Origin of the sequence: Arthrobacter sp. NPDC057009 (genome assembly GCF_042673905.1) — a bacterium.
Taxonomy (GTDB): Bacteria; Actinomycetota; Actinomycetes; order Actinomycetales; family Micrococcaceae; genus Arthrobacter.
Map to the genome: position 1 here is coordinate 120,837 of NZ_JBHUSB010000002.1, position 57,671 is coordinate 178,507.

50 protein-coding genes (1 of these 50 only partly in view) are annotated in these 57,671 nt (G+C 66.1%); 15 read left to right on the forward strand and 35 right to left on the reverse strand.

The window, feature by feature from the left end; all coding sequences use genetic code 11:
• Positions 1-114 precede the first annotated feature (114 nt).
• The 5 genes from ACFTR6_RS03745 to ACFTR6_RS03765 all read right to left on the reverse strand — a co-directional run bounded on the left by ACFTR6_RS03745 (position 115) and on the right by ACFTR6_RS03765 (position 5,309).
• Positions 115-516 (reverse strand): cytochrome c oxidase subunit 4, encoded by a 402-nt coding sequence (locus tag ACFTR6_RS03745; RefSeq protein WP_076802853.1) that lies wholly within the window; start codon positions 514-516, stop codon positions 115-117.
• On the reverse strand, positions 513-2,234 hold the full coding sequence (gene ctaD, locus ACFTR6_RS03750) for a cytochrome c oxidase subunit I (protein WP_076802852.1): 1,722 nt from the start codon (positions 2,232-2,234) through the stop codon (positions 513-515). Before ctaD ends, ACFTR6_RS03745 begins: the two co-directional genes overlap by 4 nt.
• 10 nt (positions 2,235-2,244) lie before the next feature.
• The gene (gene coxB / locus ACFTR6_RS03755; protein WP_076802851.1) at positions 2,245-3,117 is read right to left on the reverse strand and encodes a cytochrome c oxidase subunit II; all 873 of its coding nucleotides are present in this window, start codon (positions 3,115-3,117) and stop codon (positions 2,245-2,247) included.
• Positions 3,118-3,299: 182 nt separating this feature from the next.
• Positions 3,300-3,689, reverse strand: coding sequence for an iron-sulfur cluster assembly accessory protein (locus tag ACFTR6_RS03760; RefSeq protein ID WP_076802850.1), 390 nt, complete (start codon positions 3,687-3,689; stop codon positions 3,300-3,302).
• Positions 3,690-3,845: 156 nt separating this feature from the next.
• Positions 3,846-5,309 (reverse strand): dipeptidase, encoded by a 1,464-nt coding sequence (locus ACFTR6_RS03765; protein ID WP_083706383.1) that lies wholly within the window; start codon positions 5,307-5,309, stop codon positions 3,846-3,848.
• 129 nt (positions 5,310-5,438) lie between these two features.
• Here ACFTR6_RS03765 and ACFTR6_RS03770 point away from each other — a divergent pair, with 129 nt between their 5' ends.
• The gene (locus ACFTR6_RS03770) at positions 5,439-6,029 is read left to right on the forward strand and encodes a DUF3043 domain-containing protein (RefSeq protein WP_076803873.1); all 591 of its coding nucleotides are present in this window, start codon (positions 5,439-5,441) and stop codon (positions 6,027-6,029) included.
• 116 nt (positions 6,030-6,145) lie between these two features.
• Here ACFTR6_RS03770 and ACFTR6_RS03775 read toward each other — a convergent pair whose 3' ends face one another.
• Complete coding sequence (locus ACFTR6_RS03775) at positions 6,146-7,222, reverse strand: quinone-dependent dihydroorotate dehydrogenase (RefSeq protein ID WP_377956929.1); 1,077 nt, start codon at positions 7,220-7,222, stop codon at positions 6,146-6,148.
• An 89-nt stretch (positions 7,223-7,311) separates the two neighbouring features.
• Here ACFTR6_RS03775 and ACFTR6_RS03780 point away from each other — a divergent pair, with 89 nt between their 5' ends.
• Positions 7,312-8,301 carry an alpha/beta hydrolase gene (locus tag ACFTR6_RS03780; protein WP_377957025.1) on the forward strand — a complete coding sequence of 330 codons (990 nt, stop codon included), beginning with the start codon at positions 7,312-7,314 and terminating at the stop codon, positions 8,299-8,301.
• 3 nt (positions 8,302-8,304) lie between these two features.
• On the opposite strand, the gene ACFTR6_RS03785 is transcribed toward ACFTR6_RS03780, so the two are convergent.
• The 3 genes from ACFTR6_RS03785 to leuA form a co-directional block, all read right to left on the reverse strand.
• Complete coding sequence (locus ACFTR6_RS03785; protein ID WP_087874619.1) at positions 8,305-9,126, reverse strand: isoprenyl transferase; 822 nt, start codon at positions 9,124-9,126, stop codon at positions 8,305-8,307.
• A 2-nt stretch (positions 9,127-9,128) separates the two neighbouring features.
• Positions 9,129-9,878 (reverse strand): DNA repair protein RecO, encoded by a 750-nt coding sequence (gene recO, locus ACFTR6_RS03790; RefSeq protein WP_377956930.1) that lies wholly within the window; start codon positions 9,876-9,878, stop codon positions 9,129-9,131.
• Positions 9,879-9,951: 73 nt separating this feature from the next.
• On the reverse strand, positions 9,952-11,691 hold the full coding sequence (gene leuA, locus ACFTR6_RS03795) for a 2-isopropylmalate synthase (RefSeq protein WP_076802845.1): 1,740 nt from the start codon (positions 11,689-11,691) through the stop codon (positions 9,952-9,954).
• 251 nt (positions 11,692-11,942) lie between these two features.
• Here leuA and ACFTR6_RS03800 point away from each other — a divergent pair, with 251 nt between their 5' ends.
• Positions 11,943-13,895 (forward strand): M13 family metallopeptidase, encoded by a 1,953-nt coding sequence (locus ACFTR6_RS03800; RefSeq protein WP_377956931.1) that lies wholly within the window; start codon positions 11,943-11,945, stop codon positions 13,893-13,895.
• A 64-nt stretch (positions 13,896-13,959) separates the two neighbouring features.
• On the opposite strand, the gene ACFTR6_RS03805 is transcribed toward ACFTR6_RS03800, so the two are convergent.
• From ACFTR6_RS03805 to ACFTR6_RS03825, 5 genes are all read right to left on the reverse strand, one after another.
• The gene (locus ACFTR6_RS03805; protein WP_377956932.1) at positions 13,960-15,540 is read right to left on the reverse strand and encodes an LCP family protein; all 1,581 of its coding nucleotides are present in this window, start codon (positions 15,538-15,540) and stop codon (positions 13,960-13,962) included.
• A gap of 126 nt (positions 15,541-15,666) precedes the next feature.
• Entirely contained in the window at positions 15,667-16,626 is a 960-nt protein-coding gene (era, locus tag ACFTR6_RS03810) for a GTPase Era (protein WP_076802841.1), read from the reverse strand.
• On the reverse strand, positions 16,610-17,953 hold the full coding sequence (locus ACFTR6_RS03815; RefSeq protein WP_087874621.1) for a hemolysin family protein: 1,344 nt from the start codon (positions 17,951-17,953) through the stop codon (positions 16,610-16,612). Before ACFTR6_RS03815 ends, era begins: the two co-directional genes overlap by 17 nt.
• Entirely contained in the window at positions 17,950-18,423 is a 474-nt protein-coding gene (gene ybeY, locus ACFTR6_RS03820; protein WP_076802837.1) for an rRNA maturation RNase YbeY, read from the reverse strand. Before ybeY ends, ACFTR6_RS03815 begins: the two co-directional genes overlap by 4 nt.
• Positions 18,407-19,507: a PhoH family protein gene (locus tag ACFTR6_RS03825; protein ID WP_076802834.1), complete on the reverse strand. Its 1,101-nt coding sequence runs from the start codon at positions 19,505-19,507 to the stop codon at positions 18,407-18,409. The genes ybeY and ACFTR6_RS03825 overlap by 17 nt, the downstream gene beginning before the upstream one ends.
• Before the next feature lie 345 nt (positions 19,508-19,852).
• On the opposite strand from ACFTR6_RS03825, the gene ACFTR6_RS03830 reads away from it, so the two are divergent.
• Both ACFTR6_RS03830 and ACFTR6_RS03835 read left to right on the forward strand, forming a co-directional pair.
• Positions 19,853-20,770: a GerMN domain-containing protein gene (locus tag ACFTR6_RS03830; protein WP_076802832.1), complete on the forward strand. Its 918-nt coding sequence runs from the start codon at positions 19,853-19,855 to the stop codon at positions 20,768-20,770.
• 113 nt (positions 20,771-20,883) lie between these two features.
• Positions 20,884-21,042, forward strand: a complete 159-nt coding sequence (locus ACFTR6_RS03835; protein ID WP_157365219.1) for a hypothetical protein — start codon at positions 20,884-20,886, stop codon at positions 21,040-21,042.
• Positions 21,043-21,100: 58 nt separating this feature from the next.
• On the opposite strand, the gene ACFTR6_RS03840 is transcribed toward ACFTR6_RS03835, so the two are convergent.
• Genes ACFTR6_RS03840 through hrcA form a run of 3 tightly spaced genes read right to left on the reverse strand, consistent with a single transcriptional unit; the run spans position 21,101 to position 24,088 of the window.
• Positions 21,101-21,886: a 16S rRNA (uracil(1498)-N(3))-methyltransferase gene (locus tag ACFTR6_RS03840; RefSeq protein WP_377956933.1), complete on the reverse strand. Its 786-nt coding sequence runs from the start codon at positions 21,884-21,886 to the stop codon at positions 21,101-21,103.
• Positions 21,887-21,888: 2 nt separating this feature from the next.
• Complete coding sequence (gene dnaJ, locus ACFTR6_RS03845; RefSeq protein ID WP_076802821.1) at positions 21,889-23,016, reverse strand: molecular chaperone DnaJ; 1,128 nt, start codon at positions 23,014-23,016, stop codon at positions 21,889-21,891.
• Between the two features lie 58 nt (positions 23,017-23,074).
• Positions 23,075-24,088 (reverse strand): heat-inducible transcriptional repressor HrcA, encoded by a 1,014-nt coding sequence (hrcA, locus tag ACFTR6_RS03850; RefSeq protein ID WP_087874624.1) that lies wholly within the window; start codon positions 24,086-24,088, stop codon positions 23,075-23,077.
• Between the two features lie 222 nt (positions 24,089-24,310).
• On the opposite strand from hrcA, the gene ACFTR6_RS03855 reads away from it, so the two are divergent.
• Together ACFTR6_RS03855 and ACFTR6_RS03860 are read left to right on the forward strand one after the other, a co-directional pair.
• On the forward strand, positions 24,311-25,165 hold the full coding sequence (locus tag ACFTR6_RS03855) for a DUF3097 domain-containing protein (RefSeq protein ID WP_087874625.1): 855 nt from the start codon (positions 24,311-24,313) through the stop codon (positions 25,163-25,165).
• A 150-nt stretch (positions 25,166-25,315) separates the two neighbouring features.
• On the forward strand, positions 25,316-25,735 hold the full coding sequence (locus ACFTR6_RS03860; RefSeq protein ID WP_076802815.1) for a DUF4870 domain-containing protein: 420 nt from the start codon (positions 25,316-25,318) through the stop codon (positions 25,733-25,735).
• A gap of 89 nt (positions 25,736-25,824) precedes the next feature.
• On the opposite strand, the gene hemW is transcribed toward ACFTR6_RS03860, so the two are convergent.
• The gene (gene hemW / locus ACFTR6_RS03865) at positions 25,825-27,054 is read right to left on the reverse strand and encodes a radical SAM family heme chaperone HemW (RefSeq protein WP_377956934.1); all 1,230 of its coding nucleotides are present in this window, start codon (positions 27,052-27,054) and stop codon (positions 25,825-25,827) included.
• A gap of 36 nt (positions 27,055-27,090) precedes the next feature.
• A complete protein-coding gene (gene lepA / locus ACFTR6_RS03870; RefSeq protein WP_172804318.1) occupies positions 27,091-28,947 on the reverse strand; it encodes a translation elongation factor 4 in 1,857 nt (618 codons plus the stop codon).
• Between the two features lie 160 nt (positions 28,948-29,107).
• On the opposite strand from lepA, the gene ACFTR6_RS03875 reads away from it, so the two are divergent.
• Together ACFTR6_RS03875 and rpsT are read left to right on the forward strand one after the other, a co-directional pair.
• A complete protein-coding gene (locus ACFTR6_RS03875) occupies positions 29,108-29,650 on the forward strand; it encodes a type II toxin-antitoxin system PemK/MazF family toxin (RefSeq protein WP_377956935.1) in 543 nt (180 codons plus the stop codon).
• Between the two features lie 185 nt (positions 29,651-29,835).
• Entirely contained in the window at positions 29,836-30,096 is a 261-nt protein-coding gene (gene rpsT / locus ACFTR6_RS03880; RefSeq protein ID WP_018761400.1) for a 30S ribosomal protein S20, read from the forward strand.
• A gap of 106 nt (positions 30,097-30,202) precedes the next feature.
• Here the strand turns inward: rpsT and holA are convergent, their stop codons facing one another.
• A complete protein-coding gene (gene holA / locus ACFTR6_RS03885) occupies positions 30,203-31,216 on the reverse strand; it encodes a DNA polymerase III subunit delta (protein ID WP_076802795.1) in 1,014 nt (337 codons plus the stop codon).
• A gap of 425 nt (positions 31,217-31,641) precedes the next feature.
• On the opposite strand from holA, the gene ACFTR6_RS03890 reads away from it, so the two are divergent.
• Positions 31,642-33,549 (forward strand): phytase, encoded by a 1,908-nt coding sequence (locus ACFTR6_RS03890; RefSeq protein ID WP_377956936.1) that lies wholly within the window; start codon positions 31,642-31,644, stop codon positions 33,547-33,549.
• A 235-nt stretch (positions 33,550-33,784) separates the two neighbouring features.
• On the opposite strand, the gene ACFTR6_RS03895 is transcribed toward ACFTR6_RS03890, so the two are convergent.
• From ACFTR6_RS03895 to ACFTR6_RS03930, 8 genes are all read right to left on the reverse strand, one after another.
• Positions 33,785-35,809 carry a ComEC/Rec2 family competence protein gene (locus tag ACFTR6_RS03895; protein ID WP_377956937.1) on the reverse strand — a complete coding sequence of 675 codons (2,025 nt, stop codon included), beginning with the start codon at positions 35,807-35,809 and terminating at the stop codon, positions 33,785-33,787.
• A gap of 1 nt (position 35,810) precedes the next feature.
• Positions 35,811-36,902 carry a ComEA family DNA-binding protein gene (locus ACFTR6_RS03900; RefSeq protein WP_377956938.1) on the reverse strand — a complete coding sequence of 364 codons (1,092 nt, stop codon included), beginning with the start codon at positions 36,900-36,902 and terminating at the stop codon, positions 35,811-35,813.
• A 66-nt stretch (positions 36,903-36,968) separates the two neighbouring features.
• On the reverse strand, positions 36,969-37,154 hold the full coding sequence (locus ACFTR6_RS03905) for a hypothetical protein (protein WP_076802789.1): 186 nt from the start codon (positions 37,152-37,154) through the stop codon (positions 36,969-36,971).
• Positions 37,155-37,221: 67 nt separating this feature from the next.
• A complete protein-coding gene (locus ACFTR6_RS03910; protein ID WP_076802788.1) occupies positions 37,222-38,250 on the reverse strand; it encodes a DegV family protein in 1,029 nt (342 codons plus the stop codon).
• 90 nt (positions 38,251-38,340) lie between these two features.
• Positions 38,341-40,866 carry a leucine--tRNA ligase gene (gene leuS, locus ACFTR6_RS03915; protein ID WP_076803869.1) on the reverse strand — a complete coding sequence of 842 codons (2,526 nt, stop codon included), beginning with the start codon at positions 40,864-40,866 and terminating at the stop codon, positions 38,341-38,343.
• 397 nt (positions 40,867-41,263) lie between these two features.
• Complete coding sequence (gene glpK, locus ACFTR6_RS03920; RefSeq protein ID WP_076802787.1) at positions 41,264-42,778, reverse strand: glycerol kinase GlpK; 1,515 nt, start codon at positions 42,776-42,778, stop codon at positions 41,264-41,266.
• Positions 42,779-42,853: 75 nt separating this feature from the next.
• Positions 42,854-43,600: an MIP/aquaporin family protein gene (locus ACFTR6_RS03925; RefSeq protein WP_076802786.1), complete on the reverse strand. Its 747-nt coding sequence runs from the start codon at positions 43,598-43,600 to the stop codon at positions 42,854-42,856.
• 58 nt (positions 43,601-43,658) lie between these two features.
• Positions 43,659-45,446, reverse strand: a complete 1,788-nt coding sequence (locus ACFTR6_RS03930; RefSeq protein ID WP_377956939.1) for a glycerol-3-phosphate dehydrogenase/oxidase — start codon at positions 45,444-45,446, stop codon at positions 43,659-43,661.
• A gap of 139 nt (positions 45,447-45,585) precedes the next feature.
• On the opposite strand from ACFTR6_RS03930, the gene ACFTR6_RS03935 reads away from it, so the two are divergent.
• Complete coding sequence (locus tag ACFTR6_RS03935) at positions 45,586-46,548, forward strand: sugar-binding transcriptional regulator (protein WP_377956940.1); 963 nt, start codon at positions 45,586-45,588, stop codon at positions 46,546-46,548.
• Between the two features lie 64 nt (positions 46,549-46,612).
• On the opposite strand, the gene ACFTR6_RS03940 is transcribed toward ACFTR6_RS03935, so the two are convergent.
• Entirely contained in the window at positions 46,613-46,759 is a 147-nt protein-coding gene (locus ACFTR6_RS03940; protein ID WP_157365218.1) for a hypothetical protein, read from the reverse strand.
• A 142-nt stretch (positions 46,760-46,901) separates the two neighbouring features.
• Between ACFTR6_RS03940 and ACFTR6_RS03945 the strand changes: the two genes are divergently transcribed.
• Positions 46,902-48,353: a GntR family transcriptional regulator gene (locus tag ACFTR6_RS03945; RefSeq protein WP_377956941.1), complete on the forward strand. Its 1,452-nt coding sequence runs from the start codon at positions 46,902-46,904 to the stop codon at positions 48,351-48,353.
• 15 nt (positions 48,354-48,368) lie between these two features.
• Here ACFTR6_RS03945 and ACFTR6_RS03950 read toward each other — a convergent pair whose 3' ends face one another.
• Positions 48,369-48,761 carry a hypothetical protein gene (locus tag ACFTR6_RS03950; protein ID WP_377956942.1) on the reverse strand — a complete coding sequence of 131 codons (393 nt, stop codon included), beginning with the start codon at positions 48,759-48,761 and terminating at the stop codon, positions 48,369-48,371.
• A 322-nt stretch (positions 48,762-49,083) separates the two neighbouring features.
• Between ACFTR6_RS03950 and ACFTR6_RS03955 the strand changes: the two genes are divergently transcribed.
• From ACFTR6_RS03955 to ACFTR6_RS03965, 3 genes are read left to right on the forward strand one after another with little or no spacing between them, the layout of a single operon-like run.
• The gene (locus ACFTR6_RS03955; RefSeq protein WP_087874637.1) at positions 49,084-49,953 is read left to right on the forward strand and encodes an aldo/keto reductase; all 870 of its coding nucleotides are present in this window, start codon (positions 49,084-49,086) and stop codon (positions 49,951-49,953) included.
• A 14-nt stretch (positions 49,954-49,967) separates the two neighbouring features.
• Positions 49,968-50,897 (forward strand): alpha/beta fold hydrolase, encoded by a 930-nt coding sequence (locus tag ACFTR6_RS03960; protein WP_377956943.1) that lies wholly within the window; start codon positions 49,968-49,970, stop codon positions 50,895-50,897.
• Positions 50,894-51,970: a glycosyltransferase family 1 protein gene (locus tag ACFTR6_RS03965; protein WP_076802780.1), complete on the forward strand. Its 1,077-nt coding sequence runs from the start codon at positions 50,894-50,896 to the stop codon at positions 51,968-51,970. Before ACFTR6_RS03960 ends, ACFTR6_RS03965 begins: the two co-directional genes overlap by 4 nt.
• Before the next feature lie 31 nt (positions 51,971-52,001).
• Here the strand turns inward: ACFTR6_RS03965 and ACFTR6_RS03970 are convergent, their stop codons facing one another.
• From ACFTR6_RS03970 to gmk, 5 genes are all read right to left on the reverse strand, one after another.
• The gene (locus ACFTR6_RS03970) at positions 52,002-54,170 is read right to left on the reverse strand and encodes a primosomal protein N' (RefSeq protein WP_377956944.1); all 2,169 of its coding nucleotides are present in this window, start codon (positions 54,168-54,170) and stop codon (positions 52,002-52,004) included.
• Between the two features lie 88 nt (positions 54,171-54,258).
• The gene (gene metK / locus ACFTR6_RS03975; protein WP_377956945.1) at positions 54,259-55,494 is read right to left on the reverse strand and encodes a methionine adenosyltransferase; all 1,236 of its coding nucleotides are present in this window, start codon (positions 55,492-55,494) and stop codon (positions 54,259-54,261) included.
• 76 nt (positions 55,495-55,570) lie between these two features.
• A complete protein-coding gene (locus ACFTR6_RS03980; RefSeq protein ID WP_377956946.1) occupies positions 55,571-56,857 on the reverse strand; it encodes a bifunctional phosphopantothenoylcysteine decarboxylase/phosphopantothenate synthase in 1,287 nt (428 codons plus the stop codon).
• 40 nt (positions 56,858-56,897) lie between these two features.
• A complete protein-coding gene (gene rpoZ / locus ACFTR6_RS03985; protein ID WP_076802776.1) occupies positions 56,898-57,158 on the reverse strand; it encodes a DNA-directed RNA polymerase subunit omega in 261 nt (86 codons plus the stop codon).
• Positions 57,159-57,173: 15 nt separating this feature from the next.
• Positions 57,174-57,671 carry the 3' portion of a guanylate kinase gene (gmk, locus tag ACFTR6_RS03990; protein ID WP_087874645.1) on the reverse strand. It continues 99 nt past the right edge of the window, so only the last 498 of its 597 coding nucleotides appear in the window; its start codon lies off the right edge, out of view; it ends in the stop codon at positions 57,174-57,176.

A 57,671-nucleotide genomic window follows, 5' to 3' on the forward strand; every position in this document is an offset into this window, starting at 1 on the left:
CAATTGCTACCCCTTATTTAAAATTCCCCAAAAAAAAACACCCCCGGGGGGCCCCCCCCTATTGGGGGGCCCCCGCCGTCGTTCTGTTAAACCAGGCTGTGTGGAACTAGGCCACTAGTGTGCGTGGTCTCCGCGGCTGTACTCGTAGACCCAGCCTACGAGGGCCACCAGCGCCATGCCGCCGGCGATGAAGACGATCCAGAAGCCCACGGCCAGGCCGAGGAATCCTGCCGCGCAGGCGAGGCCGAGAACCAGCGGCCACCAGCTCCAGGGGCTGAAGTGGCCCTGCTCGCCGGCGCCTTCGTGGATTTCAGCGTCCGCACGGTCCTCGGGGCGCATGCCCACTCGCTTGCCGGTGAACCCGAGGTAGGCACCGATCATGCCTGCCAGGCCGCCTACAAGGAGGATGCCCAGGATGCCGACCCACTCAGACCAGTTGGTGAGGAAGCCGTAGATGATCGAAACCGGAACGAAGAAGAAAACTCCTGCCCCAAAAATCCATGACTCGATTCTCATTGCGCGGTGTCCTTCTGATCAGCGTTGCCGAGCACGCTTGCTGCAGGTGCCGGCGACTCAACGGTGTGTGACTGGGAGAGCTCCGGGTGGTGCAGGTCCAGTGCCGGACGCTCGGAGCGGATGCGCGGCAGGGACGTGAAGTTGTGCCGCGGCGGCGGGCAGGACGTGGCCCACTCCAGGGAGGCGCCGAAGCCCCAGGGGTCGTCCACCTGAACCTTCTCCGCGTTGCGTGCCGTGATGTAGACGTTCCAGAAGAACGGGATCAGGGACGCGCCGAGGACGAACGAGGCGACGGTTGAGAACTGGTTCATCCAGGTGAAGTTGTCCTCCACCAGGTAGTCCGCGTAGCGGCGGGGCATGCCCTCGACGCCGAGCCAGTGCTGGATCAGGAAGGTGCCGTGGAAGCCCAGGAACAGGAGCCAGAAGTGGATCTTGCCGAGGCGCTCGTTGAGCATCTTGCCCGTCCACTTCGGCCACCAGAAGTAGAAGCCTGCGAACATCGCGAACACCACGGTGCCGAACACCACGTAGTGGAAGTGGGCCACCACGAAGTAGGAGTCGGAGACGTGGAAGTCCAGCGGCGGGGAGGCCAGGATGATGCCCGTCAGGCCGCCGAAGAGGAACGTGATAAGGAAGCCGATGCTCCACAGCATCGGGGTTTCGAACGTCAGCGAACCGCGCCACATGGTGCCGATCCAGTTGAAGAACTTCACGCCCGTCGGGACAGCGATCAGCATGGTCATGAAGGCGAAGAACGGCAGCAGCACGGAACCGGTGACGTACATGTGGTGCGCCCACACGGTCACGGACAGTGCGGCAATCGCGATGGTCGCGTAGACCAGGCCCTTGTAGCCGAAGATCGGCTTCCGGCTGAAGACAGGGAAGATCTCGGACACGATGCCGAAGAACGGCAGCGCGATGATGTACACCTCGGGGTGGCCGAAGAACCAGAACAGGTGCTGCCACAGGACGGCGCCGCCGTTCTCCGGGTCGAAGATGTGGGCGCCGAAGCGGCGGTCCGCGCCGAGGGCGAAGAGGGCTGCTGCCAGCGGCGGGAACGCCATCAGGACCAGGATGGCCGTGACAAGCGTGTTCCAGGTGAAGATCGGCATGCGCCACATGGTCATGCCCGGGGCACGCATGCAGATGATCGTGGTGATGAAGTTGACCGCGCCCAGGATGGTGCCGAAGCCGGACAGTGCCAGGCCGAAGACCCAGAGGTCACCGCCGACGCCGGGGCTGAAGGTGGTGTTGGAGAGCGGTGCGTAGGCGAACCAGCCGAACGACGCAGCACCCTGCGGGGTGATGAAACCGGATACAGCGATGGTGGAGCCAAACAGGAAGAACCAGAAGGCCAGCGCGTTCAGTCGGGGGAACGCCACGTCGGGCGCGCCGATCTGCAGGGGCATGATCACGTTCGCGAAGCCGGCAAAGAGCGGGGTGGCGAACATGAGCAGCATGACAGTGCCGTGCATGGTGAACAGCTGGTTGTACTGTTCCTTGGTCTGCAGGATCTGCATACCGGGCTCGAAGAGTTCGGCACGAATGAGCAGGGCCATCACGCCGCCGAAGCAGAAGAACACAAAGGACGCGATCAGGTACATGTACCCGATGGTCTTGTGGTCGGTGGAGGTGATCCAGTTGACGACGATGCGTCCCTTGGATTTGGGGACTACGGGAGCCTCGAGGATCCCGGGGGTCTGGGTGTAAGTAGCCACTTCGCTTCCCTTACTTCGTTGGGTTCAGGTTCGGGTTGCGGTCATACTCAACGCCGAGCAGGCCCGTGTTGCCGGCCTGGCGGAGCTCGTTCATGTGAGCCTGGAATTCGGACTCGGAAACAACCTTGACGCGGAACAGCATTTCGGAGTGGTACTCACCGCAGAGCTCGGCGCACTTGCCGTCGTAGGTGCCCTCTTTGGTGGGGGTGAACCGGATGTAGTTGGTCTTGCCCGGGATCATGTCCCTCTTCTGCAGGAATGCAGGAACCCAGAAGGAGTGGATGACGTCGCGCGCGTTCAGTTCCAGGTCAACCGACTTGTTGACGGGCAGGTAGAGGGTGGGGAGCTTCTCCTTGTCCACTTCCTTGCCGGTCAGGTGTGCCTGGACGCCGGCTTCGTAGACGTCCTCAGTGATGACCTCGCCCTTTTTGTAGTTGAAGTCCCATGCCCACTGCTTGCCGCGGACGTCCACTACGACGTCGGCCGGCTGCGAGCGGTCATCGATCGCCTGCTGGTCACGGTCGGTGAAGTAGAAGAACACCAGGACCATGAAGAGCGGGATCGTCAGGTAGAAGACCTCAAGGGGCAGGTTGAAGCTGGTCTGCCGCGGGAAGCCCACGGTGCCCTTGCGGCGGCGGTAGGCAACGAGGCACCAGACGATCAGGCCCCAAGTGATGATGCCCACCACGAGGGCGGCAATCCATGAGTTGACCCAGAGGTCCATGATGCGGTCAGTGTGATTGGTGGTGCCACGCTCGGTGGGCAGCCACCCCTTCTCTACCTCTGGCGAACATCCAGTCAAAACCAACGCGCCGGCAGTTGCCAAGCCAGTGATCATCGTGATCGTTTTGCGTCGGCTGCCGGTTCGGTTCTGCGAACTCACAGACGGCCCTTCCTACTTGTTGCTGTTGCCAGGGCAAAAAGCTTCCCGGGCACACTAAAAGTTTTACTACTCGGTGTAGAGCTTACCGCTCCCCGCAGGTTTTCGCCCACATGTCCCCACCGTGTGGCGGCGCCGTTTTTCACCGGCGCCGCCAAGAGGTACAGAGAGGGCTGTTTGGCCCGTTAGTGGAACGAGTCACCGCAGGCGCACGAGCCGCCCGCATTCGGGTTGTCGATGGTGAAGCCCTGCTTGGAGATGGTGTCTTCAAAGTCGATGCTGGCACCGCTGAGGTACGGCACGCTCATCTTGTCGACGACAACCTCGACACCGTCGAAGTCGCGTACCGCGTCACCGTCAAGGAGGCGCTCGTCGAAGTACAGCTGGTAAATGAGGCCGGAGCAGCCGCCCGGCTGCACAGCCACGCGGAGGCGAAGATCGGTGCGGCCTTCCTGCTCCAGGAGGCTGCGGACCTTGCCTGCGGCAACGTCCGTCAGCTGAACCTCGTGGCTCGCCAGTTCCTCACTGGCCGTGCCGGCGGGCTCGATGCTGTTTTCATTGGTCGTAGTGCTCATTGGCCTACCTTACTAACGACGGTTGTGGCTGCCCCGCTTGCACGGTGCTTGCCCTTACGGAAACGGTACGGGCTATAGCTAATGCTACGTCGATCCTGCGCGGAGCTCTAACTTAGGCGTAACCCTCAGCCGGCCATCGTTGTTCCCGCCAGCCGGTCAGCCCAGGCCTTCGATATTCAGCCGGGCCAGCAGCAGCGCCTCGGCCACCACAGCGTTGCGGAAATCCGCCAGGTGCAGGGACTCGTTGGCGGAGTGGGCGCGGGAATCCGGGTCCTCCACGCCCGTCACCAGGATCTGGGCCCCGGGGTACAACTCTGTCAGGTCGCTGATGAACGGAATGGAACCGCCGATCCCCATTTCCACCGCCGGGACTCCCCATGCCTCGCCGAGGGCCCACATGGCGAAGCCGGCAGCTGCGGACCCGGTGTCGGTCTGGAAGGCGTTGCCGCTCTCCCCCGGCGTGAACGTGACTTTGGCGCCGAACGGCGCGTGGCTTTCCACATGCCGGCGCACAGCCTCCATGGCCTCCGCCGGATCCTGGCCGGGGGCGAGCCGGAGGCTGAATTTGGCGCGGGCACTGGGCAGCAGAGTGTTGGAGGCGACATTGACCGCCGGCGCATCGAAGCCGATGATCGACAGGGCCGGCTTGGTCCACAGCCGGGACGCGATGCTTCCCGTGCCAGCCAGCCTCACGCCGTCGAGTACTGACGAATCCGCCCGGTACTCCTCCTCCGTCAGGTCCACGGCGGTTTCATCCCGGCTCACCAGACCCGCGATTGCAACGCTGCCGTCGTCGTCGTGGAGTGTGGCGATCAGTCGGGAAAGCAGCGTGGGGGCATCGAGCACCGGCCCGCCGAACATGCCCGAGTGCACGGCGTGGTCCAGGACCTGCACCTCGAAGGTTCCGTCAACGAGTCCTCGCAGGCTCGTGGTGAGGGCAGGCACGCCCACCTTCCAGTTGCTGGAATCGGCCACCACAATGACGTCGGCCCGGAGCAGTTCGCGGTGCGTTTCCAGGAACGTCCTGAAGGTGGGCGAGCCTGCCTCTTCCTCACCTTCGATAAAGAGGGTGACGCCAAGCCCGAATTCGTCACCGAGCACGCGGGTGACGGCGCCGTAGGCGGCCACATGCGCCATGATCCCCGCCTTGTCGTCCGCGGCGCCGCGCCCGTAGAGGCGCCCGTTGCGTTCGACGGCGGTGAACGGCTCGGATTCCCACAGCGCCGGATCGCCGGGTGGCTGGACGTCGTGGTGGGCGTAGAGAAGGATGGTTGGCTTGCCGGGCGCAGCTTCCCGGCGGGCCACGACGGCGGGCCCGCCGGGGGTGCCGTCCTCCTTGTCGCACCGCAGGATCCGCACGTCGGCGATGCCGGCAGCGCGCACCAACCCGGCGACCGCCTCAGCGCTGGCGGCCAGCGGGGCGGGGTCAAAGCTGGGCCATGCAATGCCGGGTATGGCCACCAGGTCCTTCAGGTGCGCAACTGTGGTGCCAAAATCCGCGTCAACGGCAGCGCGCAGGGCTTCTGTGTCGATGCCGGCCACTGTCCCGTCATATTGCACTGTCCCTCCATATTGCTGGGCGCCGTACTGCTGCGGGGTCGCCGCGGGGAATGTAGTCATGGCCAAACACTACCTGTGTCACACGCCACAACAAATATCGCAGCCCCGGCCGCCGGGCGGCACCGCCATGCCCGGCCGGGCGCGCCCGGGCATGACCGGGGGCACACTCCGCCAAGGTATTCTGTTGTGGTGTTCGGACGTAAAAAGGAAGCGCCAGCGGCGCAGGATGTAGTTGACCAGCAGGCTGCCGAAGCAGCCGCACTAGCGGGCAAAGGCGCACCCACACCAAAGCGCAAAGCACAGGAAGCGGCCCGCAAGCGCCCCCTCGTGCCGGTGGACCGCAAGGCCTCCAAGGAAGCAGAGCGTGCCGCCGCCCAGGAGCAGCGCGTGAAAGTGCGCCAGGCACTGGACACCGGTGACGAACGCTTCCTGCCGATCCGCGACAAGGGCCCCCAGAAGCGGTTTGCCCGGGACTACGTGGATGCGCGCTTCAGCCTGGGTGAGTACCTTATGTTCGGCGCTTTGGTGTTCGTCATCGTCTCGTTCGTCGTGCCAGCCAGCAGCGACATGATGATTTACGTGCTGGGCGGTTTCTGGGTTATGTTCCTGGCCGTTTTCGTCGACGTGTTCATCCTGTCCCGCAAGCTCCGCAAGCGCCTTGCCGCAAAGTTCGGCGAAGTTGAGCGCGGCACCGTCTGGTACGGTTCCATGCGCTCACTGCAGTTCCGCAAGCTTCGCCTGCCCAAGCCCCAGGTCCGCCGCGGGCAGTACCCGTCCTGATTCCGCAACTTCCTCCTGCCGCGCGGTGTGGCAGGGGACGGTCCCGGACCTAACACAACAGCCCGGCGGTATAACCGCCGGGCTGTTGTGTTTAACGCGCGTGCTCGACGCCTGTGCTAGCGGGCCCCGCGGCGGCTCTTGGCGAGTTCCCTGTTGATCCGGGCGGCCCAGAACGGCCCCTCGTACAGGAAGGCCGTGTAGCCCTGGACCAGGGTGGCGCCGGCGTCCAGCCGATCCTGAACGTCGCCGGCCGTTTCCACGCCGCCCACCGAAATCAGTGTCAGCCGGTCCTGGGTGACCGCCTTCAGCCGCCGCAGCACCTCCAGCGAGCGGTTCTTCAGCGGGGCACCCGACAGGCCGCCGGCACCGCAGCCCTCCACCTTGTCCGCTGCGGCGGTGAGCCCTTCGCGGCCGATGGTGGTGTTGGTGGCGATGATGCCGTCGAGCCCCAGGTCCATAGCCAGCCGGGCGACGTCGTCGATGTCCTCGTCGGTGAGGTCGGGTGCAATCTTGACCAGCAGCGGAACGTGTCGGCCGGCGGACTTGTCCGCCTCCTCCCCCACTGCCTTCAGCAACGGCCGGAGCGTCTCCACGTTCTGCAGGAGCCGGAGCCCGGGTGTGTTCGGCGAGCTGACGTTGACCACGAGGTAGTCAGCCGCGGGGGCCAGGCTGCGGGCACTGATGAGGTAGTCCTCGACGGCGTCCTCAAGCTCGACGATCTTGGTCTTGCCGATGTTCACACCGATTACGGGCCGCACCCGGGTGTGCCGGCGCTGCAGCGCAGCCCGGGCGGACTTGAGCCGCGGAGCCACGGCGGCGGCGCCGTCGTTGTTGAACCCCATCCGGTTGATGACGGCCCGGTCCTCAATAAGCCGGAACAGCCGGGGCTTTTCGTTGCCGGGCTGGGCCTGGCCGGTGATGGTGCCCACTTCGATATGGCCGAATCCCAGCTCCGTCAGGGCCTCGATGCCGTGGCCCTCCTTGTCGAAACCGGCGGCCAGCCCGAACGGTGACGGGAAGGCCAGGCCGAGCGCGTTCGTCTGCAGCGACGCCGGCGGTGCCGTAAACCGTTCCAGCACCCGTCCCGCACCCACGGCATGGACCAGCCGGATCCCCTTGAAACCGATCTTGTGGGCGCGTTCGGCGTCCATCCATGAAAAGGCCAGCCTGAAAAAAGTGGGGTATACGCGCATGCCTCTAGTTTTCCGTCTCCGGCGGTGCAGACCAAACCGGGCTGACACAACACCACATGGCCGGGACTGAAAAGTCCTACGCTGATGCCATGGAGTGGCAGAGCGACATTCTGGGGCCGGGCTTTGAGTCCTGCCCTTTTGACGCTGTGGGCGGGGACGGCGTCCGGCGCCGGGCAACACTGGTCAGGTTCACTTCACCGGCCGCCACGGACACCCTGAAAGCACCGGACGTCAGTCCTGCCGGCCCGCGCCGGGCGGTCCTCTTCCTGCATGGCTGGAGCGATTACTTCTTCAATATTGAGCTGGCGCAGTTCTGGGAGGCGCAGGGATTCGAATTTTTTGCCCTGGACATGCACAACCATGGCCGCAGCCTGCAGCCGGGCACGCACGGCGGCTACGTCGCCGATCTGGGAAACTATGACGCCGAGATCGGCACCGCCGTCGGCATGATCGGCGAGTCCGGCGGTGCAGCACCCGTGCAGCTCACGCTCATGGGCCATTCCACGGGTGGCCTTGTGGCAGCCCTTTGGGCCAGCCGCAATCAGGGCGCAGTCACCCAACTCGTGCTGAACAGCCCATGGCTGGAAATGCACCGCAGCGCAATGCTGCGGCGTGCGGCGTGGACCATGGTGGAGCCGATCGCCCGCCTTCGGCCGGACGCTGTGCTCAGATTGCCCGAGCGCGGTTTCTATTGGCGGAGCATCAGCAGTTCCGCTGGAGGCGAGTGGACCCTTGACAATGCCTACCGTCCGCCCCTGGCCTTTCCCGTGCGGGCCGCCTGGCTCAGCGCCATCCTGGCCGGGCAGGCCAAGGTGGCGCGCGGCCTGGACATCGAGGTCCCCATTCTGGTGCTGTTGTCGGCCGCCAGCGAGAACGGCATGGTGTGGAAAGAGGAAATGCGCCGGACTGACGCTGTGCTGGACGTCAAGACCATTGCGGCCCGTGCCTTGTCGCTGGGCAGGAGCGTTACCGTGGAGCGCATCGACGGCGCCCTTCACGATGTGTTCCTCTCCGGCGCCGCTGTACGCGCCGATGCCTACGCGCGGCTGGCCCGGTGGCTCAAGGGGCAGGCGGGCTGAAGCTTAAAGTGCCTGGGCAGCGTCCACGGCGCCGCCGTACCGGCGGTCCCGCTTGGCATAAATCTCCACGGCATCCCAGAGGGTGCGCCGGTCGACGTCGGGCCACAGGGTGTCCAGGAAGACGAACTCGGCGTAGGCCGACTGCCACAGCATGAAGTTGGACAGGCGCTGTTCGCCGGAGCTGCGGAGGAAGAGGTCGACGTCGGGAAGGTCCGGCTCGTCGAGGTACTTCTGGATCGTCTTCTCGGTGATGGCGCCGGGCTTGAGCCTGCCGTCAGCCACATCCTGGGCAATGGCGGACACGGCGTCCGCAATTTCCGCCCGGCCACCGTAGTTCACGCACATGGTCAGGGTGCAGGTGCTGTTTCCGGCGGTGTATGCCTCCGCCTCCTCAAGCTCGCGGATGACCGAACCCCAGAGCCGGGGACGCCGCCCGGACCAGCGGATCCGCACACCCCACTCATCAAGCTGGTTCCGCTGGCGGCGCAGCACCTCCTTGTTGAAACCCATCAGGAAGCGCACCTCCTCAGGTGACCGGCGCCAGTTCTCGGTGGAGAACGCGTACACGGTGACGTATTCGATGCCGAGTTCAATGGCCCCGGCCACGACGTCCAGCAGTGCAGGCTCCCCCGCCTTGTGGCCCTCGATGCGCGGCAGGCCGCGCTGGTTGGCCCACCTGCCGTTGCCGTCCATCACGATCGCCACGTGTCTGGGCACGAATTCGGCCGGAATCGACGGCGGAACGGCCCCCGAGGTATGCGGGTACGGGGCAACCACCGGTGCGGTACGGCGCCGGGCAGGACTCGTCTTCTTTCCCAAGGACACTGTTAGGTACGCTCCACATGCTTGAGGGATTTCAGGACACGCTCCAGGTGCCACTGCAGATAGCTTGCCACGAGGCCGGCGGATTCCCGGCGGTGGACCGGAAGGGAAGCGTCCGCCGTCGGCCAGTCCCCGGTGAGCAGCGCGCCCAGCAGGGTGACCGTCTCCGGCGCCGGCGCCGGCGACCCGGGCGGGCGGCAGCCGCCGCAGACCATGCCGCCGAGCGGGGCGGAGAAGGCGGTGTGCGGCCCCCGCGCGCCGCAGCGCGCGCAGTCGGTGAAGCTGGGCGCCCAGCCGCCGGTGGACAGGGCCCGCAGCAGATACGAATCCAGGATCAGCTCCGGTGCGTGGTCCCCACGGCTCAGCGAGGCCAGGGCGCCGACCAGCAGGTTGTACTGCGCGGTCCCGGCTTCACCGTCGACGTCGGTGAGCTTTTCGGCGGTTTCGGTCATGGCCGCAGCCACTGTATAGCGGGCGTAGTCGGCGGCGATGTTGCCCCCGTAGGCGCCCTTGGCGACGGCCTGGGTCACGATGTCGAGGGTTTTGCCGGACACGAGCTGCAGGTCTACCACCATGAAAGGCTCCAGGCGGGCACCGAAGCGGCTGGTGGTCCGCCGGACTCCCTTGGCCACCGCCCTGACCTGGCCGTGGTGCTTGGTGAGCAGGGTGATGATCCGGTCCGCCTCGCCCAGCTTGTGGGTGCGCAACACCACGGCGTCGTCGCGGTAGCTGCGCGCTGCGAAAGATTGGACCACGCTTTATCTTCCCATTGACTCATCAAAACGGCTGCGCCGCCGGTGCGGACCGGCGGCGCAGCTGTCAGGAAGCTCAGGCCTGGGCGTCCCGGATGGCCCGGTTCACGGCGGAGATGACTGCCTTCAGCGCCGAGGTGCTGGTGTTCGAGTCGATGCCGACACCCCACAGGACGCGCTCTCCAACGGCACATTCGACGTAGGCGGCGGCGAGGGCGCTGCCGCCTTCGGACAGGGCGTGCTCGCTGTAGTCCAGAACACGCACGTCCACGCCGTCCTGGCCGAGGATGTCCAGCAGCGCGGCGATGGGTCCGTTGCCGGTGCCGGTGCGGCTGACGTGCGTGCCGTCCACGCCCAGGGAGGCGTGCAGGGTCATGGAACCGTCCTCGTCGGTTTCGGTCTTCACAGAACCGAGCGAGTACCGTCCCCACTGGCTTTCCGCCTGCGAGGACGGCAGGTACTCGTCCTGGAACAGCTGCCACAGCTGGGCACCGCTGACCTCGCCACCCACGGTGTCGGTCCGGCGCTGGATGACTCCGGAAAACTCGATCTGTGCACGCCGCGGCAGGTCCAGGCTGTGCTCGCTCTTGAGCAGGTAGGCCACGCCGCCCTTGCCGGACTGGGAATTGACGCGGATCACGGCTTCGTAGCTGCGGCCGAGGTCCTTGGGGTCCACTGGCAGGTACGGCACCTGCCAGGTGAAGTCGCTGACGTCCTTGCCGGCAGCCGCCGCATCCTTCTCCAGGGCTTCGAGGCCCTTCTTGATGGCGTCCTGGTGGGAGCCGGAGAACGCGGTGAAGACGAGGTCGCCGCCGTAGGGTGCCCGCTCGGCCACCGGCAGCTGGTTGCAGTACTCCACGGTGCGCCGGACCTCGTCAATGTCGGAGAAGTCGATCATCGGGTCGATGCCCTGCACGAACATGTTCAGGCCCAGGGTCACCAGGTCCACGTTGCCGGTCCGCTCACCGTTGCCGAACAGGCAGCCCTCAATGCGGTCGGCGCCGGCCTGGTAGCCCAGCTCGGCCGCGGCCACCCCGGTGCCGCGGTCGTTGTGCGGGTGCAGGGAGAGGATGATGCCTTCGCGCGGGTGCAGGTGGCGGCTCATCCACTCAATGGAGTCCGCGTAGACGTTCGGGGTGGCCATCTCCACGGTGGCCGGCAGGTTGATGATCACCTGGCGGTCGGCGGAGGCCTCAAAGACGTCGGCGACGGCGTTGCACACCCGCACCGCGTACTCCAGCTCCGTGCCCGTGAAGGATTCGGGAGAGTACTCGTAGGTGATGTGGGTGTCGCCCAGCGTCTCTTCGTACTTTTTGCAAAGGCGGGCACCCTGCAGGGCGATGTCGAGGATTCCGTCCTCGTCCTGGTTGAACACCACGCGGCGCTGCAGGACGGAGGTGGAGTTGTACAGGTGCACGATGGCCTGCTTGGCGCCCACCAGCGACTCGTAGGTCCGCTCGATGAGGTGTTCGCGGGCCTGGGTCAGGACCTGAATGGTGACGTCGTCCGGGATGTGGTTGCCCTCGATCAGCTGGCGGACGAAGTCGAAGTCGGTCTGGGACGCGGACGGGAAGCCGACCTCAATCTCCTTGTAGCCCATCCGGACCAGCAGATCGAACATCTTCATCTTGCGGGCCGGGCTCATGGGGTCGATCAGTGCCTGGTTGCCGTCCCGCAGGTCCACGGCGCACCAGCGCGGCGCGGTGGTGATGATTTTGTCCGGCCAGGTACGGTCCGGCAGATCAACCTTGATCTGGTCCTGGAAGGGGATGTAGCGGTGGATCGGCATGCCCGAGGGCTTCTGTGCGTTTCGCATTAATCTGGCCTTTTCTGTGATTCCTGAGTGAAAGGGTGGCCGGGCAACACAAACTCCGCGACGAGGGTGGGCCTTGCGCTAGATCGCGTCTGAGGCCTCGCCGCGGCAGCTAAGAAGAAGGAGCTCTGCACGCACCATTTCACAGTAACACGCGTGCGTAAGATGAAGGGGCAACACCTCCAGCAACGTCCACCATGCAGACGCTGCGCCGGTGACAGTGCCGGCAGCAGCCCGTCATCGAAGGAGCTCCTGTGCCAATTTCGGGGATCGCCCTGTCAAACATCGACCGCAGCGTGAGGCCACAGGATGACCTCTACCAGCACGTGAACGGCGCCTGGCTGAAGGAGACCACCATCCCTGACGACCGTGCGCTGGAAGGGACGTTCACCGCCCTGCGCGACGGCTCCGAGTTGGCAGTCCGGGAGATCATCGAGGAGGCCGCGGCAAAGGGCTCCGAGGCCAGCGGCATTGAGCGGAAAATCGGCGACCTCTACAGCAGCTTCATGGATGAGGCAGCCGTCGAGGCCAAGGGCCTGGACCCCATCCGCGGACGCCTGGCCGAGGTCTTCGGCACGAGCAGTGTTGCCGAACTGCTGGCACTGGCGGGCCGGCTCTTCCGCTCCGATGTGTCAGGACTTTTCTACATCTACCCGGCACCCGATGCCGGCAATCCCGAGCGGGTTCTCCTGTACACGGGCCAGGGCGGCCTGGGCCTGCCCGACGAGTCCTACTACCGCGAGGAGAAATTTGCCTCTGTAGTGCAGTCCTACCGGGAGTACGTGGGCACCATGTTCGGCCTGGCCGGCGTGGCCGATCCCGAAGCCGCCGCAGCCCGGGTGGTGGCTTTGGAAACCGCCCTTGCTTCGCACCACTGGGACAACGTCACGCTGCGGAACCCGCAGAAGACCTACAACCTGAAGTCGGCGGATGAGGCCCGGGAGCTGTTCCCCCTGCTGGACACCTGGTTTGAGGCCGCGGACATCGCACAAGACAAGCGGCAGGAGATCGTGGTCAGCACCCCTGACTTCTTCTCCGGTGCCGCCGCGCTGCTGGACTCCGAGTCGCTGCCCGTGTGGCAGGAATGGCTTGCCCTGCGGGTCATCAACTCGGCAGCCCCCTACCTCTCGTCCGCTTTCGTCGAGACGAACTTCGCCTTCTACGGCACCACCATCAGCGGCACCCCGCGGAACAAGGACCGCTGGAAGCGGGGCGTCGCCGTCGTCGAGGCCGCGCTGGGCGAGGCAGTTGGCCAGATCTACGTCGCCCGGCACTTTCCGGAGGGCCACAAGGCCCGCATGCAGACGCTCGTGGGGAACCTGATCGAGGCGTACCGGCAGAGCATCAGCGCCCTGGAATGGATGGGCGAGGACACCAAAGCTGAGGCCCTTCGCAAGCTGGGGGCCTTCCGCGCGAAGATCGGTTTCCCGGACGAATGGATCGACTATTCGGCTGTGGTGATCGACCCCGCCGACCTCCTGGGGAACGTCGAACGGGCCCACAACGCCGACGTCGACCGGCACCTGGACGAGGTGGGCAAGCCCGTAGACCACAACAAGTGGCTCATGACGCCGCAGACCGTCAACGCCTACTACCACCCGATGCTGAATGAGGTCGTGTTTCCGGCGGCCATCCTCCAGCCGCCGTTCTTCACCGCCGAAGCCGATGACGCCGTGAACTATGGCGGCATCGGGGCCGTCATCGGGCACGAAATCGGTCACGGCTTCGATGACCAGGGCTCCCAGTTCGACGGCAAGGGCGAGCTGCGCAACTGGTGGACAGAGGACGACCGGAAGGCCTTCGAGGCCCTGACCAGCCGCCTCGTGGACCAGTTCAACGCGCTCTCCCCCTACGCTGCGCCGGGCCACAACGTCAACGGCAGGCTCACGCTCGGCGAAAACATCGGCGACCTGGGCGGCCTCACCATTGCGCACAAGGCCTACCGCCTCAGCCTTGACGGCCAGGAACCGCCGGTGATCGACGGGCTGACCGGCGAGCAGCGTTTCTTCGCCTCCTGGGCGGCCGGCTGGCGCCAGGTGATCCGCAACGAGGAGGCGATCCGGCGGTTGGCCACGGACCCGCACTCGCCCAACGAGTTCCGTACCAACGCCATCGCCAAGAACCTTGACTCCTTCCACGCCGCGTTCGGTGTGACGGAGGAGGACGGCATGTGGATGCCACCGGCGGAGCGCGTCAGCATTTGGTAAACGCAAAAATGCCGGGCTGCCCCTCGTTCGGGGCGGCCCGGCATTTTTGTGTCCGGACTGCTGCTTACTGGGTAATCAGCTCGGGGTTTGCCTGCTGGCAGACGGTGTCGCTGGCGGTCTGGTTCACGATGTCCTTGGGCACCGTGGTCTTGCCGTACTTGGTTCCGGACGCGAAGTCGGTCCCCAGGTACAGCTGCACTCCCGAGACGCCCGCAGACGGCGCCACCTGGGCGGCCGGGATACCGAACAGGGCTGCTATGTCGGCGGCGACGTCCGCGAACTCCGGCCCGTAGTACACCATGGTCTTTTCGGTGGTGGCGGCCTCCAGCTGCCCCACTTGGGTGAAGCCGCCGGCAACAACGGCCTCGACGATTTCCTGCATCCTGGCCGCGTCTGCCGTCCCGTTTGCCACCGTGATCGGCTGCAGCGCCTTGTCATACGGGGCCGCGGGCTTGGTCGGTTTCGGTGAGGCCGAGGGCGAGGAGGTGGCCGAGGGTTTGGGTGTCGCCGACGGTGACGGGGATGCCTCCCCGTCCGGGTCCGTCAGGTCGACGTCCTTCCGCAGGGCAGCGAACAGCTGCGAGGAGGCCGGCTGTGCGGCCTGGAGCCGGTTGGGGTCGCTCGTGGCAGGGACGGTAGGCAATGCAACAAAGGCGACCTTGCCGACGTCGATCGTCTTGAGCCGGTTGGCGATGGTGATCATGGCCGGCACCGAAGAGAGCCCGTCATCGACGGTGAGGTTCTTGGTGATGACGTCGGCGATGTTCAGCAGCTTCGCCGGGTTGCTGAGGGTGCCGTCATCCTTGATTTTGCGGGTCAGCGAGGACAGGAATCCCTGCTGGGCCTTGATGCGGCCAAGGTCGCCGCCGTCGCCGAACGCGTGGCGCGTGCGGAGGAACGCAAGAGCCTGTTCACCCTGCACCTGGGAGGTGCCCTTCGGCAGCCGCAGCCGCGAGTCGGGGTCGTAGACGGCATCGCTGATGCAGACCTCAACGCCGCCCACGGCGTTCGAGAGCTCCTTGACGGCGTTGAAGTCGGCCATCATGAAGTGGTCCACCTCCATGCCGGTCAGCTTGTTGACGGTGTCCACGGCGCAGCCGATGCCGGCCTCTTTCATCGCCTCGTTGATCATGATGCCGCTGCGGGCCGGGTACTGCTTCCCGGTCTTCTGGTCGGTGCACTTGGGAATGTCCACGAGCAGGTCGCGGGGGAAGCTGATGACGTTGACCCGCTTGTTGTCCTCTGAGATGTCCATGAGCATCATGACGTCGGAGTTGCCGTACCCGGTGGAGTCCTCGGTGCTGCCGTAATTCGAGTTCTTGCCGTCACGGGTGTCCGAACCCAGGATCAGGATCTGCAGCCTGCCGGTGGCGTCGTCAGTGCTGTCGGTGCGGCTGCTTCCGGCGCCGAGTGCGGACGTGGAGATATTGGACTGCAGCCTGAAGTACCAGTAGCCCGCGAAGGCGAGGCCGCCGGCCAGGACCACGGCCACGACGGCGGTGGTCACCTTGAGCCATGTGGGCTTGTGGTGGAGATTCAGGTGCCGGGCCGCGCCCAGGCGGGCGTCCTCGGCATGCCGGGCAGCTGGCTCGGAACGGGCGGGTGTGCCCGGTCCTTGGGCGCGGTTGTCGCGGCGTCGCACCACAGGGTGTACCTTCCTCGAAAAAATGGGATCCGGCTCATTTTAGTGGCCGTTTCTGGGAAAACGCCGGAAATCCGGCGTTCCCGGCCCGGCGCGCAGGCCTATGCCCCGGAAGGCAGGCGGAGCGGGTCAGAACCCGAGCTTCACCAGCTGCTTGGGATCGCGCTGCCAGTCCTTGGCCACCTTGACGTGGAGGTCGAGGTAGATCCGGGTGCCCAGGAGTGCCTCGATGCCCTTCCGCGCGTTGGTGCCGACCTCCCGCAGGCGGCTTCCGCCCTTGCCGATGATGATGGCCTTCTGCGAGGGGCGCTCCACGTAGAGGTTGACGCGGACATCGAGAAGCGGGTTGTCCTCCGTCCGGCCCTCGCGCGGCACGATCTCTTCGACCACCACAGCCAGTGAGTGCGGGAGCTCGTCGCGCACGCCCTCCAGCGCCGCCTCCCGGATGAGTTCGGCGACCATGACGGCCTCCGGCTCATCGGTCAGCTCGCCGTCCGGGTAGAGCGGGGGCGACGGCGGCATGTGGCTGATCAGGACGTCCGCCACGGTTCCCACCTGGAACCCGTCGGCGGCCGAGACGGGAACGATGTCCTTCCAGCCGTCCTCGCCCAGCACTTCCCGGCCGAGCTCGGCGACGGCCAGCAGCTGCTCCGTCAGGGCCTGCTTGTCCACCAGGTCGGCCTTGGTGACCAGGGCGATCACCGGTTTGCGGCCGACGGCGGCGAGCTGGGCGGCGATGAACTTGTCGCCGGGGCCGATCTTCTCGTTGGCGGGGATGCAGAACCCGATCGCGTCAACTTCCGCCAGCGTGTCGGCGACGAGTTCGTTCAGGCGCTTGCCTAGCAGCGTGCGTGGCCGGTGCAGGCCGGGGGTGTCCACGAGGATCAGCTGGGCGTCCTCGCGGTGGACGATGCCGCGGATGGTGTGCCGCGTGGTCTGCGGCTTGGCGGAGGTGATGGCCACCTTCTTGCCCACCAGCGCGTTGGTGAGGGTGGACTTGCCGGCGTTGGGCCGGCCCACCAGCACCGAGAATCCGGCATGGTACCCGCCGAACGGTTCGCCGCCGTCGGCCTTATTCTGCTTGCTCACGTGGAACTCCCTGTTGCATTGGTTCGGCCTCGTCGAGAAGTTCTTCAAGGTCAGTGTTGTTTGGAACGGCGTCTTTGGGGGCAGCGGCCGCGATGATGTGGCTGACGCGGTTCCGGCGGCCCTCCAGCCGCTCCGCGCGCAGCGAAACGCCGTCGAGGTCCACCGCGCTGCCCACGATCGGGACCCTCCCCAGGGCCTTGGCCAGCAGCCCGCCCACGGTGTCCACCTCGTCGTCGTCCAGTTCGATGCCGAACAGCTCGCCGAGGTCGTCGATGCCCATCCGGGCGCTCACGCGGTACGTGCCGTCGCCCAGATCGACGACGGCGGCGCTCTCGGAGTCGTATTCATCCACGATCTCCCCCACGAGCTCCTCGATCAGGTCCTCCAGCGTCACCAGCCCGGCCGTTCCGCCGTATTCGTCGATGACGATGGCCACGTGGGTGGATTCCTTCTGCAGTTCCCGTAGGAGGTCGCTGACCGGCTTCGAATCGGGGACGTAGCGGACCTCGCGGGCCAGCGCGTCCACGACCGGAGGTTCGGCTTCAGGGTCCAGGCCGTGAATCGCGGCGGCCACGTCCTTGAGGTAGATGATGCCCAGGATCTGGTCGGTGTTCTCGCCGATGACCGGGATCCTGGAATAGCCCGACCGCAGGAACAGTGACATGGCGCTGTGCAGGCTCGAGCCGGCGTCGATGGTCAGGATGTCCGTGCGCGGCACCATGACGGCGCGGACGAGGGTGTCACCGAATTCGAAGACAGACTGGATGAGTTCGGCCTCGTTGTCCTCGATCATGTCCGACTCCGTGGCCCGGTCAACCAGCTCGCGGAACTCCTCCTCGCTGAAGTAGGAGTCGTCCCCGTTGGGCGAACCCGGGGCCGCGGCGCTGCCCAGCCGGACCAGCCACGCGGGGATCGGCCCGAGGACCCAGGCGAGGAATCGGACCAGGGACGCTGAGTACTGGGCCACGGCGGCCGGATGCGAGCGGCCCAGCTGGCGCGGGGAAACACCCACCAGCACGAAGCCGAGGACCGCCATGATGCCGGTGGCTGCCAGGCCGGCCAGCCAGACGTTGTCCAGCAGGCTGTAGAGCAGCACGGCAACAGCCACGGCGGAGGCCGTCTCGAACCAGATCCGCCAGAAGCGAAGGGCCCGCATGTGCGTCATTGGCTGTTCGAGGATCCTCCGCAGCGCCGGGCCCTGGCTACCCTGGACCGCCTGCTCGGCGTCGTGGCGCGGCAGAAAGCTGAAGGCAGCCTCGGCAGCAGTCAGCAGCGCTGCGGCACCGAGAAAGGCCAGCGCCATGCAGACAAGGAGCAGTGAGGTCACTGGGTGGTCTCGGCCGGTGCTTCTTTGCCGGTGAATGCCGTCAGCAGTTCGCGCTGCAGGCCGAACATTTCTGCCTTCTCCTCGGGTTCGGCGTGGTCATAGCCGAGCAGGTGGAGGATTCCGTGCGTGGTGAGCAGCAGCATCTCGTCCTGGGTGGAGTGGCCGGCGTTGCGCGCCTGGACCTCGGCCACCTGGGGACAGATCGCGATGTCGCCGAGCATGCCCTGCGGGGTGGGCTTGTCCGGGGTTCCCGGGGTCAGCTCGTCCATGGGCACGGAGAGCACATCGGTGGCTCCGGGCTCATCCATGAGCTCAATGTGCAGCTTTTCCATCGCAGGCTCGTCCACCAGCAGGATGGACAGTTCCGCCTGCGGATGGATATACAGCTGCTCGAAGATGAACCGTGCCAACGCCACCAGCCGGGCCTCGTCCACCTGGACGCCGGATTCGTTGTTAACTTCGATGCTCATGCGTGCTCTCCCGTCGTTCCCGGGGCACGGAATGCTTGACCCGGTTGCGTTGTGCTTCATCCCAGATGCTGTAGGCGTTGACGATGTCCCCCACCAGGCGGTGGCGTACGACGTCGGCGGCGTCCAGAACGGAAAAGCTGACGTCGTCGATTCCGGTCAGTATCTCCTCGACGATGCGCAGGCCGGAGCGGGTCCCGAACGGAAGGTCCACCTGCGTGACGTCGCCGGTGACCACCATCTTGGAGCCGAAGCCGAGGCGGGTCAGGAACATCTTCATCTGTTCCGGCGTGGTGTTCTGCGCCTCGTCAAGGATGATGAAGGCGTCGTTCAGCGTCCGGCCACGCATGTAGGCGAGCGGCGCGACTTCGATGGTCCCGGCCGCCATCAGCCGGGGAATCGACTCCGGATCCATCATGTCGTGCAGCGCGTCGTACAGCGGCCGCAGGTACGGATCGATCTTGTCGCTGAGCGTGCCGGGCAGGAACCCGAGCCGTTCGCCCGCTTCCACGGCGGGGCGGGTGAGGATGATCCGGCTGACTTCCTTTTGCTGCAGCGCCTGCACCGCCTTGGCCACCGCGAGGTAGGTCTTGCCGGTGCCTGCGGGGCCGATCCCGAAGATCACTGTGTTGGAGTCGATCGCATCCACATAGTTCTTCTGGTTCAGGGTCTTGGGCCGGATGGTTTTGCCGCGGCTGGACAGGATGTCGTGGGTCAGCACCTCCACCGGATTCTGCAGCGACTGGCTCCGGAGCATCGAAACCAGCTGCTGGAGGACTGCAGGCGTGATCACGGTCCCGCGGGCCACGAGTCCCCGGACCTCGTTGAGCAGCCGCATGATCCGCGGAACGTCGGCCGCGGGTCCGTTGATGGAGAGTTCGTTGCCGCGGACGTGGAAACTGACGGCCGGGAACTGGTCCTCGATAAAGCGGAGGGCTTCGTCGTGGCTACCCAGCGACTGCACCATCTGATCAGAGTTATCGAAGATGACCACCTCCGTCCGGACACCGGGGAGAGTATGGGGAAATTCACCCGTGGTGCGGTCCCCCGTGTTGAGGCGGCGCTTTCCGTTTGCTGATTCAGTCATGGTGACGGCCCTCGGGCCTTCGGTTCCTCCAGTTCGGAATATAACTCGTTTGCGTCCTTACATCTTACGCCAGCGGACGCCCCTGGCCTGCTGCCCCGGAAGGTCACGGCGGACCGCAATTCCGTAACGCGTTCCCGCGATTAGATATCAACTTTGTATCGGCCTCATATCGTTCCCGTTGCAGTTCCGCCGCCTGCCGCGAAAGGCGCACTCTGCTCCAGACTCTCGTGTAATGCTGGACAAGGAGCCCGCCGGGAACGGTCCGGCGTGCCCGCAAGCAACTGCTGTTTCGAAGGGATCGCCAGCATCAGTCAGCCAGGAACTCCGGCCCGGAAAGTAACGCGGATGCGCTCCGTCATGCTGTCCGCCGTGCTTCCTGCTGCCCTGCTGCTGTCCGGGTGCATCGCCGACCCCGGTCCCGCGGGGACCGCCGCAAATTCTCCGACGTCCTCGTCCCGGCGGGCCGCCGGCACCGACGGCGTTCCCACCACCAGCGCGCCGCTGGAAACAACGCAGTCGTCCAATAAGGCGCCCGTCTATTGGATCGGGCGGAGCAACAGCAACGTGTTCCTGTACCGCGAGTTCCGCGACGTGCCGGACGATGAAAACCCCATCACGCGGGCCCTTCGCGCCATGATGTCGGAGACGCCGCTGGATCCGGACTTCTTCACGCCATGGCAGAACCCCAAGAACCTCGCCACATCGATCTCGGGCACCAACGTCATTACCGTGGACGTTTCCGCGGACGCCTTCAACAGCAACCTTGACGCGGACATGGCCCAGCGGGCCATCCAGCAACTCGTCTACACGGCCACGGCCGCCGGCGCCAGTTCGGGGCTGATCGACGCCGGCCAGCAGATCGAAGTGGTGATCCTGGTGGACGGGCACACCGATTACCTGGCCTTCAAACACGTCAAGCTCGGTGCGCCCACACCCCGCAGCGCCGGAATGGTGGCGCCGGTGTGGATCATTGATCCGCAAGAGGGCACCGGGGTCGGCGACGGGCGCGTCAAGATCTCCGGGCGAAGCACCGTGCCCAACGGCAAACTGCACTGGCGCATCCTGAAGGTCCAGGACAACGGCGACAAGGAAAACTACCTCACCGGCGAAGTCTCGGCGGCAGCCGATCCGGCCGCTGCCGGAGTCTTCGGCATCACGGTTAACCTCGCGCCCGGCAATTACGAGGTGCGCGTCTCCCAGATCAACCCCGGCCGGGCCGAGGATGAACCGAACGTGGACTCCCGCGGGTTTACTGTACGCTAGCAGCTCTCCGCCTGTCCCGTGTGATTTTTTGATCCAACCTTGCGGCAAGCCCGATCTGTCCTTGATCGGCCGCGGTGAGAATGGGCGAAAACCTACAGGAGGTGCAAGGCGCAGTGACGAACATCAAACTCGTGGACGACAGGCAGGCACCGCTTCCCGGCTTCGACCTGCCCGATCTTGACAGCGGCCATCCGGCGACCGGGCAGCCGAAGGTTCCTGCGACTGCAGGGACAGGTGAACGGGACGTGTTCCCGGTCTACCCCTTCATCTGAGGGCGCCTCTTCACCTGACACCGCCTCGGCTGCCCCAGGGCGCAGGTGGAGCTGCGGGCTACCAGCGTCCGAGGACGTCGCTGGCAACCACGACGCCGGCCGGTCCGGCGGTCGATGACCGCAGCACATGCGGTCCCAGCAGCGCCGTGACCGCACCCGCGCTGCACAGCCGGGTGACCTCGCGGGGGCCGATGCCCCCTTCGGGGCCGACGACGAGGAGGATCTCGGTGGCGTCCGCTCCCGCCCCCTGGTGTTCCTCCGACCACTTGCCGTACCAATTCGCGAGGACCTGCCGCAGCGGCGTGACCGCGTCCTCGTGCAGAATGACGGCAAGACCCGCGCCTGCCACCTCTTTGGCCAGGGCCTGGGTGTCGACGGCGGGACGCACCTCGGGGATCCAGGCGCGGCGCGCCTGCTTGGCGGCGGCCGTTACGGCGGACTGCCATTTGCCATGGGCCTTAGCTGCCCGGTCACCCTTCCACCTGACGATGGAGCGTTCCGACTGCCAGGGGATCACCGCGTCGATGCCGAGTTCGGTGGCGGTTTCGATCGCCAACTCATCGCGGTCGCCCTTGGCGAGTGCCTGCACGAGGACCAGCCGGACGTCCGGCCGCTGCTCCATGCTGACGGACGTGCATTCGACAGTCAGTTCGGCGGGGGCGGCTTCGGTGACCGTCCCGGTGATGCGCCTGCCGGCACCGTCGGCAATGTCCACCTGCTCCCCCACCGCCAGCCGTTTGACCGTAACGGCGTGCCGGGCCTCGGCGCCGTCGAGGATGAACAGGGAACCGGGAGCGGTGCTGTCCAGCGTGCCGGCCGGGGTGAAGAATACGGGGTTGCTCACCGCTACAGGTTACCGAGGCGGTCCCGCAGCTTGGCGAAGACGCCGCCGCTCGCCGCGAGCTTGCCCTCGGAGAACTGTTCACCGCGGAGCTTGGCCAGCTGCCGGAGCAGGTCTTCCTGCGCGGGGTCGAGCTTGGATGGCGTTTCCACCTGCAGGTGGACCTTGAGGTCGCCGCGGCCGTAGCCGCGCAGGTGGGTGACGCCAAGGCCTCGGAGCGTGATGATCTCGCCGGACTGGGTGCCCGCCTTGACATCGATCTCCTGCTTCCCGTCGAAGGTCTCCAAGCTCAGTTCCGTGCCGAGGGCGGCAGCAGTCATGGGGATGTTCAGGGTTGCGTGCAGGTCGTCGCCCTCGCGGACGTAGGTGGAGTCATTGTTGACGCGGATTTCCACGTAGAGGTCACCGGACGGTCCGCCCGCGGGGCCGGCCTCGCCCTGTCCCGAGAGCTGGATCCGTGTTCCGGTGGCCACGCCGGCGGGGACCTTGATGGTCAGGGAGCGGCGGCTGCGGATGCGGCCCTGGCCGCTGCACTCGTTGCAGGGGTCCTTGATGACTGTGCCGAAGCCCTCGCAGGAACCGCAGGGCGCGGCGGTCATGACCTGGCCCAGGATGGAGCGGACTGCCCGCTGGACCTGGCCGCTGCCGCCGCAGATGTCGCAGCGTTCCGGATGCGTGCCCGGCTGGCAGCAGGACCCTTCACACGTGGGGCAGGTGACGGCCGTGTCCACTTCCAGCTTCTTGTTGACGCCAAAGACGGCGTCGCGCAGCTCGATCCGGACACTGATGAGCGCGTCCTGGCCGCGGCGGACGCGGGACGCAGGTCCGGTAGTGCCGCCGGCGCCGAAGAAGGTGTCGAAGATGTCCTGGAACGCGAAGCCCTGCCCGGCGTAGCCGCCGCCGCCGAAGCCGTTGTCGGTGCCATTCTCGTTGCCGGTGGTGTCGTAGACCCTGCGCTTCTGCGGATCGGACAGCACCTCATAGGCGTGGGTTACGGCCTTGAACCGTTCCGCGGCCTCTTCGCCCGGGTTGACGTCCGGGTGAAGGGAGCGGGCCAGCTTGCGGTAGGCCTTTTTGATCTCTTCGCCGGTGGCTTCCGGGGAGACTCCAAGAACGTCGTAGTGGCTGCTCAAAGTTCGTATCTCTTCCTGGTTGTACTGCCTGTGGTCAGAGGATGTCCGGGGCGTCCGGTCACGGTCCCAGAATCCTCGAAAGGTAGCGGGCCACCGCGCGCACGGCGGCCATGGTGGTGGGATAGTCCATCCGGGTGGGGCCGAGGATGCCCACCTTGGCGGAAGCGTCAGGGCCGTAGCCGGTAGCCACGACCGACGCCTCGGCCAGCCCGTCGTAGGGGTTTTCGCGGCCGATGCTGACGGCCACTCCCCGCGGGTCCTGCGCCATGTCGCTCAGGAGCCGTAGCATCACCACCTGCTCCTCGAGGGCCTCCAGGACTGGTCCGATGCTGAGCGGGAAATCCACGTTGGACCGCGCGAGGTTGGCGGTCCCTGCCATGACCATGCGGTCTTCGCGGCTGTTGTGGGCGAGGCCTTCCAGTCCCTTCGCGAGGGCCATGGCCGCGGGGCGTTCCGCCGGCGCGCAGCCGGCCACGACGGCGGCCAGGTGCTGGGGCAGGATGGCCACCGGTGTTCCGGCCACGCCAGTCAGGAAGCGGGTTCGGAGGGCGGCGATTGTGTCGTCTGACAGGTCCTGCCCGGCGTCGACAACGCGCTGGTCCACCTTGCCGGAGTCGGCAATCAGTACGATCAGCACCTTGCGCGGCGCCAGGAGCACGAATTCAATGTGCCGGACCACGGCGCGGCTGAGGTGCGGGTACTGCACGACGGCGACCTGGTTGGTCAGCTGGGACAGAAGCCTCGCCGTCCGGTCCAGGACGTCGTCGAGGTCCTCGGATCCCTCGAGCAGCGTCTGGATGGCTCGCTTCTCCGCCGGAGAGAGAGGTTTGACCGCCGAGATCTGGTCCACGAACAGGCGGTAACCCTTGTCCGTGGGAATCCTGCCTGCGCTGGTGTGCGGGGCCGTGATGAGGCCCTCGTCCTCCAGTGCCGCCATGTCATTGCGGATGGTGGCGCTGGAAACGCCCAGATGATGCCGTTCCACCAGCGCCTTGGAGCCGACGGGTTCGCGGGAATGGACATAGTCCTCCACGATGGCGCGCAGCACCTCAAGCTTCCGTGGTTCGCTCACAGTCCACCTCCTTTTGGCCTTATCCGCGCCGGGCCTGATCCCGCCCGTAAACGCCATGGTTAGCACTCGACATGCCTAAGTGCTAACAAGTCTAATATGACTCGCCCCGTTGTTAGCATTGGTACCGCTCCGGGCGAAAATCCGGGCGCCTGCCCCCGGCGGCATGCACGCTGCCGGAGCGGCTCTTTTCCATGCAGACTCCTATTGCAAAGCGGTGAATGAATGCAGTACCAGAACTGGGGCCCGCAGGAGATTGCAGCTCCCGCCAAGAACAGCCTGCCCGAGGTGCCGGTGGAGCGCGGGATGGTGCTCGAGGACGCCCAGTCCGGCTGGGTGGGCGCCGTGACCCGGGTGGAGAAGTCCGGCGGCATGCACGTGGTGGCGCTCGAAGACCGCCGCGGCAAGTCCCGGTCCTTCAAGCTTGGCTTCGGATTCCTCCTCGAGGGACAGCCGATCCGACTGATGCCGCCGGCTCCCAAGGCAAAAGCCGCCGGGTCCGCCACGGCCACACGGACGGCGTCGGGCTCGGTGCGCGTGGAAGGGCAGCGCGCCCAGGTGGCCAAGGCCAGCCGCATCTGGGTTGAAGGCAAGCATGATGCCGAGCTCGTGGAAAAAGTGTGGGGCGACGACCTCCGGGTGGAGGGCATCGTCGTCGAGCCCCTGCACGGCATCGATGACCTGGCGGCAGCGGTTGCCGACTTCCGGCCCGGTCCCGGCCGCCGGCTGGGGGTTCTGGTGGACCACCTGGTCCCCGACTCCAAGGAGTCCCGAATTGCCGACGCCGTGATGGCGTCCCCCGGCGCCGCCGGGAACGTGCTGATCGTGGGCCACCCGTATGTGGACGTGTGGCAGGCGATCCGGCCGTCGGTGCTGGGAATTCCGCAGTGGCCCGTGGTGCCCCGCGGCACAGACTGGAAAACGGGGATCCTCACCGCCTTCGGCTGGCCGCACGAGACCAAGGAGGACATTGGCCTCGGCTGGCAGAAGCTCCTCGGCGCGGTGCGGACATACGCTGACCTCGAGCCCGCCCTGCTGGGCCGGGTGGAAGAGGTCATCGACTTCCTGACGGTGCCCTAGTTCCACGGCCATTCCCCGTGTTTCAGCGTTGGGCCCACGGTTGCCCCTACGGCCCGGTATCCTTGGTACGGCGTCACCGCACTGCGGCCCGGCGCCACACGCACCGCACAAAAAGCACGATCGCACCAACGCAAGCTAAAGGAAGACACCGTGGCAGAAGACGCTCGCGACCGCAGGGACACCCAGTCCGGCCAGGACCTGCCCCAGTACCATGGCGTTCCGGCCAACGCGCTTCCGCTGACGGCCAGCGAGGACCGGCAGTGGGCCACCCTGGCGCACTTCGGCGGCATCCTCGGGTGTGTTCCGGCCCTGCTGATCTACCTCATCTTCCGCGACCGCGGTCCCTTCACTGCGCAGGAGTCCAAGGAAGCGCTCAACTTCACCCTGCCGCCGACAATCGCGGCGTTCGTGGCGAACCTGCTGGTGCTGCTTCCCGTCGTCGGAAACCTGTTCGCGGTCCTCGCCACGCTCATTTGGATTGCGCTGACGTGTTTCGCGGTGTCCGCCGGCGTCCACGTCAACAAGGGCCAGCCGCACCGGTACCAGTACAACCTCCGCTGGATTAAGTAACGAGCTCACCAAAACAACGCGAGGTCAGATACTGCCCAATATCCTCGAAGGATTGGGGCGGTATCTGACCTCGCGTTGGTTTTGCAAGTTCAGTCGGGCAGGATCCTGCGGACCACGGCATCGGCCAACAGGCGGCCCTTCAGCGTCAGGACCAGGCGGCCCCTGAAAACCTGCTGCGGTACCACCAGGCCGTCGGCGATCAGCCCGGCCACGGCCTTCCTTCCGGACGGCGAGAGGGCAGCGGTATCTAGCCCTGAGGACAGCCGGGCCTCCAGCAGCACCTTTTCGATTCTGCGCGTTTCCGCGTCGAGAGTCTCGCGGCCGGCCGCCGGGGAGACGCCTGAACCCAGCCGGCCGGCATAGGCGGTGGGATGCTTGACGTTCCACCAGCGCACCCCGCCAACGTGTGAGTGCGCACCCGGGCCGATCCCCCACCAGTCATCCCCGCGCCAGTAGGCAAGGTTGTGGCGGCACGCCTGCTCCGGCGTCGCGGACCAGTTGCTGACCTCGTACCAGTGCAGGCCGGCGCCGGTGATCATCCGGTCGGCGAGCTCATACTTGTCGGCGTGGTCGTCGTCGTCGATCCCCGGAACTTCACCACGGCGGATCTGGGCGGCGAGCTTGGTGCCGTCCTCGATGATCAGCGCGTAGGCGCTGATGTGGTCCGGCTGGTAGGACAGCGCCGTCTCAAGCGAGAGGCGCCAGTCCTCCATCGATTCCCCCGGCGTGCCGTAGATCAGGTCCAGGCTGACCGAGAGGCCGGCGTCGCGCGCCCACTGCACCACGAGCGGGACGCGGCTGGGGGTGTGGGTCCGGTCAAGGACCTTCAGGACGTGGGGCACAGCGGACTGCATGCCGAAAGACACGCGGGTGAATCCCGCATCGGCAAGCAGCTGCAGGGATTCGGGCGTGACCGAGTCCGGGTTGGCCTCCGTGGTCACTTCGGCACCGGGTTCGATGCCCCAGCGGTCGATGGCCGCGCGGAGGATTCGCGCCAGGTCCCCGGCAGGGAGCAGCGTAGGCGTGCCGCCGCCGAAGAACACGGTGCTCAGCTTCCGGGCCGGCAGGCCCGACTGCTCAAGGACCCGCGCGGCAAAGTCCACTTCCGAGATGGCAGTGGAGGCGTAGGCATCCTGGGACGCCCCGCCTCCGAGCTCGGTGGCGGTGTAGGTGTTGAAGTCGCAGTACCCGCAGCGCACCGCGCAAAACGGGATGTGCACATAAAGCCCGAAGGCCCGGCTGGCTGCACCCTCCAGCGCCTGCGGCGGCAGCAGGCCGTCCGACGGCGCGGGGTCGCCCAGGGGAAGAACGCTAGGCATGGGTGCGGCCTCCGGAGCTTACGGCCACGGTCATCACTACTTCTTGGCCTTGTCCTTGGAGGAGTCGTCGGTGGTCAGGGCTGCAATGAAGGCTTCCTGCGGCACTTCCACGCGCCCCACCATCTTCATGCGCTTCTTGCCTTCCTTCTGCTTCTCCAGCAGTTTGCGCTTACGGGAGATGTCACCGCCGTAGCACTTGGCCAGCACGTCCTTGCGGATGGCGCGGATGGACTCGCGGGCGATGATCCGGGACCCGATGGCGGCCTGGATGGGCACCTCGAACTGCTGCCGCGGGATGAGCTCGCGCAGCTTGCCGGTCATCATCACACCGTAGGCGTACGCCTTGTCCTTGTGCGTGATGGCGCTGAAGGCGTCCACCTGTTCGCCCTGAAGCAGGATGTCCACCTTGACCAGGTCCGCGACCTGTTCGCCGTCGGCCTTCCAGTCCAGCGAGGCGTAGCCGCGCGTCTTGGACTTGAGCAGGTCGAAGAAGTCGAAGACGATCTCGGCCAGCGGGATCCAGTAGCGGAGCTCCACGCGGTCCTCGGACAGGTAGTCCATGCCGCGCATCTGGCCGCGGCGGCCCTGGCAGAGCTCCATGATGGCGCCCACGAATTCATTGGGCGCCAGGATGGTGGCTGCCACCATGGGTTCCTGGACCTCTTTGATCTTGCCGGCCGGGAACTCGCTGGGGTTGGTCACGGTGACGTGGCTCTTGTCCTCCAGCGTGACTTCGTAAACAACGTTTGGCGCAGTGGAGATCAGGTCCAGGTTGAACTCGCGCTCCAGCCGCTCACGGACGATTTCAAGGTGCAGCAGGCCCAGGAAGCCCACGCGGAAGCCGAAGCCGAGGGCGGCGGAGGTTTCCGGCTCGTAGACCAGGGCCGCGTCGTTGAGCTTGAGCTTGTCCAGGGCGTCGCGAAGCACCGGGTAGTCGGTGCCGTCGAGGGGGTAGAGGCCGGAGAACACCATGGGCTTCGGGTCCTCGTAGCCGCCCAGCGATTCGGCGGCGGGCTTGGCCAGGTTGGTGACGGTGTCGCCAACCTTGGACTGCCGGACGTCCTTTACGCCGGTGATGAGATAGCCCACCTCGCCGACGCCGAGGCCCTTGGAGGGCGTGGGTTCCGGGGCGCTGACGCCGATCTCCAGGAGCTCGTGGCTGGCCTTGGTGGACATCATCTGGATGCGCTCACGCGGGTGGAGCATGCCGTCCACCACACGGACGTACGTGACCACGCCACGGTAGGTGTCGTAGACGGAGTCGAAGATCATGGCCCGGGCGGGGGCTTCCGGGTCGCCAACGGGTGCGGGCAGGTCGCGCACGATCTTGTCCAGCAGCGCCTCAACGCCCACGCCGGTCTTGCCCGATACCAGCAGAACGTCCTCGGGGTCGCCGCCGATGAGGCCTGCGAGTTCGGCTGCGTACTTCTCCGGCTGGGCTGCGGGCAGGTCGATCTTGTTGAGGACCGGGATGATGGTGAGGTCGTTTTCCATCGCCAGGTACAGGTTGGCGAGCGTCTGGGCCTCGATGCCCTGCGCTGCGTCCACCAGCAGGATGGCGCCCTCGCAGGCGGCAAGCGAACGGGACACCTCATAGGTGAAGTCCACGTGGCCCGGGGTGTCGATCATGTTGAGGGCGTAGCTGACGCCGTCGAGTTCCCAGGGCATGCGCACAGCCTGGGACTTGATGGTGATGCCGCGTTCGCGCTCGATGTCCATGCGGTCCAGGTACTGGGCCTTCATGTCGCGCTGCTGCACGACGCCGGTGAACTGCAGCATGCGGTCGGCCAGGGTGGACTTACCGTGGTCAATGTGCGCGATGATGCAGAAGTTCCGAATAATGGCCGGATCTGTCGCGGCGGGCACCGGGGCGGTGCGGGCCATGGGAGACACGCAGGGTCCTTACTGTTGGCATTTTGGCGGCGCTGCTCAGGCTGAACTCGGGCCATCCTGCTGCCTGCCGCATATCTGAACTTCTAGTCTCCCACGTCCGGGGCGCTGACAGTACATTTTGCGCGGCCCGCAGGTCCGGTGCGCAGGTATGGTGGCTGGCATGGCTTTGAACCTCTCCTCCATCGGCGGCGCCGTCCGTGCTTCCCTTCGCTTCCTGGGCGTGCTGAGGAAGCCCGCAACCCGCCCGTCGGAGGTCCGGGGCAGGTCCGGAAGCCCGTCCCGGTTGCCCACCGGCGTCACCGGGACATACCCGGGCGACTTCACCGGCACGGCAACCCTGCGGTACTCCCCCTCCCCCGACGGCCGCCCGGACCCGGGTGAGATCGTCTGGACGTGGGTTCCCTTCGAAGAGGACCATTCCCGCGGCAAGGACCGGCCGGTCCTCCTGGTCGGCAGTCACGGGCGGTATCTGCTGGGCCTGATGCTGACCAGCAAGGACCATGACGGCCGTTCTCGCGGCCGGCTCAACCACGTGGATATCGGCGCCGGAACCTGGGACAGGCTGGGCCGGCCCAGCGAGGCGAAGCTGGACCGCGTCCTGCAGATCCACCCGGCCGACGTCCGGCGCGAGGGTGCCGTGCTGAACCGGAAGAAGTTTAGGCTGGTGGCGGACGAGTTGCGGCGTCTGCGCGGCTGGAAATGAGGGCAGCGCGCCGCCCCGGGCGTAAATGGGCAGAAACGGCCCCGACCTGCTAATATTTGTAGCTGTGTGTCCGTGCAGGTCGACGGTCACTGATGGCTGGCCGCCATAGGTATCCCCACGCCGCTCAGTCAAGGCCAGCTTGAAAGCCCTCTAGACCATTTCCGCATTACAAAGAGAGTTCACACGTGGCAAATATCAAGTCCCAGAAGAAGCGCATCCTGACCAACGAGAAGGCTCGCCTGCGCAACAACGCAGTCAAGTCCGAGCTGAAGACGGCCATCCGCGCCGTCAACACCGCCGTTGAGTCCGCTGACAAGGAAGCTGCTACTACTGCGCTCGTTTCTGCCAGCCGTAAGCTGGACAAGGCTGTCAGCAAGGGTGTTCTGCACAAGAACAACGCTGCAAACCGCAAGTCGGCGATCTCCAAGAAGGTCAACGCACTCTAAGGTTTTCCAGTTCATCTGAACTGATGCTTGTGGCCGGCACCAATGGTGCCGGCCACTTCTCTTTTAACTTTCGACGGCGGGTCTCTCCATCTTTCGACGGCGGGACCTATCGGCCGCGGGCGGCCGACGCAATCACTGTAACGGCGTGCTCGACGGCGTAGACGGGATCACGGGAAAGTCCCTTGACCTGCGCGTCGGCCTCGGCCGTGACCTGGATGGACCGGGCCAGGCCTTCCGGCGTCCACCTGCGGACGTCGCGCTGCGCCTGCTCCACCAACCAGGGCTGCATGCCCAGTTGCTTGGCGATCTGCGCAGCTGACCCCTTGGCGCCGGCCACTTTGGCGACCGTCCGCAACTTAGCCGCCAACGCCGCGACGAGGGGTACCGGATCGGCACCTGTGGCCAGGGCGTGGCGGAGCGTTGACAGGGCGAGGGGACCGTTGCCGGCCATGGCGGCATCGGCAACCTTGAAGGCCGTCGCCTCGATCCGACCGCCGTAGTACCGGTCAACCATGTCCCCGTCCACGGCGGTCGAAGCATCGGCAATGAGCTGGCTGCATGCGGCCGCCAACTCGGACAGGTTGGCGCCGACGGCGTTGACCAGGGACTGAACTGCTTCGGGCGTGATCCGCCTGCCGGCGGCCTTGAACTCCGCCGTGACAAAGGCGGTCTTTTCCGCGTCCTTCTTCAGGGGCTGGCAGTCGACAATCGGCCAGCCACCGGCTTTCACAGCGTCGAGCAGCTTTTTGCCGCGGGTCCCGCCGCCGTGCCGGAGCACGAGGACGGCGTCCTGCTCGACCTGTTTGAGATAGGTCAGTCCGTCTGCCAGGAAGGCGTCGTTCATCGCTTCGAGGCCATCCACCTCGATCAGCTTGCTCTCACCGAACAGCGAGGGGCTGACGTTCATGGCCAGGGCCCCCGCCTCGTAGGCGCCGGCACTGAGCCTGGTGACCTCCACATCGGGTGCTGCTGCCCGCACCTGGGTCCGGATCCGGTCCATCGCCCGGATGCCGAGGTACTCCTCGGGACCCGTGATCAGGACGACCGACGCAGGCGTGACGTCCCGCCAGGACGCCGAGTTGGCGGCGGGCGTCTTGGATCGTTGCTGAGCAGCGGCCACTGGTGATTCCTCCCGGAGTTCAGATTGCAGACTCTAAGTCTCCCACGCTGCCCGGGGCCGGCGCGGTGCAGCCCGGCCACCGGCGCCCGGTCAAGGAGGCGAACCGTGCGGGCGTACGCGGCCAGGACAGAGAGCAGGAACCCAAAACTCAGACCCAGTTCCGGCTCCACGAGTACCGGGGGCACGGAAAATCAGGTAGTGCCAGCCGACATTCGGGTACCTGGCGATATTTTGGGCTGGTCCGGCCGTGGGTAGGATCCATCTACGGCGCTGAATGTGGCTGGGGTGCACTGGGGTCGAAACAGGTGTGCACGCATCTGCTCGTCAGCCTCCTACGGTGCCTTCGTGCAGCGCACCGGCCAAGTGATAGGAAATCCATGGCTCACGCTGTTAGTTTTCGACGCACGCAGGCGGCTAGAGGATCCTTGCGCCATGCTCCCGCGCTGCTCCGGCTCATGCATGTCGCGGTTTTAGCTGCCGCCCTCGCAGGCCTCAACGTACTCATCGCCCCGCAAGCGCATGCGGCGGACGTCCTCGTGACTCCGTCGGCAGAGACAACACCCGTTCCGAGCGCTAGTGACGCGGCAGACGACACCGCGATCTGGATACACCCCACGGATCCGTCGCAGAGCATGGTGATCGGTACGGACAAACTAAGTACCGGAGGCGTGGGGGTCTACGACCTGTCAGGGCGCCAGTTACATTTCTACCCGCACGGCAGTATGAACAACGTCGATCTCCGGTACAACTTTCCATTGGGCAGTGCGCGCATCGCCCTCGTCGGCGTGACGGAGAGGAATGTGGAGTCGACCGGCGTTCGATTCTACAAGGTGAACGTCGCGGATCGGTCCCTGACAGAGGTGGGGCGCATCAGCACTCCAGGCAGGCCCCGCGGCTTCGCAATGTATCACTCCCCGGTTTCTGGGAAGTATTACGCCTTTGTGCATGACTTCAATACGAATGTGGTGACCCAGTTCGAGCTGGACGGCGCGAATGGATCGGTTCGAGGAACTGCCGTGCGTTCTTTCGACAATGGCGACAGCTCCGAAGGCATTTCGGCAGATGATGAGCTGCAACGTGTCTATGTGTCCGAGGAAAAAGTAGGCTTGTGGCGGTACGGAGCTGAGCCCGGGCACGGTTCAACCCGGGCACTCGTGGATCGCACCGTGGCAACCGGTGGACGAATAGTGGAGAACGTCAAGAACTCCGCCATTTATTATGGTCGGCAGGGGACCGGTTATCTGATTGTGTCGAGCCAGGGCGGATCCAACTTCCTCATCTACAACCGCGGTGACAACGCCTTCGTCGGCTCCTTCAAGATCGTCGATGGAGGCGGTGTAGACGGTGTGAATGGTCAAGACGGGATTGATGTCACCAATTTCCCGCTCGGACCTTCCTATCCAGCTGGACTTTTCACCAGCCAGGACCACAACAACACCAATGCGGGCAACGGTAACAGTGGTAACCAAAATCACAAGCTTGTCTCCTGGCAGCGAATCGCCGACGCTTTCAGTCCTCGGCTGCTTGTGGACACCACTTTTGACCCGCGTCAAATAGGAGCAGAGGGCGGAGGAGGAGCCCCCGGACCGGGTACCACCACCAGTCCGTCCCTCCGCAGCGGGGCCGACGTCGTCGCTGCCACAACCGACGGCGAGCTGTGGAACTACCCGGCGAACGGCCACGGCGGGTTCCAGGCCCGGCAGAAAATCGGCGTCGGCTGGTCCGGGCTGGCCAAAGGGTTCGTGACCGACTGGAACAGCGACGGCACGTTGGATGTCGTCGCACAATGGAAGGACGGCCGGCTCAGCTTCTACGCCGGACGACCCACGGGCGGATTCCAAGCGGCCCGGGCCATCGGCACCGGGTGGGGCAGCTACCACATCACCATCGGCCACTGGCGGAAGACCGACCGGCATCCGGGAATCCTGGCCTACGACGCCGCCGGGACCCTCTGGTACTACGGCAATAGCGCCGGATCATCGCTCTCACCCCGAATCAAGACCGGGACCGGCTGGGGAGGCCTCTACCTCACCATGACCGACTTCAACCAGGACGGGGCCCAGGATGTCCTGGCTAAACGCAGCGACGGCAGGCTCGTGCTGTACCGCTCCACAGGAACCGGCAGCCTCCTTTCGGAAGTCCCGCCCACGGTGGGCACCGGCTGGAGCAGCATCAACAGCATCACCAACGTGGCCGGATTCACCGCCGGAAGCACCGGACTCATCACCCGGCTCACCGACGGCCGCCTCGCGCACTACCCCTTCAGCAACGGCAGCTGGGCAGCACGCACCATCGTCGGCTCAGGCTGGAGTCCCTACAACATTTTCCGCTAGAACCGCCAAGGGCGTGGACACAAACCGGACCCGGCGGCATTCGCCGGGTTCGGGGTGGTGAATGGTCTTACTGCCGAAGTCCTGACTGACGACGTGTCGGCGTTCCACCCATTTTTGGGCATACCGACGTCAGCTTGTCGTGCTGAATGCTGTCAGAGTAGGTGTGATCTCGAGTTAGCCGAGGGGATCACGAGATATACCTCCGGACCGCCGAGCAGGACTATCCCTGCTGGCGTCACCTCCCGCCAGGTGGTCGAATTGGTCGCCGACGTCCTGGATCGTTGGGGCTACGTAGCGGCCACTGTTGGTTCCTCCCGGGGTACGGATTGCTGACTCGAAGCGTGCCATGGCCCAACGGCTGCGCCAAGCCGCGCCGGGCTGAGCGGGCGGGGCCCGGCCGAGTGAACGCGCCGGGCGGGCACGGCCACGGGTTCGGTCGCTGTGCCAGCCGTTCCAGGCAACCGGCCGTGGCGCGGTGGGCGGCGAGGATGAACCCGATTGTTTGGGCGGGATGGGTTGCCAGCCAGACTGCCAGCACATTGATGGTGGAAAGCAGAACCATGGTGACCAGTCCGAAAGGGCCCTCGGGCCACGGCGGGGCCGCCCCCGGAAGCCCAGCCATGAACCTGGCAACGCCGGCCACTCCAGTGGCGAAAAGCCCGGCCGCCCCGATCAACGGTGCTGCAAGCCACGGAAGCAGCGGCACCAGTGGCACGGCAGCAGTCCCCAGGATCGTGACCGGCGCAACGAGCGGTGCTGTCAGTACGTTGGCAAGCAGGGAATACGTGGCAAACTGTGGCTGCAGCATCACGATCACGGGACCGCACAACAGCTGGGCTGACAATGGCACGGCTGCCCCGGCTGCCATCCAGCGCGGTATGGCACGTGGGATCCATGACACGATCTGCCTGCCCAGCACGATGATGCCAAGAGTGGCCACGACCGATAACAGGAATCCGAAGCTTGTGCCGAGCCCGGGGTCGATGAGCAGAAGCCCGATGACCGCCAGGCACAGGAAACTCAGTCCACGGCCACCTCGTCCGCCGGCAAGGGAAGCCAGAGCGATTGCGCCCATCAGCGAGGCCCGCAAGACGCTGGCATCCGGCCCAACCATCAGCACGAAGAGCCCCAGGCCTGCCAGGGCGAATGCGGCAGCGGGAAGCCGTCCGAGCCGCACGCTGCGGGCGGCCAGCAGCAGCGCACCAAGGATGAGGCTGCAGTTGGCGCCGGATACGGCAGTCAGGTGCGTCAGGCCCACGGTTTTCATTGCGGTTTCCAGTTCCTCGCTGAGTCCGCCGGTATCACCTGTGACCATGCCAGGAAGCAGGCCGCGGGCGTCGGGCGGAAGCCAGGCGGCGGCGGAGGCAAACTGCCTGCCCAGGGCGGCGGGTGCCTGCTGCCAATCCTGTGCCGCGGTCAGCCGGACGGGCGGCGATGACGCGGTCAGGATGGCTGCCTCAACTCTGCCCGCGTCGGGGGGCCCAAGCTTTCCGGTCACCCTGATCAACTGGCCGGTTCCCGCGTGCTGCCACTCCTGCCCGCCAACGATGACCACCGGCAGGCGTGCTTGCGTTACCTTGCCTCCCGACGTCAGTGACCGCGCCACCGCCGCCACCATCCAGCGTTCGGCACGCCCGGAGGGTCCGGGCGTCTTGAGGGCACGCGGCGCCCCGGTGAGCTCGGCTTCCGCCACAATGGATGCCCGCCCAGTGATGAGTCCAGCCATGTGCCCGTCGGAGCGCTGCGCTGACGCCATTGCCGAATGGGCGGTCGCTGCCGCGGCCAGCATGAGCGCGGCAGTCAGCGTGGTCAGGAAACTGCGCCGCCGTTGTCTCCCGCCTTTCTTCCTCCGCCAAACCAGAACCAGCAGCACGGCAGCCGACCCCGCAAGCCCGCACCAGACCAGCAGGAGCGTGGCCGGTGTCAGCCAGGGCCCGGCTAAGGTGGCTGCCCACACCAGCAGGGCGGGCGGGGCAAGGCGGAGATCCGTCCGCCGCCGGTTCTGTTGGGCAGTGGTTGCGTCCCGCCCGCCGGGCAACAAACGACGGCGGATGTCAGAGCTGATCTTCCGTCCGAGGGCACTCGTCGGGCTAATGCGGGACGACGGCGGTGCTGCCACAGGGGCAGCAGGTGCGGAATCCCCTAATGCAGAATCGGCCGCTCTGGAGTCTGTAGGCGTGGAGTCGACCCGGCTGGAGTCCACGGCAGCCTGGACATAGCGCCTCCACGGGCTGGGCACACGTCCGTTCCTGGTGTCCATGTCAGATGGTCACCAGCGGAAGCAACGTCTCCAGCATTTTAGGGCCGACACCATCGACGGCGTCCAGTTCCTCGGGCGACTTGAAGGGGCCCTGCTGAGTTCGCCAGTCGATGATTCGCTGGGCCAGCACCGGGCCAACCTTGGGAAGTTCAGCAAGTTGTTCCACGCTCGCCGTGTTGAGGTTGATCTTGGCTCTTGCGCCCTCGCCCGCAGCCCCGGGGCTTCCGCCGGCTGCTGAATCAGCCCCGCCTGTGCTGTCCGCCCCGGCGTTGTCCTCCGGCGCCGATCCAACCGCCGACGGGCCTCCCGATGCGTCAGCCTGCGCGGCCTCACCACGACGCGGCACGTAGATCTTCTGGCCGTCCTCAAGCAGGGAGGCGAGATTGAGCCCGTCAAGGTCGGCTTCCGGGCCGCCGCCCCCGGCGGCAGCGATAGCCTCGTGCACCCGGCTCCCCCGCGGGAGGCGGACCACCCCCGCTTTCTTCACCGCCCCGGCAACGTGCACCACAACGTTCCCGGCCGGCGTCCCATCACTGTTCCGTCCGTCAGCTTCTCTCCCGTCCGTGTCTTTCCCATCAACGTTCGTCCGTTCCTCACCGGGCCCGCTGTCCGTTCCGCCATTGTCCGCGCCACCACTCTCCCGGCCGGAAGGGCCATTGGCGGCCTTTCCGGCTGCATCGTGGGTTATTGAACTAAGCGGAATGACAACAGGACCGTTGGCAGCAACCTGCCACCAGAGCAAGACTCCTGCCAGCAGTGACAGGACACCCACCAGTGCTGCCGCCCGGACACCGAGGCGCCAGCGCACGCGTGGTTCCACCACTTCGACAGACGTCGCAGGCCCGGCGGAACCGGCCTGCCTGCCGTAGGCGAAACCGCCTGCAGCGTCCGAGTTCAGGAGCCCCGTGCTGCCCCCGCCTGGCTGCCGGCCGGGCTCTTCGTCGCCCGGGAAACCGGGGGTGACAGGCGGTCCGAGCGAGGCAGCCAGCCTTCTGGCCGCCCGTGTCTCCCGCGCACTGGCCCCACCGGACGCGCGGACGTCGCCGGTGCGCGGCTGAGTGCTGGCTAAGGCTCCGGTGGTCCGGCGTGACATATCCACCACGCTAGGAAGCGCGCAGCCCCGCCGAAAGGGACATCCTGCCCTATGTGGATAGCGTGGCTACCGCTGATAGGTGATATACGCCTCGTACTGTACGCGCCACTTCTCCGGCTCCTTGGGATCGGGAATTGTGGTTGTGAGGAACTGGACGCTGGTCACCTGGCCCTTCAGATACTTCAGCCATTTTGTGACTTCCTCAGCCACGTCCCGGTCCAGCTGAGCGACGTGGTGAACTTGCGTGGACATGTGGCCTCCTTGCTCGGTGGGGAGACTGTACTACCAGCGGCCCGACCCTGCTAGGGCGGTGAGCAGCTCAGCTGGAGCCCCCACCATCCCCGGCGCCCGGAGCGAGGCAGCCGGCGACCGATGAGCTGCTCTCCCCCACGATCACCGCGAGGACGCCGAGTCCGGCATGGGCCGCCAGAACGGCAGGCAGCGAACTGATCTGGGCAGGCGGGCAGGCTGGAAGCTTCGCGGCCAAACGGGCCGCGAGCAACTCGGCCTCTGGCCGGTTGCCGAAGTGGTGGATGGCCAGCCGGGCCTCCCCCAACGGCCGGCCGGCGGCCTCCGCCACCACGATCTCCTCGAGCCGGGCAACGGCCTTTGCTGCGGACCGGACCTTTTCCAGCGGAACGATCTTGCCGCCGTCGACCGCCAAAATCGGTTTTATGGACAGCATGGCTCCCACCAGGGAGGCAGCGGCACCGATGCGGCCGCCGCGCCGCAGCTGCTCGAGACTGGGCACATAGAAGTAGACCTTGCTGCGGGCGGCGCGCTCCTCGGCGAGCCGGCGCACTTCGGCGGCATCGCGCCCGTCCGCCGCCGCCACCACGGCGCTCTGGACGGCAAGTCCCTGCGCCATTCCCACGGTGCGGGTGTCCAGCACCTCCACGGGGATAGTGACCCGGCCTGCCGCGAGCCGGGCCGCGTCGGCGGTGCCGGAAAGGCCGCCGGAGATATGGATCGACACGACGGATTCAAAACCCTGCCGCTCAGCCGCCAGGTAGGCCTGCTCGAACTGGCCGGGCGAGGGCCGGGACGTCTTGACGGGAGTGGCGGCAGCCAGAGCAAGGGCGATGGTCCCGCTGATGTCGTCTTCGCCTTCGCCGAAAATCTCCTCCCCGACCATGACAGGCATGGGGATGACGGCCAGCCGGCCGTTGATGGAGAAGGCACGGACCCAGTCGGCGGGCAGGGCGGCGGCAGAGTCGGTCACCACGGCGGTGCGGACGACGACGGCGGGCTCCCCCGTGGGCGGACCCTGTCCGGGTCTGGTGGCCTGGCGGAGGCGGACCAGATGCTCCTTTAACCACAGCCAGGCTGCCGGCTCGCGGTCAATCACGGCGCACCTCCTGCAGTTGTTTTCCGGCCGCCGGCAGTGCCGGCGGCCGGAATTTCGTCCGGTAATCGCCCCATTACCCTGTGGGTACTGCTAGGCCGGGACGATGTTCACCAGTTTAGGTGCCCGCACAATCACGGTCCGGATGCCACGGCCGTCGAGGGCGCGCTGGACATTCTCCGAGGCCAGCGCCAGCTCACGCAGTTCGTCCTCGGAGATGGCCGGCGATACCTCGAGCCGGTCCCGGACCTTGCCCTGCACCTGGACCACCGCGGTGATGGTTTCCTGTACCAGGAGTGCCTCGTCGTGCGAAGGCCATCCGGCATTGGCCACCGACGCCGGGTGCCCCAGGACGTTCCACAGGTCCTCCGCCGTGTACGGCGCGAAGAGGCTGAGGATGACGGCGACGGCCTCGGCGGCTTCACGCACGGCCGGGTCGGCTCCGCCGGCACCGGAGTCAATGGTCTTCCGGGTGGCGTTGACCAGCTCCATCAGCTTGGCCACCACGACGTTGAACTTGTTGTTGTCCAGCAGCTCCACGGCGTCCGCGATGGTCCGGTGGGTAACCGAACGCAGCGCACGGTCACCAGTGCTGAAGTCCACTCCGGGCTCGCTCGTGACGTCCTGGCCCAGGCGCCAGGCGCGGGCCAGGAACTTCGCGGAGCCCGACGGCGAAACGTCCGCCCAGTCGACGTCGTCCTCGGGCGGGGACGCGAAGACCATGGTGAGGCGGACGGCGTCGACGCCGAACTTGTCCAGCTGCTCACCGAGGTCCACACCGTTGCCCAGCGACTTGCTCATGGCCTTGCCGCCGTTGAGCACCTGTCCCTGGTTCAGCAGCGCGCTGAAGGGCTCGTCCGCCGCCAGCAGGCCCATGTCGTGGATGACCTTGGTGAAGAAGCGGGCATAGAGCAGGTGCAGGATGGCGTGCTCGACGCCGCCGACGTACTGCCCGACCGGCATCCAGTCGTTGATCTTTTCAGGATCGAACGGACCGTCGGTGAAGTGCGGGGAGACGAAGCGCAGGAAGTACCAGGACGAGTCCACGAACGTATCCATGGTGTCCGTGTCCCGCTGGGCTGCGCGTCCGCAGTTGGGACATTCTACGTTGACCCATTCTGCGGCCGCGGCCAGCGGCGAAGTGCCCCGCGGCGACAGCGCCTCGCCGCGCAGGTCCTCGGGCAGCGTCACCGGCAGTTGCTCGTCGGGTACCGGAACTTCCCCGCACTCGGCGCAGTGGATGATGGGGATCGGGGTGCCCCAGAAGCGCTGGCGGCTCAGCAGCCAGTCACGCAGCCGGAAGTTGACGAACTTCTCGCCGGTCCCCTGCTCCTCGAGGATCCTGATGGCTTCCGGGATGGCCTCGCTCTTGGGCAGCCCGTCCAGGCCGCCGGAGTTGATCAGCGTGCCCTCCCCCGCGGTCGCCTTCCAGGAGACTGCGGGATCCTCCTCGCCGGTGTCCAGCACCGCGCGCACAGGCAGGCCGAACTCCTTGGCGAAGTCGAGGTCGCGCTGGTCGTGCGCGGGAACGGCCATGATGGCGCCCGTGCCGTAGTCGGCCAGGACGTAGTCCGCGGCCCAGACCGGCAGCTTTTCACCGTTCAGCGGGTTGATGGCGTAGCGGCCGGTGAACACACCGGTCTTTTCGCGCTCGGTGGACTGGCGTTCGATGTCCGAGAGGGCCTTCACTTTTTCCCGGTAGGCCATGAGTGCGTCATGGTGCTCGGGGGTGACCAGGTCCAGCGCCAGATGCGCATCAGCAGCCACGACGAAGAACGTGGCGCCGTACAGGGTATCCGGGCGAGTGGTGAAGACCGTGACTTCACGCTCTGCACGTCCGTCGGCCGCCTCGATCACGAACCGGACGTGCGCGCCTTCGGAGCGGCCGATCCAGTTCCGCTGCATGGCCAGAACACGCTCGGGCCAGTGCCCCTGCAGCTCGGACATGTCGTCCAGCAGCCGGTCCGCATAGTCGGTGATCTTGAAGTACCACTGGTTCAGCGACTTCTTGGTCACTGCCGTGCCGCAGCGCTCACAGGCGCCGTTGACGACCTGCTCGTTGGCCAGCACAGTGAGGTCCTTGGGGCACCAGTTGACCGGCGAGTCCTTGCGGTATGCCAGGCCGCGCTCGTAGAAGCGCTTGAACAGCCACTGCGTCCAGCGGTAGTACTCCGGGTCCGACGTGTGCAGCCGGCGTGACCAGTCCGCGGAAATGGCGTAGCGCTTGAAGGAGGCCGCCTGCGTGTCGATGTTGGCGTACGTCCACTCGCTCGGGTGGGCGTTGCGCTTGATCGCAGCATTTTCAGCGGGGAGCCCGAACGAGTCCCAGCCGATCGGGTGCAGCACGTCGTACCCCTGCTGGCGCAGGTAGCGCGCCACCACGTCGCCCATGGCGAACGCCTCGGCGTGACCCATGTGGAGGTCGCCGGAGGGGTAGGGGAACATGTCGAGCACGTAGCGGCGCTCCCGGGATCCGTCGTCGGCGGGGGTAAAGACCTTCAGGTCTTCCCACACCTGTGGCCACCGGGCCTCCATCGCCGCGAAGCTGTACGCGCCCTCCTCGGGCGTCTCCGCTCCACCTGCTGCTGTTCCGGTTTCGGTCTCCGGCTGAACGCTCACTGCTGCCCTCTTCTGTTCTGTCATGACCTCTGTCCTGTCACAACGGTCTGATCCCCGCCGCCTGCCGGGAAGGTCTCCCCGGACACACAAAAGCCCCTCGACATGGAGGGGCGGCCGCTCGATAATCCGTATTCGTTCGGGATACCAAGCGGCTAGCTAAGCAGAAGGATCGCACGCATACAGTCACCTTACCGCTTGTCCACCATTACATGGAAACAACGACGGCGGCCGGGAAGCACACGTAGCGGAAGAGAGGAGGCCGCACCCCGCCAGGGTGTGGTGGGCACCGCGATGGGCCCCTGGCCGCGAGGGCCCCGACACGAGCTTGCGAGTGTCAGGGAGCGGCCAGGGACGGGCGGGCGGGTGCGGCCTCCTCTCTGGAGCGGGACGCGGAAAGTTACCTCACGTCCTCGTCGACCCAGTCCATGGACTTGGTGACGGCCTTCTTCCAGAGACGCAGCTGCCGTTCCCGCTCGTCGGTGTCGAGGTTTGGCTCCCAGCGCTTGTCCTCGGACCAGTTGGCGGACAGCTCGCCGAGGTCCTTCCAGAAGCCCACGGCGAGTCCCGCCGCGTAGGCGGCCCCCAGCGCGGTGGTTTCCACCACCTTCGGGCGGATGACCGGAACGCCGAGAATGTCCGCCTGGAACTGCATGAGGGCGTCATTGGCGACCATGCCGCCGTCGACCTTCAATTCAGACAGCGGAACGCCGGAGTCAGCGTTGACGGCGTCCAGCACTTCGCGGGTCTGGAAGGCTGTGGCCTCCAGCGCCGCCCTGGCGATGTGGCTCTTGTTGACGAACCTGGTCAGGCCCACGATCGCGCCCCGGGCGTCAGAGCGCCAGTAGGGCGCGAAGAGGCCGGAGAACGCCGGCACGATGTACACGCCGCCGTTGTCCTTCACCGAAGCGGCGAGGCTTTCCACCTCGGGCGCGCTGCTGATCATGTTGAGGTTGTCGCGCAGCCACTGGATGAGCGAGCCGGTGACGGCAATGGACCCTTCCAGGGCATAGTGCGGGGCGGCGTCCCCCAGCTTGTAGCCGACGGTGGTCAGCAGCCCGTTCTTGGAGTGGACGATCTCCTCGCCGGTGTTGAAGATCAGGAAGCAGCCGGTGCCGTAGGTGTTCTTCGCTTCGCCTGTCTCGAACGCGGCCTGGCCGAACGTGGCTGCCTGCTGGTCGCCGAGGATGCCGGCCACCGGCACCTCCCGCAGCAACTGCGAGGTGTGGACGGTGCCGTAGACCTCGGAGGAGGACTTGATCGCCGGCATCATGGAAGCGGGAACACCGAAGATCCCCAGGATCTCCTCGTCCCACTGCAGCGTGTCGAGATCCATGAACAGGGTCCTCGAGGCATTAGTGACGTCCGTGACGTGGACGCCCCCGTCAACACCGCCGGTGAGGTTCCACAGCACCCAGCAGTCGGTGTTGCCAAAGACGAGGTCCCCGGCTTCGGCCTTCTCCCGGGCGCCGTCCACGTTGTCCAGGATCCACTTGATCTTGGTTCCGGAGAAGTATGTGGCCAGGGGAAGCCCGACCTGCTGCTTGAACCGGTCCGCTCCCCCGTCCTTCGCCAGTTCATCCACGATGGGCTGGGTGCGGGTGTCCTGCCACACGATCGCGTTGTAGATCGGTTTGCCGGTGGTCTTGTCCCAGACAACCGCCGTTTCGCGCTGATTGGTGATGCCGACGGCGGCAATGTCGTGCCGCGTCAGGTTTGCCTTGGACAGGGCGGAACCGATGACCTCCCGGGTGTTGTCCCAGATTTCCATGGGATCGTGCTCCACCCAGCCCGCGTGCGGGAAAATCTGCTCGTGTTCCATCTGCCCTGAAGAGACGATGCTGCCGCTGTGGTCAAAGATGATGGCGCGGGTGCTTGTGGTGCCCTGGTCGACGGCGATTACGTATTGGCTCATGATGACGTCCTTGTCGTTGTGCTTGGGAGTGAACGGATGTGGCTATGGATGTGGTTTCGAAAAGGGTGTTGGAACTCAGGTGGCCGCCGTGAAGACGATGGGCAGCAGCCCGACGAGGCCGGCCAGCGCGCCGCCGACGAGCGGGCCGACCACCGGGATCCAGGAGTAGCTCCAGTCGCTGGATCCCTTGCCCTTGATGGGCAGGACGGCATGTGCGATGCGCGGTCCGAGGTCACGGGCGGGGTTGATGGCGTAGCCGGTGGGTCCGCCCAGGGAGACACCGATGCCGACGACGAGAAGCGCCACGGCCAGTGGGCCAAGCCCGGACGGCGTTCCGCCGAAAGTGAGGATGACAAAGACCAGGACGAACGTGCCAATGACTTCCGTGATCAGGTTCCAGGGCGTGGAGCGGATGGCCGGCCCGGTGGAGAAGACGCCGAGCTTGTTCGCGGGCTCGGGCTCGGCGTCGAAGTGCTGCTTGTGCGCCAGCCACATGACCACGGCGCCCAGGAACGCACCGGTCATTTCACCACCGAAGTATGTAAGCGTCGAGGCGAAGTCCACCGGAACACCGGGGGCGTACTCCGCCTTGCCGTTGACCAGCAGGCCCAAGGTCACCGCAGGGTTCAGATGGGCACCCGACCGGGCGGCGACATAGACACCGGCGAAGACGGCGATGCCCCACCCCCAGGTGACCATCAGGAATCCTCCGCTGTTGCCCTTCGTTCCCTTCAGGGCAACGTTGGCCACAACACCGCAACCCAGCAGCGTAAGCATGCCGGTTCCGAAGACTTCGGAAAGAAACACCAATCCAAGAGACATCTTTGACTCCTCTATTTTCTGTTGTCAGTCCTTCGCGGGTGTGAAGGACTGCTTCCCGCTAGGCGACGAGGCTGTGGACCTCGACACCGTGGTATCGCTTCAGCACCTCCTGCGCGTGGTTGATTTCTGCGGCAACTCCTGCGGCATCCCAGCCGAGCGGCCCGGCGAGGGTCTCGGCAACTTCGTTCAGCAGCTCCCCTGTGACCAGGCCGCGGAAGGCGAGCGAGGTGCGCCGGATCAGGACGTCCACGAGGTGGCCGACCTGCTCGTTGGCAGCCATGAACTCGAGCTCCCTGACGCTTAGCTCCCGGGTGGAGCGCAGCGGGCGGTCGGGGCCGGCGTCGAGATGGCTGATGACTTCCTCGGCGCGGGTGCCATACCTGGTGAGGAGGCCCGCCGTCCGGTCGGCGTCCCGGTTTGGGCCCATGTGCGCTTTGATCCATCTCTGGACGCCGGCTTCGCTGTCCGGGAACCCGGAGCCGCCGCCGATAGGGAGGTTCGCCGTCGAAATCTTCCGTTCCGTTCCCAGTTCAGCGAGCACGTCGTTGGCCAGGTGTTCGGCCAGGGCCCGGAAGGTGGTCCATTTGCCGCCCACCAGGCTGAGGACGACGGCGCCGCCCTCGCCGGCGCCCGTTTCCGGAGCGCGGCGTTCGATGCGGTAGTCCCGCGACACGAAACCCGGCTGGGTGGCGTCGTGCCGTGGCAGCGGGCGCACCCCTGAGAACGAATAGACGATCTGGCTGCGCTTTACGGCGATGTCCGGGAAGACGTGACCGATGAGGTCGAAGAAGTATTCAACTTCCTCGTCGGTGCAGACGGCGTCTTCCGACATGTCGGCGTCGACGTCGGTGGTGCCGACGAGGACGCGGTCGCCCATCGGATAGATCAGTACGATCCGGCCGTCGGTGTGTTCGAAGAAGATCTCGCGGCCATCGCAGGCGGCAAGCAGTCCGGGGTGGTCCAGGACGATGTGGGAGCCCTTTGTCCCGCCCATGAAGGAAGTGGGCGTGCCCATTGCCTCGTTGGTGAGGTCAACCCATGCGCCGGTGGTGTTGACGATGACGTCCGCCGTGAAGCCGAACTCGCCGCCGGTGAGTTCATCCCGGAGAACCGCGGTACTGGAACCGTCGGCGTTGGACTTCACAGAGACCAGGGAAAGGTAGTTGCTGGCCCGGGCCGCGGCATTTTGCGTACCGGCCTTCTCACCGTCCTGCAGCACGTCAAGGGTGAGGCGCTCCGGGTTGTGGACGGAGGCATCGAAATACGTGGCCGTGTATTTGACCCCGGGGTGGAGCATGGGGAGTTCGGCCAAAGCCTTCTCGCGGCTGCGGAACTGGTGGCGCGGAACGTTGCCGCCGTCGCGGGAAAAGGAATCGTAAAGGCTAAGCCCCAGCTTGATCAGGAACGCGCCACGCTCCTTCGGCTTGCCCTGCTGTTTGTGGGTCAGGAACCGCAGCGGCGCGGCAAGGACACCGGAGAACGTGCTGAAGATCGGAATGGTGGTCTGCAGCGGCTTTACGTAGTGCGGCGCGATCCGCAGGAGCCTGTTGCGCTCAACCACGGATTCCCGGACCAGCCGGAATTCGCCGTTTTCCAGATAACGGATACCGCCGTGAATCATGTGGGACGAGGCTCCGCTGGCACCCTGGCAGTAGTCCCCGCGCTCTACCAGCGCCACGTCTATGCCCTGCAGGGCGAGGTCCCGGAATGTACCGACGCCGTTGATCCCGCCACCGATGATCAGAACCTTGGCATTGGGCCGCCGGCGCAGCCGAGAGACAGATTCGCGCTCCGGCCCGGGGGCCGCAGCGCTGTTGGTATGGCCGGGTGAGTCCTTGAGTCCCAAATCTGCTCCTTCGGGTTCGGTTGCTAAGAGCTTGTTGCAGGCAGCGCACCGAATGGTGCGGGGCCGTTCACCACTATTCTTTGGATTAATGGAAAATGTCGTCAAGCACTATGCACGAACGTGCAGAACGGAACCAGGCATGCCCCGTCCCAGACATTCCGAAGCGCTGCGCGCCGCCCAGCTCTACTACATGCAGGACCTCACGATGGACGCCATCGCCCGGGAATTGCGGACCTCCCGCTCCACCGTTTCCCGGCTGCTTTCCACTGCCCGGGAGACCGGCCTGGTACAGATCCAAATCCGCAGCCCGCTGGACACCGGGCCGGAGCTCGAGCGGCTAATCCGGGCGCAGTACAAGGTGGACGTGCACGTGGTGCCCGTCCTGGACACCCTCAACGAAGCTGAAACGCTGGACCGCGTGGCCATGCAGGCAGCGCGCACGATCGGGCCCCTCGTGGACTCGAACGCGATCATCGGCGTGGCATGGGGATCAACCCTTAGCGCCGTGAGCCGCCACCTGACGCGCAAGATCACCCATGACAGCGTGGTCGTGCAACTCAACGGGGCGGGCAACATGCAGACAACCGGCATCACTTACGCCAGCGACATTATGCGGCGCTTCGGCAGCGCCTACCGGGCACGGGTTGAACAGTTTCCCGTGCCGGCCTTCTTCGACCACGCGGCCACCAAGACCGCGATGTGGAATGAGCGGAGCGTGCAGCGCATCCTCGACCTGCAGTCCCGCATGGGCATCGCGATCTTCGGCGTGGGATCAGTCGACGCCGACTACCCCAGCCACGTCTACGCCGGCGGCTACCTCGACGAAGAGGACCTGGCCACGCTGGCGAAGTCCGACGTTGTTGGGGACGTCGCCACCGTCTTCTTCCGCAGCGACGGCTCCTCGGACGGCATTACCCTGAACGAACGTTCCACCGGGCCTTCACTGGACCAACTGCGCCAGGTGCGCCGGCGGATCTGCGTTGTGTCCGGCGCGTCCAAGATCAAAGGGCTTCGCGGTGCGCTTGAGGCCGGACTGGCAACCGACCTGATCCTCGACGAAGCCTCAGCCCGGCGGCTGGTCAGCTTTCAGAACGGAACCTGACTGTCCGGTGTGCTGCGGCACCGGGAGTGTCGTTTGCCGCAGGGTCAGATTCAGAAGGCCAAAGCTAGTGGCCGCTGCGGAGCGCTCCGGGTGAGCAAACGAAGAAGAGCGGCTGCTCGACTTGCGCGAACGGGACGACGAGCCACCGGCCGCCGTAGAACTCGACGTACGAGTCCGGGGTGCATCTGGCGAAAGCTTCTTCGCGTGTCATCGTCTTTCCTTTCGCTCCATCGTTCTGGACGGTCCGGGAACATCTTCCTGATCTCCCCGAGTGGTACTCTTAACTATAGACCTTCATGGTTAAAGGTCAATAGACATTCAAGGTTAAATGTCACTTCTCAGGGGGGTTTCCCGTGACTGCTTGGAAAGAGCAACTCGCCTTCGCACCCTTGGAGAACGCGGATCGAGGGGAAGAAGTCGGACGCCGGCTGAGGCATGCCATCGAACTGGGAGTGCTCGAAGACGGCTCCCAGCTGCCCAGCGAAAGCTACCTGGCATCCAGAATGGGCGTATCCACCCTCACGCTGCGCGCAGCGCTGGCCGAACTGCGCGGCCTGGGCTTGGTCGAGACGCGGCGCGGCAAAGGTGGCGGGAGCTTCGTGAAGGCCAACACCGGGGACATCGCCCGGGTGCAGCGCCAGTCCCTTGAGGCATACTCCCTCGAAGACCTGCGTGATTTGAGGGAGTACCGCGCCTTCCTCGCCGGCAGCGCCGCTGCCGCCGCCGCGGCGGCCATCCAATCCCACCGGCTCTCGATGGGACGCCTTGACTACACAGCGACCGAAATCCTCGCTTGCGAACACACGGCGGACGCAATCAGGGCGGACAGCAAGTTTCACATCGAGCTCGCAGCCAGTTCAGGATCGGTCAGACTCACCCGCCAGGAGGTTGCGCTGCAGGCCGAGGTGGGCCCGCTGATCTGGGTGGATCCGTCAGGCCACAGGGACGCCGCTGCGGAAGAACACACCAGGATCGTTGAGGCAATCAGCGCCGGCGACGCCGACAGGGCGCGGGCGCTGGCTGAGGAACACGTACGGCGGGACATGAACCTGGTCATTGACGAGCGGATGGACCTAGAGGGCACACCGGCCGATTCGCCGCATTATCCGGCCTCCGTCGATGAGGCCGTAGCCGCCATCGAATCGGTTGCTGCCGTGTTCGCCGGAACCGCTGCCGCGTCAATGCGCGAGGTCGAGCAGGCCGTACGCGCCAGCATCGGGTCCGGAGCCAGCAGGGAACGGGCCGATTCGGACATCTACGCCGCGGCGCGAAGGGCAGTGGCCATCGGCGTTCCATTTCTCTACGGCACGGGCTTCGTCGCCGACCAGTCGTACTTCGGTGAGAGCTGGATTTCCTGGTGCTACACGCCAGCGGGACCAGAGTCGCCGCAGCGGCTATACATCGACATGGACCTCTATGACTTCGCCACTGCACCATGGCGGCCGGATGACACTGGCGATGACAGCCCCATCCACACCAGCCATGCGTATGTGGATGCGAGCGGAACGAACGAGAACATCATCACTTTCAGCAAGCGGGTGGTCGTTGCCGGAAGTTATGTTGGGGCATTGGGGGCCGATGTCCGCATCGGCCAGCTCCAAACCGCATTCGAACCCCTGTTGCGGGCATTGCCGCCGAACACCTGCATTGTGGACCAGCACGGTGCGGTCATCGCAACCAATACCGGCCGCTACGTCGGCGGGACCATCCCGAAAGCCGACCAAAATGAGCGGCGGGCGCTTCCGGGAGTCCCGTGGTGGCTCTGCATGGGAATCGCCGGTGACCACGAAGACCAGCACGCGTAGCCGTTCCGCACCGGATCAGCGGCTGTGGACCCATCCGATGCCACCGCCGAAACGGATGGCGCCGCTGCATGCGGTGCACTGCCACTTGCCCTGGAACCACCTGCGCCCAGTTGCCGTGCGGCAAGGGCTGATTTCCGGGCCGTCGCTGTCGCCGCCCGCCTGCACCATGGCGGCCAGCATGACCCGGACGTCCGTCTCGTAGACGTCCATCGCATGGAAGTCCCGCAGCCCGCAGCCATCCCCATGCAGGCAGGCACCGTCGTGCAGCCGGCGGGCAATTGCAAGCACGGCCTGATCATTGACCCTGACGGTCAGGACCGGGGCGGCGAAGTCTTCGGCGGGACACGTCTGCGGTCTTGGAAGATCAGCAAACGAATCGTCGATGAGGTCATTTATGGTGGCGGTCATTGCGTGCTCCCTGGTGCTGTTGCGACTGTTGGCTTCCCCCTGCGTCGGCGGCATCCTGTGATGTGCGTCATATTTTCTTGTCCTCCAAAGCTACGTGGTTTTAAACCTCTAGTCCAGCCTTTTTTACGGACTGAATCGGCAGCAAGTGCATATCCCTCGTACCTTCGCCCTTCTAAAACCTTTGCTATAGACCTTTAATCCGCCGCCGGAAGGAACCCGGAAGTGTTGCCAGCCCGCCCGAAAAGCCCCCCATGCCGGCCCCGCGGTACCGGTACGTGGTCGGTCACACGTCTCGGGGCGGGGAATCGGTAGAGTCATAGGCATGACTACCTCACCCCGGCTCAGCCTGAACAACGGCGTGCTGATCGACCAGTTGGGTTTCGGGCTGTACAAGGTGCCGCCTGCTGAAACGGCCAATCTGGTGGCGACTGCGCTGGAAGCCGGCTACCGCCACTTCGACACGGCCGCCATGTACGGGAACGAATCCGGCGTAGCGCGTGGCCTCGTGGAGGCCTTCGCAATGGAGCCTGTGACGGGCGGCTCGGGGGTGACCGCGCCGAGCGTATCCCGCGAGGATCTGTTCATCACCACCAAGGTCTGGAATGACGACCATGGCTATGACGCAACGCTGCGGGCCTTTGACACGTCCATGATCAACCTCGGGCTGGAATACGTGGACATGTACCTCATCCACTGGCCATGCGCCAAGCGAGGGCTGTTCCAGGAGACCTACCGCGCACTCGAGACCCTGTACCGCGAGGGCAAGGTCCGGGCCATCGGCGTCTCCAACTTCCAGCCGCAGCATCTGGACCGGCTGCTGGAAACCGCCGAGGTGGTTCCCGCCGTCAACCAGGTCGAGCTCCATCCGTGGCTGCAGCAGGCCGAGCTCCGCGAAAAGCACAAGGGCCTGGGCATCCTCACCGAGGCGTGGAGCCCGCTGGGCCGCGGACAGGTGCTGGAGGATCCCGTCATCGGCGCCCTCGCGGCCGAGCACAAGGTGACCCCCGCCCAGATTGTGCTGCGCTGGCAGGTGCAGCTGGGCCACGTGGCCATCCCCAAGGCCAGCTCCGCCGCCCGAATCCGGGAAAACCTTGACGTCTTCGGCTTCGAGCTCTCAGCCCTGGACATGGCTGACATCGCCGCCCTGGAGCGCGGCCACCGCACCGGTTCCCACCCCGACATCGTCAACTAGGACCCCGCCAACAGATGAGAACAGCCGACTCCGTGCCCGCAACCGTGCCGTCCTTTATCAGCGGCGGACTGGCGGTCCGCACCCGCGCGTCCACCGTGCAACTGACGGGCGGCGACGTCGCCTACTGGGTCTACGAACCCGAAAAGACAACGCCGGAAACGCGCACCATCCTGGTCATCCACGGTTTCCGCGGCGACCACCACGGGCTTCTGCGGGTGGCGGACCAGCTGCCGGAAGTGCGCCTGGTCATGCCGGACCTTCCCGGTTTCGGCGATTCAGCGGCATTCACCGATGCCAGCCACAGCGTGGAGCGCTACGGCCAGTTCATCAGCGACTTCATGGCTGCCCTCGGGCTCGGACCTGACACAGTGCTGCTGGGGCACTCGTTCGGTTCCATCGTGGCCGCCCATTTTGTCGCCGCCCACCCGGAGGCCGTCCGCCCGCTAATCCTGGTCAATCCCATCGCTGCGCCGGCGCTGGAGGGGCCCAAGGGACTTATGACGCGTCTGGCGGTGCTGTACTACCGTCTTTCCGCGCGGCTCCCCCGCGCGCTTGGCCTGGCCCTGCTCCGCAGCCCGCTCATCGTTCGGGTGATGAGCATGGCCATGGCGAAAACCAGGGACAAGGACCTCCTGCGGTTCATCCACGGGCAGCACCATGCCTACTTCAGCGCCTTCGCAAACCGGGAGAGTCTGCTGGAATCCTTCACTGCGTCAGTCAGCAGCCATGTGGCCGAAGTCGCGCCGCGGCTCTCCCTGCCTGTGCTCCTTATCGCCGGCGAAAAAGATGAAATCGCCCTGCTGCGCGACCAGCACCGGCTGGCCGGGCTGCTCCCGGACGCCACGCTGGAGATCATTCCGGGCGTCGGCCACCTGATCCACTACGAAACCCCTGAGCCTGCCGCAGAATTCATCCGCCGCTTCCTGAAGGACCATCCCGCGTGAAAATTGTGATCGACGCCCGCTTTACCCGGACCGACCACCACGACGGGATCAGCCGCTACGGCGCCAGCCTCATCGCCGCCGTCGCCAAGATCGCCGATGTGTCGATGCTCATCAGCGATCCCCGCCAACTCGCCCTCCTTCCCGACGTCCCCCACACCCTGATCAGCAGCCCGCTCTCCCCCGCCGAACTTTTCGTGGCACGGAAAGTCAACCGGCTGAATGCCGACGTCGTCGTCTGCCCCATGCAGACCATGGGCACCTGGGGCCGCAAGTACGGCCTGGTGCTCACCCTGCACGACCTCATCTACTACGAACACCCGGCACCCCCCGGCTTCCTCCCGGCCCCGGTCCGGATCCTGTGGCGCCTGTACCACAAGGCGTACTGGCCGCAGCGGCTGCTGCTGAACCGCGCAGACGTCGTCGCCACCATCAGCAGGACCACCGAAGCACTGATGGCCAAGTACCGCCTGACCAGCCGCCCGGTGCGCATCGTCAGCAACGCGCCGCAGCCGGCCCAGCAGCCCCGCGACCCCGACACCCTGCCGGAGAAGACGCTGCTCTACATGGGTTCGTTCATGCCCTACAAGAACGTCGAAACCATGCTCGCCGGGATGGCGGAACTGCCGGACTACACGCTGCACCTGCTCAGCCGGATCACCCCGCAGCGCCGTGCCGAGCTCGAGGCGCTGATCCCTGCCGGGGCCAGCGTGGTGTTCCATAACGGCGTGACCGACGACGAGTACGCCGAACTGCTCAGGCGCACCACCGCGCTGGTCAGCCTGTCGAAGGCCGAAGGCTATGGCCTCCCGCTGGTGGAGGCCATGGCGCTGGGCACCCCGGTTATTGCCAGCGACACCCCGATCTTCCGTGAGGTGGGCGCAGACGCCGCTAAGTATGTGGACCCGGAATCCCCCGCGGCTTTTGCGGCCGCTGTCCAGGAACTGGGCGACGCGCCGCAGTGGCGGGATGTCTCACGAAACTCGGTGGCCCGCGCCGGGCAGTTCAGCTGGGACGAGTCCGCCCGCCAGCTGGTGGCCGTGGCAGCGGAAGTGCTCGCGCTCCGCAACAAATAGCCTGTCGCCCAGCCTGTTGGAGCAGGCCGGCTTAGAGCACGTCTAGGCCGTCCAGCCGAAGCTGTACCGGGTCCTCGGTGCGTTTCGCCGCGGCGGCAGCCTTCGCAGCCCGCAGCACCCTGGTCACCGTGGCGGCCTGCGCATAGGGAATGAACAGCAGCGTGCGGACATCAACGCTTTCCGGGACGGCTGACGGGACCTGCGCGGACTGGAGGTGCGCGGTCTGGAGCAGCGGCGCCGGCCCCGCGACGCGGAGCGTTACGCCCTCGGCGGCAAGAAGCGCTGTGGCTGAGGCGGTGAAATGCCCGACGGCGGTGCTGCCGCCAGTGACAGCGGCCACCCTCACCGCCGGCGGCAGCTGCAGCTCGGCGCGCAGCGCCAGTTCCCGCTGCGCATAGCCCGCCGGGTCCCATCGCAGCAATGCACCGACGGCGGCAGTATCGTCGGCGGTGATGACCACGGTGCCGCCCTCGGTGGCCGGCCGGACGAGAGCGGCGGCGTTGAACCAGCGCCGCACCGCGTCCTCACCGGCCCGCAGGTTCTCCCGCCGAAGCAGCGAATCGCCGTCGAGCAGCAGCGCCGCCGCGTATCCGCCCGGGGCCACCGGTTCGGCACCGACGGTGGCCACCACCAGCGCGCAGGAATCCGGCACCGTTGCCTTGACGTTCTGGCCCGAGGACGTGACCACGGCCTTGCCCGGAAACGCCCTGCCCAGTTCCTCGGCCGTGCGGAGAACGCCGGCCGCCCCGCGGCGCAGGCGGGTGCCCTGGCAGTGCACGCAGCGCCAGGCGGGCGCCGGCGTCGAACACCAGCGGCACTGCGGGACTGCAGCGGCGCCGGCGATGGCGAGCGGCCCCTGGCAGGACGGGCAGCGCGCCGGTTCCCGGCAGGTTTCGCACGCGAGCGATGGCGCGTACCCCGCGCGGGCCACCTGCACCAGCACGGGGCCGCGTTCGAGTGCGTCCTTGGCTGTGCGCCATGCTGCTCCGGGCAGCCGGGCCAGCCGGGCGAGGGGGTCGCGCTCCTGCTCGAAACTGTCGGCGGTGTTGAGGACCCTGGAAACCGTGCGGCGGAGCACCGTCCGTTCGGCGTCCACGGGCATGGCCCAGCCGGCGTCCACCAGCCGCTGCACTTCCGTGCTGCGGGCATGCCCGGCCAGCAGGCAGGCGGCCCCTTCCTGTTCCGCACGGAGGAGGAGCACTTCCCGGGTGTGGGCGTACGGCGCCCGTTGCTCCACATGGAGGTCGTCGCCGTCGTCCCAGCACACGACGAGCCCGAGGTTATGCACGGGGGCATAGGCGGCCGAGCGGGTGCCCACCGCCACACCCGCGGAGCCCTTGAGTACCCGGAGGTAGTTGCGGTACCTGGGTGTCTGGCCGTCGTCGGCGGTCAGCCGCGCGACGTCTTCCGCGGTCAGGATGTCTTCCAGGGCGGCCTGCACGCGGTCCAGGTCGCGGTAATCGGGAACAACGACGGCGGCGCCCCGTCCGGACTGCCGTACCGCCGCCACCGCCTGCGCAATGACATGCGGCCAGCCGTCCGGGCCAAACCCCTGCATGGCACTAAGGGCTGCCCGGGGCGATCCGCCGGACGCGAGATGGCGGAGGAACGCGGCGCCGTTGCGGTACCTGGTCCAGCTTTCGCCGGAGAAGCTGGAGTCGGCGCCGGCAGGCGAAGGTCCCGCAGACGAAGGCTCCGGAGGCGCCGGGGACGGTTCGGCGCCGGCAAGCTCCTTCTCCACCTTGACCACCCTGGGCGGAATGGCGACGCGGAGAACGTCACTGACGGTGCCGGAATAGCGTGCCGCCACCCGCCCGGCGAGTTCCTGCAGCGCAGGGATCAGGACGGCAACCGGCGAGACGACTTTGTGCAGCGGGACGAGGGGCTGCCCGGCGTCGGACTCATCAAGCCGATCCAGGATGTAGCCGCCGAGTTCCTGGCCGCTGAACTTCACCCGGACGCGCACGCCCGGCTGGGCATCCTCATCCAGTTCGGCAGGCACGCTGTAGTCGAACGGCCGGTCCAGGTGCGGCAGCGGCGACTCGATGAGCACGCGCGCCACCGGCCGGACTGGGGCAAGTGGCGGGCCGCCGGCCGGCTTGGCCGCCGGCGGAAAGCCCTGCAGCAGTGAGAGCTGCAGCGGCTCTGGCCTCGGGTGCGAAGATGGCGTGGGGTGCGACGGCGTGGAATTGAAAGACATGGCGCCCTACCTCCGTCCTGGGTTCCGCATTAGCCAATCACACGGGTCTGACATTCCCGGAGTGCCGGCGGGCGGCGGAGGCGACGGCTCAGGCGTTGAAGTACGCCTTCAGGTCGTCCACGCGGTCCAGGCGCTCCCAGGTGAAGTCCGGATCATCGCGGCCGAAGTGGCCGTGCGCGGCCGTCTTGGCGTAGATGGGTCGCTTCAGGTCCAGGGCGTCGATGATGGCGCGGGGGCGAAGGTCGAAGATCTCGGCAATCGCGGCGCTGATCTTGGCCGGGTCGACGGTCTCGGTCCCGAACGTTTCGACGTAGGTTCCCACGGGGCGGGCCTGGCCGATGGCGTAGGCGATCTGGATCTCGGCGCGCTTGGCGAGTCCCGCCGCCACCACGTTCTTGGCGACCCAGCGCATGGCATATGCGGCGGAGCGGTCCACCTTGGACGGGTCCTTGCCGGAGAAGGCGCCGCCGCCGTGGCGGGCCATGCCGCCGTAGGTGTCCACAATGATCTTGCGGCCGGTGAGGCCGGCGTCGCCCACCGGACCGCCGATGACAAACGCGCCGGCGGGGTTCAGGATGTTGTTGGTGCGCGAGATGTCCAGGTCCGCGAGGGCAAGGACGGGGTCGATGACGTGCGTGGCGAGGTCCGCGCGCAGCTGGTCGAGGCTGAACCCTTCGGCGTGCTGGCTGGAAATGACCACGGTTTCCACGGAAACCGGCCGGTCGCCGTCGTACCCGATGGTGGCCTGGGTCTTGCCGTCGGGGCGGAGGTAGGCCAGTTCACCGTTCTTGCGGACCTCGGTGAGGCGCTCGGAGAGGCGGTGCGCAATCCAGATCGGCGTGGGCATGTAGGACGGGGTCTCATCGCTGGCGTAGCCGAACATCAGGCCCTGGTCGCCTGCGCCCTGCAGGTCGTAGTCGTCCTCCTGCCGGCCTTCGCGGGCTTCCAGGGAATTGAAGACGCCGCCAGCGATGTCGTTGGACTGCTGGCCGATGGAGACGGAAACACCGCAGCGTGCACCGTCGAAGCCGTTGGCGGAGGAGTCATAGCCGATGCCCAGGATGGTCTCGCGCACGATCTGCGGAATCTCGACGTAGGCGTCGGTGGTCACCTCGCCGGCGACGTGGACCAGGCCGGTGGTGGCCATGGTCTCGACGGCGACGCGGGACTCGGGGTCCTTGTCCAGCAGGGCGTCCAGGATCGCATCACTGATCTGGTCACAGATCTTGTCCGGGTGCCCTTCTGTCACCGACTCCGAGGTGAAGAGCCGAAGCGCGGAGGGTGCGGACCCGTGGGATTCTGGAAGATGCAGCGGTAAAGTCACTCAACTACCTTACTGGTTGGCAAACGGCGGCGCGGCAGCGTGTGTCCCCATGCTAAGGAGACGTTGCTTACGCCCGTCAGGTTCGCGGAAAGACCCGGCTCAGTTCGGAGCCGATGCGGTCAATGACAATGGCGGCGACGTCCTGCTTGGAACCGGACGCCGACTGGGGCGCGGAACCGGCCCGCGAGAGGATGACCACGGAGTTGTGGTCCTGGCCGAATACCTTGTCGGAGCCCACGTGGTTCACCACCAGCAGGTCACAGCCCTTGCGCCTCAGCTTTGCCTCGGCGTACGAAAGCACGTCACCCTGCTCATCCCCGGTCTCGGCGGCGAAGCCCACCACGAGCTGGCTGCTGCTGCCGGCGTCGCGGACGGCGACGAGCTCGTGCAGGATGTCCGGGTTGCGGACCAGCGTGATGACGGGGTCGGCGGTGTCGTCCCGCTTCTTGATTTTGGTGCCGGACACCTCCGCAGGACGGAAGTCGGCCACCGCGGCAGCCATGACGACGACGTCGGAATCGGCCGCCGCTGCCAGCATGGCTTCCCTGAGCTGCAACGCCGTCTCGACGGCGACGAGCTCGACGCCGTCGGGGGCAGGAACCTCCATGTGTGCGGCAACGAGCCGGACGGTTGCTCCGGCATCGCGGGCCGCGGCAGCCAGCGCCACGCCCTGCTTCCCGGAGGAGCGGTTGCCCAGGAACCGGACAGGGTCCAGGGGCTCACGGGTGCCGCCGGCGCTGATGGTCACGGTGCGGCCGGCCAGCGGGAATTCCGGCGCGCCGCCGGTTCCCTCAGCCGTTCGGCCTGCGGAGGGGGGCAGCGGGGAATCTTCCTGGAGTCCGTGAACCAGTGCCATGGCAGCTTGGAAAATGGCTTCGGGCTCGGGCAGGCGGCCGGGGCCGGAGTCGCTGCCGGTCAGCCGGCCGCTCGCGGGTTCCAGGACGGTCACGCCCCGGCTGCGGAGTGTCTCGACGTTGGCCTGGGTGGCAGCATGCTGCCACATCTCGGTGTGCATGGCCGGGGCGAACAGGACGGGGCCGCTGGCCATCAGGAGCGTGTTGGTGAGCAGATCGTTGGCCTGGCCGCCGGCGGCACGGGCAAGGAGGTCGGCCGTGGCGGGGGCCACCACGATCAGGTCTGCCTCGTGGCCCAGCCGGACGTGGTTGACCAGTTCGACGTCGTCGAAGACGCTGTTGGTCACCGGGTTGCCGGACAGTGCCTCCCACGTGGCCACGCCGACAAAGCGGGTGGCTGCCTCCGTGGGGATGACGGTGACGTCATGGCCGGCTTCAGTAAAAAGCCGGAGGAGCGATGCCACCTTGTAGGCGGCGATCCCTCCCCCGACTCCGAGGACTATGCGCACGTGAACTCCGTCAGCAGGCAGTCTGTTTACTCTGCGGAGATTACTCTGCAGCTTCGATCGGCGAGGAGACCAGCTTGCCTTCGTTGATCTCGCGCAGGGCGATGGACAGCGACTTTTCGTTCAGCTTGGTGTCGACCAGCGGGCCGACGTACTCAAACAGGCCCTCGTGCAGCTGGGCGTAGTACGCGTTGATCTGACGTGCACGCTTGGCACCGAAGATCACCAGGCCGTACTTGGAATCGGCTGCCTCGAGCAGCGAGTCGATCGGCGGGTTGATGATGCCTTCAAGGTTCGTGGACACGAATTCTCCAAATTTCTAGCGGGCTGATGGCGTCTGCGGCTGGCGCGGGTGCGGGGTCAGCCCCATGAGTGAAACAAGCTCGTCCGCTGCCCGGCGGACGTCGTCATTGATGACGGTGTAGTCGAACTCCGGTTCAGCAGCAAGTTCTACTTTACCGGTTTCCAGCCGGCGCTGCTGTTCCTCGGCCGATTCCGTGCCGCGGCCCACCAGCCGGCGGACCAGTTCTTCCCAGCTGGGCGGTGCCAGGAACACGAACTGGGCATCGGGAAGGGCCTGCTTCACCTGGCGCGCACCCTGCAGGTCAATCTCCAGCAGCACGGAGCGGCCCTCGGCGATGGCCTGGTTGACGGTGCTCTTCAGGGTTCCGTAGGTGTTTTGCCCGTGCACCACGGCCCACTCCAGGAATTCGCCCGCGGCCACAAGGGACTCGAACTCCTCCTTGGACTTGAAGTAGTAGTGCACACCGTCGATCTCGCCCGGCCGCGGCGCCCGGGTGGTGGCCGACACCGACAG

Bases quoted from the DNA above. Each gene is read 5' to 3' on its own strand.
- ACFTR6_RS03905 (WP_076802789.1), bottom strand. From the start codon at position 37,154: ATGTCCACGCAAGTTCACCACGTCGCTCAGCTGGACCGGGACGTGGCT.
- ACFTR6_RS03830 (WP_076802832.1), top strand. From the start codon at position 19,853: ATGCGCTCCGTCATGCTGTCCGCCGTGCTTCCTGCTGCCCTGCTGCTG.
- leuA (WP_076802845.1), bottom strand. From the start codon at position 11,691: ATGCGAAACGCACAGAAGCCCTCGGGCATGCCGATCCACCGCTACATC.
- ACFTR6_RS03855 (WP_087874625.1), top strand. From the start codon at position 24,311: ATGCAGTACCAGAACTGGGGCCCGCAGGAGATTGCAGCTCCCGCCAAG.
- ACFTR6_RS03970 (WP_377956944.1), bottom strand. From the start codon at position 54,170: ATGTCTTTCAATTCCACGCCGTCGCACCCCACGCCATCTTCGCACCCG.
- ACFTR6_RS03760 (WP_076802850.1), bottom strand. From the start codon at position 3,689: ATGAGCACTACGACCAATGAAAACAGCATCGAGCCCGCCGGCACGGCC.
- ACFTR6_RS03940 (WP_157365218.1), bottom strand. From the start codon at position 46,759: ATGACACGCGAAGAAGCTTTCGCCAGATGCACCCCGGACTCGTACGTC.
- ACFTR6_RS03780 (WP_377957025.1), top strand. From the start codon at position 7,312: ATGGAGTGGCAGAGCGACATTCTGGGGCCGGGCTTTGAGTCCTGCCCT.
- ACFTR6_RS03775 (WP_377956929.1), bottom strand. From the start codon at position 7,222: ATGCGCGTATACCCCACTTTTTTCAGGCTGGCCTTTTCATGGATGGAC.
- ACFTR6_RS03925 (WP_076802786.1), bottom strand. From the start codon at position 43,600: ATGTCTCTTGGATTGGTGTTTCTTTCCGAAGTCTTCGGAACCGGCATG.
- ACFTR6_RS03765 (WP_083706383.1), bottom strand. From the start codon at position 5,309: ATGACTACATTCCCCGCGGCGACCCCGCAGCAGTACGGCGCCCAGCAA.
- ACFTR6_RS03960 (WP_377956943.1), top strand. From the start codon at position 49,968: ATGAGAACAGCCGACTCCGTGCCCGCAACCGTGCCGTCCTTTATCAGC.
- ACFTR6_RS03895 (WP_377956937.1), bottom strand. From the start codon at position 35,809: ATGGACACCAGGAACGGACGTGTGCCCAGCCCGTGGAGGCGCTATGTC.
- ACFTR6_RS03875 (WP_377956935.1), top strand. From the start codon at position 29,108: ATGGCTTTGAACCTCTCCTCCATCGGCGGCGCCGTCCGTGCTTCCCTT.
- ACFTR6_RS03900 (WP_377956938.1), bottom strand. From the start codon at position 36,902: ATGTCACGCCGGACCACCGGAGCCTTAGCCAGCACTCAGCCGCGCACC.
- hemW (WP_377956934.1), bottom strand. From the start codon at position 27,054: ATGCCTAGCGTTCTTCCCCTGGGCGACCCCGCGCCGTCGGACGGCCTG.
- ACFTR6_RS03825 (WP_076802834.1), bottom strand. From the start codon at position 19,507: ATGACTGAATCAGCAAACGGAAAGCGCCGCCTCAACACGGGGGACCGC.
- ACFTR6_RS03935 (WP_377956940.1), top strand. From the start codon at position 45,586: ATGCCCCGTCCCAGACATTCCGAAGCGCTGCGCGCCGCCCAGCTCTAC.
- glpK (WP_076802787.1), bottom strand. From the start codon at position 42,778: ATGAGCCAATACGTAATCGCCGTCGACCAGGGCACCACAAGCACCCGC.
- ACFTR6_RS03950 (WP_377956942.1), bottom strand. From the start codon at position 48,761: ATGACCGCCACCATAAATGACCTCATCGACGATTCGTTTGCTGATCTT.
- ACFTR6_RS03745 (WP_076802853.1), bottom strand. From the start codon at position 516: ATGAGAATCGAGTCATGGATTTTTGGGGCAGGAGTTTTCTTCTTCGTT.
- ACFTR6_RS03955 (WP_087874637.1), top strand. From the start codon at position 49,084: ATGACTACCTCACCCCGGCTCAGCCTGAACAACGGCGTGCTGATCGAC.
- ybeY (WP_076802837.1), bottom strand. From the start codon at position 18,423: ATGAGCATCGAAGTTAACAACGAATCCGGCGTCCAGGTGGACGAGGCC.